The 57671-nt window shown below is 69.5% G+C and carries 50 protein-coding genes (1 of these 50 running past the window's edge); 26 read left to right on the top strand and 24 right to left on the bottom strand.

The features are described from left to right. From phoB to HLA95_RS20655, 8 genes are all read right to left on the bottom strand, one after another. A protein-coding gene (phoB, locus tag HLA95_RS20690) for a phosphate regulon transcriptional regulator PhoB (protein ID WP_191060107.1) crosses the window boundary here: on the bottom strand, positions 1-479 show its 5' portion. The gene continues 244 nt to the left of window position 1, outside the view; the window shows 479 of its 723 coding nt (coding positions 1-479); it begins with the start codon at positions 477-479; its stop codon lies beyond the left edge, outside the window. Beyond that, a complete protein-coding gene (gene phoU / locus HLA95_RS20685; RefSeq protein WP_223861550.1) occupies positions 476-1177 on the bottom strand; it encodes a phosphate signaling complex protein PhoU in 702 nt (233 codons plus the stop codon). Before phoU ends, phoB begins: the two co-directional genes overlap by 4 nt. 20 nt (positions 1178-1197) lie before the next feature. After that, positions 1198-1944 carry a phosphate ABC transporter ATP-binding protein PstB gene (pstB, locus tag HLA95_RS20680; protein ID WP_222184377.1) on the bottom strand — a complete coding sequence of 249 codons (747 nt, stop codon included), beginning with the start codon at positions 1942-1944 and terminating at the stop codon, positions 1198-1200. Positions 1945-2021: 77 nt separating this feature from the next. Further along, entirely contained in the window at positions 2022-3350 is a 1329-nt protein-coding gene (gene pstA / locus HLA95_RS20675; RefSeq protein ID WP_191060109.1) for a phosphate ABC transporter permease PstA, read from the bottom strand. Beyond that, the gene (gene pstC / locus HLA95_RS20670; protein ID WP_191060110.1) at positions 3343-4716 is read right to left on the bottom strand and encodes a phosphate ABC transporter permease subunit PstC; all 1374 of its coding nucleotides are present in this window, start codon (positions 4714-4716) and stop codon (positions 3343-3345) included. Before pstC ends, pstA begins: the two co-directional genes overlap by 8 nt. 97 nt (positions 4717-4813) lie before the next feature. Continuing rightward, a complete protein-coding gene (locus HLA95_RS20665) occupies positions 4814-5839 on the bottom strand; it encodes a substrate-binding domain-containing protein (protein ID WP_222184366.1) in 1026 nt (341 codons plus the stop codon). Between the two features lie 106 nt (positions 5840-5945). After that, positions 5946-7334 carry a sensor histidine kinase gene (locus tag HLA95_RS20660; protein WP_255592122.1) on the bottom strand — a complete coding sequence of 463 codons (1389 nt, stop codon included), beginning with the start codon at positions 7332-7334 and terminating at the stop codon, positions 5946-5948. A gap of 2 nt (positions 7335-7336) precedes the next feature. Continuing rightward, positions 7337-9280, bottom strand: a complete 1944-nt coding sequence (locus HLA95_RS20655) for an acetoacetate--CoA ligase (protein WP_191060570.1) — start codon at positions 9278-9280, stop codon at positions 7337-7339. A gap of 188 nt (positions 9281-9468) precedes the next feature. Here HLA95_RS20655 and hutH point away from each other — a divergent pair, with 188 nt between their 5' ends. Next, positions 9469-10971 carry a histidine ammonia-lyase gene (gene hutH / locus HLA95_RS20650; RefSeq protein WP_191060571.1) on the top strand — a complete coding sequence of 501 codons (1503 nt, stop codon included), beginning with the start codon at positions 9469-9471 and terminating at the stop codon, positions 10969-10971. Positions 10972-10993: 22 nt separating this feature from the next. Then, on the top strand, positions 10994-12070 hold the full coding sequence (locus tag HLA95_RS20645) for an AI-2E family transporter (RefSeq protein WP_191060572.1): 1077 nt from the start codon (positions 10994-10996) through the stop codon (positions 12068-12070). On the opposite strand, the gene HLA95_RS20640 is transcribed toward HLA95_RS20645, so the two are convergent. Then, a complete protein-coding gene (locus HLA95_RS20640) occupies positions 12054-12848 on the bottom strand; it encodes a crotonase/enoyl-CoA hydratase family protein (protein WP_222184362.1) in 795 nt (264 codons plus the stop codon). The genes HLA95_RS20645 and HLA95_RS20640 overlap by 17 nt on opposite strands. A 98-nt stretch (positions 12849-12946) precedes the next feature. Here HLA95_RS20640 and HLA95_RS20635 point away from each other — a divergent pair, with 98 nt between their 5' ends. Continuing rightward, positions 12947-13546, top strand: a complete 600-nt coding sequence (locus tag HLA95_RS20635; RefSeq protein WP_191060204.1) for a TetR/AcrR family transcriptional regulator — start codon at positions 12947-12949, stop codon at positions 13544-13546. A 63-nt stretch (positions 13547-13609) separates the two neighbouring features. Beyond that, positions 13610-13834: a DUF3072 domain-containing protein gene (locus tag HLA95_RS20630; protein WP_191060205.1), complete on the top strand. Its 225-nt coding sequence runs from the start codon at positions 13610-13612 to the stop codon at positions 13832-13834. A gap of 22 nt (positions 13835-13856) precedes the next feature. Here HLA95_RS20630 and HLA95_RS20625 read toward each other — a convergent pair whose 3' ends face one another. Both HLA95_RS20625 and HLA95_RS20620 read right to left on the bottom strand, forming a co-directional pair. After that, a complete protein-coding gene (locus HLA95_RS20625; protein WP_222184360.1) occupies positions 13857-18638 on the bottom strand; it encodes an NAD-glutamate dehydrogenase in 4782 nt (1593 codons plus the stop codon). 80 nt (positions 18639-18718) lie between these two features. Next, positions 18719-19477, bottom strand: coding sequence for a sugar phosphate isomerase/epimerase family protein (locus HLA95_RS20620; protein WP_222184359.1), 759 nt, complete (start codon positions 19475-19477; stop codon positions 18719-18721). Positions 19478-19772: 295 nt separating this feature from the next. Here HLA95_RS20620 and HLA95_RS20615 point away from each other — a divergent pair, with 295 nt between their 5' ends. The 7 genes from HLA95_RS20615 (at position 19773) to HLA95_RS20585 (ending at position 28067) form a co-directional block, all read left to right on the top strand. After that, a complete protein-coding gene (locus tag HLA95_RS20615) occupies positions 19773-20363 on the top strand; it encodes a class I SAM-dependent methyltransferase (RefSeq protein ID WP_191061222.1) in 591 nt (196 codons plus the stop codon). A 120-nt stretch (positions 20364-20483) separates the two neighbouring features. Continuing rightward, positions 20484-22184 (top strand): ABC transporter ATP-binding protein, encoded by a 1701-nt coding sequence (locus HLA95_RS20610; RefSeq protein WP_255513258.1) that lies wholly within the window; start codon positions 20484-20486, stop codon positions 22182-22184. 23 nt (positions 22185-22207) lie between these two features. Next, positions 22208-22942: a lysophospholipid acyltransferase family protein gene (locus HLA95_RS20605; protein WP_191061221.1), complete on the top strand. Its 735-nt coding sequence runs from the start codon at positions 22208-22210 to the stop codon at positions 22940-22942. Then, the gene (locus HLA95_RS20600) at positions 22942-24207 is read left to right on the top strand and encodes a 3-deoxy-D-manno-octulosonic acid transferase (protein ID WP_222184357.1); all 1266 of its coding nucleotides are present in this window, start codon (positions 22942-22944) and stop codon (positions 24205-24207) included. Before HLA95_RS20605 ends, HLA95_RS20600 begins: the two co-directional genes overlap by 1 nt. Next, positions 24204-25184: a tetraacyldisaccharide 4'-kinase gene (gene lpxK, locus HLA95_RS20595; RefSeq protein ID WP_222184355.1), complete on the top strand. Its 981-nt coding sequence runs from the start codon at positions 24204-24206 to the stop codon at positions 25182-25184. Before HLA95_RS20600 ends, lpxK begins: the two co-directional genes overlap by 4 nt. Before the next feature lie 64 nt (positions 25185-25248). Further along, complete coding sequence (locus HLA95_RS20590; protein ID WP_191060293.1) at positions 25249-26145, top strand: RNA polymerase factor sigma-32; 897 nt, start codon at positions 25249-25251, stop codon at positions 26143-26145. 302 nt (positions 26146-26447) lie between these two features. Further along, a complete protein-coding gene (locus HLA95_RS20585) occupies positions 26448-28067 on the top strand; it encodes a GMC family oxidoreductase (protein ID WP_191060292.1) in 1620 nt (539 codons plus the stop codon). A 55-nt stretch (positions 28068-28122) separates the two neighbouring features. On the opposite strand, the gene dmeF is transcribed toward HLA95_RS20585, so the two are convergent. From dmeF to HLA95_RS20570, 3 genes are all read right to left on the bottom strand, one after another. Further along, positions 28123-29073, bottom strand: coding sequence for a CDF family Co(II)/Ni(II) efflux transporter DmeF (gene dmeF / locus HLA95_RS20580; RefSeq protein ID WP_191060291.1), 951 nt, complete (start codon positions 29071-29073; stop codon positions 28123-28125). Between the two features lie 74 nt (positions 29074-29147). After that, positions 29148-30584, bottom strand: coding sequence for an NAD(P)-binding domain-containing protein (locus HLA95_RS20575; protein ID WP_191060290.1), 1437 nt, complete (start codon positions 30582-30584; stop codon positions 29148-29150). Further along, positions 30581-31579, bottom strand: a complete 999-nt coding sequence (locus HLA95_RS20570; RefSeq protein ID WP_222184353.1) for a LysR family transcriptional regulator — start codon at positions 31577-31579, stop codon at positions 30581-30583. The genes HLA95_RS20575 and HLA95_RS20570 overlap by 4 nt, the downstream gene beginning before the upstream one ends. Before the next feature lie 178 nt (positions 31580-31757). On the opposite strand from HLA95_RS20570, the gene HLA95_RS20565 reads away from it, so the two are divergent. The 8 genes from HLA95_RS20565 to HLA95_RS20530 all read left to right on the top strand — a co-directional run bounded on the left by HLA95_RS20565 (position 31758) and on the right by HLA95_RS20530 (position 39409). Next, entirely contained in the window at positions 31758-32867 is a 1110-nt protein-coding gene (locus HLA95_RS20565; protein WP_223861778.1) for a PLP-dependent cysteine synthase family protein, read from the top strand. Further along, on the top strand, positions 32864-33340 hold the full coding sequence (locus HLA95_RS20560) for a hypothetical protein (protein ID WP_222184351.1): 477 nt from the start codon (positions 32864-32866) through the stop codon (positions 33338-33340). The genes HLA95_RS20565 and HLA95_RS20560 overlap by 4 nt, the downstream gene beginning before the upstream one ends. Further along, positions 33340-33921 carry a peroxidase-related enzyme gene (locus HLA95_RS20555; RefSeq protein WP_191058172.1) on the top strand — a complete coding sequence of 194 codons (582 nt, stop codon included), beginning with the start codon at positions 33340-33342 and terminating at the stop codon, positions 33919-33921. The genes HLA95_RS20560 and HLA95_RS20555 overlap by 1 nt, the downstream gene beginning before the upstream one ends. A 314-nt stretch (positions 33922-34235) precedes the next feature. Then, positions 34236-35309 (top strand): NAD/NADP-dependent octopine/nopaline dehydrogenase family protein, encoded by a 1074-nt coding sequence (locus tag HLA95_RS20550; protein ID WP_191058171.1) that lies wholly within the window; start codon positions 34236-34238, stop codon positions 35307-35309. A 50-nt stretch (positions 35310-35359) separates the two neighbouring features. Next, positions 35360-36466 carry an ABC transporter substrate-binding protein gene (locus HLA95_RS20545; RefSeq protein WP_191058170.1) on the top strand — a complete coding sequence of 369 codons (1107 nt, stop codon included), beginning with the start codon at positions 35360-35362 and terminating at the stop codon, positions 36464-36466. 95 nt (positions 36467-36561) lie between these two features. Next, positions 36562-37551 (top strand): ABC transporter permease, encoded by a 990-nt coding sequence (locus tag HLA95_RS20540; protein ID WP_191058169.1) that lies wholly within the window; start codon positions 36562-36564, stop codon positions 37549-37551. Beyond that, positions 37548-38336, top strand: coding sequence for an ABC transporter permease (locus HLA95_RS20535; protein WP_191058168.1), 789 nt, complete (start codon positions 37548-37550; stop codon positions 38334-38336). Before HLA95_RS20540 ends, HLA95_RS20535 begins: the two co-directional genes overlap by 4 nt. Further along, complete coding sequence (locus HLA95_RS20530; protein ID WP_191058167.1) at positions 38336-39409, top strand: ABC transporter ATP-binding protein; 1074 nt, start codon at positions 38336-38338, stop codon at positions 39407-39409. Before HLA95_RS20535 ends, HLA95_RS20530 begins: the two co-directional genes overlap by 1 nt. Positions 39410-39448: 39 nt before the next feature. On the opposite strand, the gene HLA95_RS20525 is transcribed toward HLA95_RS20530, so the two are convergent. The 9 genes from HLA95_RS20525 to HLA95_RS20485 form a co-directional block, all read right to left on the bottom strand. Next, the gene (locus HLA95_RS20525; RefSeq protein WP_191058166.1) at positions 39449-40234 is read right to left on the bottom strand and encodes an inositol monophosphatase family protein; all 786 of its coding nucleotides are present in this window, start codon (positions 40232-40234) and stop codon (positions 39449-39451) included. Continuing rightward, positions 40231-41061: a phosphodiesterase gene (locus tag HLA95_RS20520; RefSeq protein ID WP_191058165.1), complete on the bottom strand. Its 831-nt coding sequence runs from the start codon at positions 41059-41061 to the stop codon at positions 40231-40233. The genes HLA95_RS20525 and HLA95_RS20520 overlap by 4 nt, the downstream gene beginning before the upstream one ends. Before the next feature lie 55 nt (positions 41062-41116). Continuing rightward, complete coding sequence (locus HLA95_RS20515; protein WP_191058174.1) at positions 41117-42394, bottom strand: ABC transporter substrate-binding protein; 1278 nt, start codon at positions 42392-42394, stop codon at positions 41117-41119. Between the two features lie 70 nt (positions 42395-42464). Continuing rightward, positions 42465-43301, bottom strand: coding sequence for a carbohydrate ABC transporter permease (locus HLA95_RS20510; RefSeq protein ID WP_191058164.1), 837 nt, complete (start codon positions 43299-43301; stop codon positions 42465-42467). Between the two features lie 48 nt (positions 43302-43349). Beyond that, on the bottom strand, positions 43350-44270 hold the full coding sequence (locus tag HLA95_RS20505) for a carbohydrate ABC transporter permease (protein WP_191058163.1): 921 nt from the start codon (positions 44268-44270) through the stop codon (positions 43350-43352). Continuing rightward, entirely contained in the window at positions 44271-45470 is a 1200-nt protein-coding gene (locus HLA95_RS20500; protein WP_191058162.1) for an ABC transporter ATP-binding protein, read from the bottom strand. 56 nt (positions 45471-45526) lie between these two features. Beyond that, positions 45527-46351, bottom strand: a complete 825-nt coding sequence (locus tag HLA95_RS20495) for a metallophosphoesterase family protein (RefSeq protein ID WP_191058161.1) — start codon at positions 46349-46351, stop codon at positions 45527-45529. A 501-nt stretch (positions 46352-46852) separates the two neighbouring features. Then, positions 46853-47614, bottom strand: a complete 762-nt coding sequence (locus tag HLA95_RS20490) for an SDR family NAD(P)-dependent oxidoreductase (protein WP_191058160.1) — start codon at positions 47612-47614, stop codon at positions 46853-46855. 121 nt (positions 47615-47735) lie between these two features. Continuing rightward, a complete protein-coding gene (locus tag HLA95_RS20485) occupies positions 47736-48947 on the bottom strand; it encodes an NAD(P)/FAD-dependent oxidoreductase (protein ID WP_222184349.1) in 1212 nt (403 codons plus the stop codon). A 331-nt stretch (positions 48948-49278) separates the two neighbouring features. Between HLA95_RS20485 and HLA95_RS20480 the strand changes: the two genes are divergently transcribed. From HLA95_RS20480 to HLA95_RS20455, 6 genes are all read left to right on the top strand, one after another. Beyond that, positions 49279-50214 (top strand): MBL fold metallo-hydrolase, encoded by a 936-nt coding sequence (locus HLA95_RS20480; protein WP_191059307.1) that lies wholly within the window; start codon positions 49279-49281, stop codon positions 50212-50214. A 77-nt stretch (positions 50215-50291) separates the two neighbouring features. Then, complete coding sequence (locus tag HLA95_RS20475; protein WP_191059308.1) at positions 50292-50957, top strand: nitroreductase; 666 nt, start codon at positions 50292-50294, stop codon at positions 50955-50957. Positions 50958-51390: 433 nt separating this feature from the next. After that, positions 51391-55230 (top strand): PAS domain-containing protein, encoded by a 3840-nt coding sequence (locus HLA95_RS20470; RefSeq protein WP_191059309.1) that lies wholly within the window; start codon positions 51391-51393, stop codon positions 55228-55230. Further along, positions 55227-55871: a response regulator transcription factor gene (locus HLA95_RS20465; protein ID WP_191059310.1), complete on the top strand. Its 645-nt coding sequence runs from the start codon at positions 55227-55229 to the stop codon at positions 55869-55871. The genes HLA95_RS20470 and HLA95_RS20465 overlap by 4 nt, the downstream gene beginning before the upstream one ends. Next, on the top strand, positions 55868-56236 hold the full coding sequence (locus tag HLA95_RS20460; RefSeq protein ID WP_191059311.1) for a response regulator: 369 nt from the start codon (positions 55868-55870) through the stop codon (positions 56234-56236). The genes HLA95_RS20465 and HLA95_RS20460 overlap by 4 nt, the downstream gene beginning before the upstream one ends. A 16-nt stretch (positions 56237-56252) precedes the next feature. Further along, positions 56253-56981, top strand: a complete 729-nt coding sequence (locus HLA95_RS20455; RefSeq protein WP_191059312.1) for a response regulator transcription factor — start codon at positions 56253-56255, stop codon at positions 56979-56981. A gap of 21 nt (positions 56982-57002) precedes the next feature. On the opposite strand, the gene HLA95_RS20450 is transcribed toward HLA95_RS20455, so the two are convergent. Beyond that, positions 57003-57407, bottom strand: a complete 405-nt coding sequence (locus HLA95_RS20450; RefSeq protein ID WP_222184347.1) for a response regulator — start codon at positions 57405-57407, stop codon at positions 57003-57005. A 77-nt stretch (positions 57408-57484) separates the two neighbouring features. Between HLA95_RS20450 and HLA95_RS20445 the strand changes: the two genes are divergently transcribed. Then, on the top strand, positions 57485-57671 hold a 187-nt coding region (locus HLA95_RS20445; protein WP_222184346.1), incomplete at its 3' end, for a hypothetical protein.

Here is a 57671-nt window from a genome sequence, read left to right as displayed (position 1 = left end):
AACTCGGTGGGCGACAGGTGGACCTCTCGGCCGCTGCGGAACACGCGGTGCGCGGTCAGGTCCATGCGCAGGTCGTGGAAGGTCAGGGTCTGCTCGGAGAAGGCCGGGCGGACCCGGCGCAGCACCGCGCGGATCCGGGCCACCAGCTCGGCCGGCGAGAACGGCTTGGTGACATAGTCGTCGGCACCGGTCTCCAGGCCGCGCAGCCGGTCATGCTCCTCGGTGCGCGCGGTCAGCATGATGATTGGCACGGCCGAGGTGTCGGCGCGGCGGCGCAGCCGGCGGCACAGCTCCACGCCGGAGACTTCCGGCAGCATCCAGTCGAGCAGGACCAAGTCGGGGGCACGCTCGTCGATCAGCTGCAGCGCCTCCTCGCCGTCGAAGGCCTGGACGACGTCGAAGCCCGCCGACTTCAGGTTGTAGGCCAGGAGCTGCTGCAAAGGTGGCTCGTCCTCGACCACCAGGATCACGGGCTTCATTTCTCGTCGTCCCGGCTGCGGTTGATCTCGTCGCCATGGATCATGTAGTGGATCTTCTCCGCGATGTTGGTGGCGTGATCGCCGATCCGCTCCAGGTTCTTCGCGATGAAGATCAAGTCGATGCAGGGCGTGATCTTGCGGGGATCCTCCAGCATGTAGGTCAGGAGCTCGCGGAACACGCTGTTGTGCGCGTTGTCGACTTCCTGGTCGCGCTTCCAGACCGCCATGGCCTTGTCGGGATCACGGGCGATATAGGCGTCCAGGATGTCCTTGACCATCTCCTGGCACATTTCCGACATCATCACCATGGTCGGGATCGGGCGGATCCGGGTCTGGCTCTGCAACCGGATCACCCGCTTGGCGATGTTGACCGCATAGTCGCCCATCCGCTCCAGGTCGTTGGAGATCTTGAGCGCCATCGCGATGATGCGCAGGTCGATCGCCATCGGCTGACGGATCGCCAGCACCCGGATCGCGGTCTGGTCCAGCCGTTCCTCCAGCGCATCGACCTGGGGGTCACGGTCGATCACGGTGCGCGCCGCGTGCTCGTCGCCTTCCGCCAGCGCCTGGGTGGCGAACGCCACCTGCTGCTCGACAATGGCGCCCATCTCGGTGATCAGCCGGGTGATCTGCTCCATGTCGTCGTCATAGGAGCGCACCAGGTGCTTCTTGATCGGCCCGCTCTCGGTCATGCTCATGTCCGCCACCCTCCCCTCGCTCAGCCGAACCGGCCCGTGATGTAGTCCTGGGTCATCTGCTGCTTGGGGTTGGTGAAGATCTGGTCGGTGTCCCCGAACTCGATCAGCTTGCCCAGGTGGAAGAAGGCGGTCTTCTGCGAGACGCGCGCCGCCTGCTGCATGTTGTGGGTGACGATGCAGATGGTGAAGTGCTGGCGGAGCTCGTCGATCAGCTCCTCGATCTTGGCGGTCGCGATCGGGTCCAGCGCCGAGCAGGGCTCGTCCATCAGGATCACGTCGGGTGCGACCGCGATGGCGCGGGCGATGCACAGGCGCTGCTGCTGGCCGCCGGACAGGCTGTTGCCGGGCTGGGACAGGCGGTCGGCCACCTCGTTCCACAGACCGGCACCCTTCAGGCTGGTCTCGACGATCTCGTCGAACTCCGCCTTGTTCGCGGCCAGACCATGGATGCGCGGCCCATAGGCCACGTTCTCGTAGATCGACTTCGGGAACGGGTTGGGCTTCTGGAAGACCATGCCCACCTGCCGGCGCAGCTGCACCACGTCGACGCTGCGATCATAGATGTCGCGGTCATCCAGGCGGATGTCGCCCTGGGTCCGGCAGCCGTCGATCGTGTCGTTCATCCGGTTCAGGCAGCGCAGGAAGGTCGACTTGCCGCAGCCCGACGGGCCGATCAGGGCCACGACCGAGTTCTTGGCCACGTCGAGATCGACATCGAACAGCGCCTGCTTCTGGCCGTACCAGAGGTTGACCTTCCGGGCCGACATCTTGGGCGCCGGCCGCTGGGCGGCGGGCACCTCCGTCTTCGGGAGCTCGTTGACCTTGATTGCCGTCGCCATGGTGCTCACCACGTCCGTTCGAATTTCTTGCGCAGCAGAACCGCGATCACGTTCATCGCGATCAGGAAGCCCAGCAGCACGATGATCGCCGCCGCCATGCGCTCGGTGAACGCCCGCTCCGGGCTGTCCGACCACAGGAAGACCTGCACCGGCAGGGCCGTCGCCGGGTCCAGGGGCCCGCTCGGCACGTTGGCGATGAAGGCGACCATGCCGATCATCAGCAATGGTGCCGTCTCCCCCAGTGCCCTCGCCATGCCGATGATCGTGCCGGTCAGGATGCCCGGCAGCGCCAGCGGCAGGACATGGTGGAACACGACCTGGAGCGGCGAGGCGCCGATACCCAGCGCTGCCGCGCGGATCGAGGGCGGGATCGAGCGCAGGGCCGCCCTGGTCACCACGATGATCACCGGCAGGGTCATCAGCGCCAGGGTCAGGCCGCCGGCCAGGGAGGCCGAACGGGGGACGCCGAACAGGTTCAGGAAGATCGCGAGGCCCAAGAGGCCGAACACGATCGAGGGCACCGCCGCCAGATTGTTGACGTTGACCTCGATCAGGTCGATCCACCGGTTCTTGGGCGCGAACTCCTCCAGATAGACCGCGGCGGCCACGCCCACCGGCACCGACAGGAAGAAGCAGATCAGCATCATCCAGAAGGAGCCGACCAGGGCCGCACGCAGGCCGGCCTGCTCGGGCTCGCGGCTGTCGGCGTTGGTGAACAATGTCCAGTTGAAGCCGGTCTCGATCCGGCCCTGCTCCGCCAGCCGGTCGACCAGTGCGATGTCGCGGTCCTTCAGGCGGCGGTTGGCCTCCGGGATGCTCGGGTCGACCTCGCCCTTCAGGTACTGGTCGCGCTCGTCGTCCAGCAGGAAACGGACCGGGACCGTGCTGCCGATCAGCGCCGGGTCGTCCAGCACCATCTGGCGCAGTTGCAGCGCGCTGCTGTTGCTCAGCATGGCGCGCAGCGCGCGCCGCCCCTGCCGGTCGTCCATGTCCGGGAACGCCGCGACCAGGGCGTCGTTCAGGACCGCTTGGTAGTCGGCATCGGCCAGCACCTCGGGATCGCGGTTCCCGGACGGGTCGATCTGTGCCGGGTCGAGCCGGACATCCAGCACCGCATAGCTCTGCCGGAACGCCCCGGCGCCGTTGCTGAGCACCGTGGCCAGCAGGATCGCGAGCAGGCTGATCGCCACGATCACGGCACTCATGCCGATCAGCTTGAAGCGGCGCTCGCGGACATAGCGCCGCCGCGTATGCGCGGCCACGACCGCTTCTGGGCGGGGCGGCCGCTGCGTGATCGCGGCGAACCGGCCTCCGTTGGACACCAGGTCAGTCATAGCGTTCCCGGAAGCGCTGGAGGATGTAGAGGGCGATGACGTTCAGGACCAGGGTGATGGCGAACAGGAACAGGCCGAGCGCGAAGGCCGCCAGGGTCTTGGCGCTGTCGAACTCCTGATCACCCACCAGCAGGGTCACGATCTGCACCGTGACGGTGGTGACCGCCGCGAACGGGTTGACAGTGAGGTTGGCCGCGAGACCGGCGGCCATCACCACGATCATGGTCTCGCCGATCGCCCGGCTCACCGCGAGCAGGAAGCCGGCGATGATGCCCGGCAGTGCTGCCGGCAGGATCACCCGCTGGATCGTTTCCGCCTTGGTGGCACCCAGGCCGTACGACCCGTCACGCAGTGCGGTGGGCACGGCCTTGATCGCATCGTCCGACAGGGAGGACACGAAGGGGATGATCATGATGCCCATGACCATGCCGGCGGCGAGCGCGCTCTCGGAAGCCACGTTCAGGCCCAGCGCCTCGCCGACGCGGCGGATGAACGGGGCCACGGTGAGGGCGGCGAAGAAGCCGTAGACCACGGTCGGGATGCCGGCCAGGACCTCCATCAGCGGCTTGGCGACGTCCCGGACGCGCCTGGGCGCGTATTGGGAGAGCCAGATCGCCGCCATGATCCCGATCGGGCCGGCCACGAAGATCGCGATGCAGGTGATCAGGAGCGTGCCGGTGATCAGCGGCACCGCGCCGAAGCTGCCGCTGGAGCCGACCTGGTCGGCGCGGATCGCGGTCTGCGGGCTCCAGTTCAGGCCGAAGAAGAACTCGATCGGCGAGACCATCGAGAAGAAGCGCAGGCTCTCGAACAGCACCGAGAACACGATGCCGGCGGTGATCAGCACCGAGACCGCCGCAGCCGAGAGCAGGATATAGTCCGTCCACCGCTCGACGCGGTTGCGGGCGCGGAACTGCGGGTCGACCTTCCGGTAGGCGAGCCAGCCGAGCCAGCCGGCCAGCAGCACGCCCAGGACGCCGAACACCCAGTTGCCGGCCAGCATCGCCCTGGCATAGGCATCGGCCGCCTCGATCGCCTCCGGGCTCGCTTCCCGGCCGAGCGGCAGCCCGGCTGCCAGCCGCTGCACATCCTGCATGAAGAACTGCAGCGTGCCGGGCGGCTGGCTGCGCACGACCTCGGGCAGGCCGGCGGTCACGATGGCGCCGACGATCGGGGAGGCGAACAGGAACCACAGGACGACCAGCAGGATCGCCGGCCCCCCGGACAGGAGGGCGGCGTGCCAGCCATGGTAGGACGGGCGGCTGTGCAGGGCGCTGGAGCGCCCGCCGGCCAGTGCCCAGGCGCGCTGGCGCGAGAACAGGAACGCGCCCGCCGCCATGACCAGAATGATCGCTAGTGTATACATGCCTACCGCCAGGCCGGGAGCTCGCTCGACAGGACCGCCGTGCCGCCGGCCCGAAGCAGCAGGGGGCAGCCGGCCGGCGCCCCCTGCCCTCAGTTCCTCAGGAGCCCAGGTTGACCGGCGTGAGCGCCAGCGCGCTGTTGCGCATGGCCTCGCGCTCCGCCTCCGGCATCGGGATCAGCCCCTTGTCGGTCAGGTAGCCTTCCTCGCCGAACGCGGCCTCGCTGGTGAACTCCTCGATGAACTCCTTGATGCCGGGGACGACCCCGACATGGGCGTTCTTCACATAGAAGTAGATCGAGCGGGAAACCGGGTAGGCGCCGGACGCGATGTTCTCGAAGGTCGGCTCGTTGCCGTCGATCGGGTGGCCGTTCAGGCTGTCCATGTTCTGGTCGAGGAAGCTGTAGCCGAAGATGCCGACCGCGTTCGGGTTGGCCTGCAGCTTCTGCACGATCAGGTTGTCGTTCTCACCGGCCTCGACATAGCCGCCATCCTCGCGGATCGTCTGGCAGGCGGCCGTCTTGGCGTCCTTCTCCAGCGCCTCGATCTCGGGGAAGGTCGAGCAGCCGTGATCCATCACCAGCTCGACGAAGGCGTCGCGGGTGCCGGAGGTGGGCGGCGGGCCCAGGACCTCGATCTTCACGTCCGGCAGGGACGGGTCGATCTCGCTCCACTTCCCGTACGGATTGGGCACCAGCTTGCCGTCCACCGGGACCTCCTTGGCGAGTGCCAGGAAGATCTGCGGGATGGTCAGGCTGACGTCCGGCGCCGACTTGTCGGAAGCGAGGACGATGCCGTCGAAGCCGATCTGGACCTCGGTCACCGCATCGATGCCGGCCTTGGCGCAGGCCTCGAGCTCCGACTCCTTGATCCGCCGCGAGGCGTTGGTGATGTCGGGCGTGCTTTCGCCGACCCCGCTGCAGAACAGCTTCATGCCGCCACCCGTGCCGGTGCTCTCGACCACCGGGACCGGCATGCCGGACTTGCCGCCGAACGTCTCGGCAACCGCGGTGGAGAAGGGAAACACGGTCGAGCTGCCGACGATGCGGATCTGGTCGCGGGCATGCGCGTCGGTCGCGAATGCGGCGAGGGCCAGACCGGCCGCGGCATAGGCCAGATGCTTCATCTGGTGGGCTCCAATAGGTAGCGTGCGATGGGCGTTCCATTGGCCCAGCGCGGTGCCGCTTTTATGATGTCTCCGTGACAGCGCCGTGACAGCCGGCACCCGGGGCTCAGGGCAGCGGCAGGAACACGCTGAAGCGCGAGCCCTCGCCCAGCCGGCTCGCCACGCCCAGATGGCCGCCATGCCGCTTGACGATGTGCTTGCAGATGGCGAGGCCCAGCCCGGTGCCTCCGGCCCGGCGCGAGCGGCCTTTATCAGCCCGATAGAAGCGCTCGGTGAGGCGCGGCAGGTGCTCGGGTGCGATCCCGTCGCCCTGATCGATCACCGCAAGCTGCACGGCACTCCTGCCGGCGAGCGGCCCGGCCTCGGGCCCGGCCGGGTCCAGCCGGCCCAGCTCGACCCGCACCGGCGTTCCCGGCCGCCCGTACTTGCAGGCATTGTCGACGAGGTTCGTGACCAGTTGCTGAAGCTGGTCGTAGTCGCCGCGCACCGGCGGGATACCGTCCTCGGCCACGAGTTCCACCACCATGCCGTTCTTCTGGAGCTGCGGCTCCAGCCCGCTCACCGTGGCCGCGACCAGTTCCTCCAGCCCGACCTCGTCGGTGGGCGGCCGTGAGCTTTCCGCCTCCAGACGCGACAGGGACAGGAGATCGTCGATCAGCCGGGTCATCCGCGCGGCCTCGGCCGCCATGATGTCCAGGAACATCGCCTGTGCCGCCGGGTCGTCCCTGGCCGGCCCCTTCAGCGTCTCGACAAAACCCAGGAGAGCGGTGAGCGGCGTGCGCAGTTCGTGGCTGGCATTCGCGATGAAGTCCGAGCGCATCCGCTCGATCGCGAGCTGCTCCGACGTTTCGCGCAGGCACAGGACCGCGGCCGGCTCGTTCTCGGCGGTCTGCACCGGCTGGACCCGGCAGGTATAGCGGCGCATCCGCTCCAGCAGCGGGCTGAAGGTCACGGTCGAGGACACGCCGCCCAGGATCGCCGAGTCGATCGCGGCCAGGATGCCAGGGTCGCGCAGGAACCGGCCGAGCGGCTGGCCCGACAGTTTCTGCGCGAAATGCTGCTCGGCGCTGGGGTTGGCGAGGCGGACATGGCCGCGGGCGTTCACCACCAGCATCGGGTCGGGCACCGCGTCGACGATGGCGCGCTGCAGCTCGTCCGAGGAGGCGACCTGCTGGCGCAGGGCCTGGGTTTCGCGCTCCACCGCCAGCAGCGCCGGGGGCAGCCGGCCGTAGAGGAAGCTGTCCGGCACGGCCCCCGGCGCGCTCTGGCCATCGCGCACCCGCTCGACCCAGGCGACCAACGGGCCCAGCTCGCGGATCCGCCAGAGCGCCAGGAGGCCGCCTGCCAGGAAAGCCACCACCGCACCCAGCAGCAGGCCGACCCAGTCCAGATGGCCGGTGGCCCAGAGCAGGCAGAGCGGCAGCCAGCCCGCCAGGCTCCAGATCGGCGCTTCCCGCCCGATCGCGCGCAGCCCCGCAGCGGCGGTGGTGGCCATGCTCAACGGCGCAGGTCGTCCAGGTCCCGGAAGAGGTCGAGGGCCTGCGGGTTGGCCAGCGCCTCGGTGTTCTTGACCGGCCGGCCGTGGATGACGTCGCGCACCGCGATCTCGGTGATCTTGCCGCTCATGGTGCGCGGGATGTCGGCGACCTGGACGATCCTGGCCGGTACGTGGCGGGGCGTGGTGTTGGCCCGCACTTGGCGCTTGATCCGCTCGCGCAGCCCGTCGTCGAGCACCAGGCCCGGGCGGAGCTTCACGAACAGCACGACCCGCACGTCGCCTTCCCAGTCCTGGCCGACGCAGATCGCCTCCAGCACCTCCTCGACCTGCTCGACCTGCCGGTAGATCTCGGCCGTGCCGATCCGAACCCCACCGGGGTTCAGCACCGCATCGGAGCGGCCATGGATCACGATCCCGCCGCTTTCGGTGATCTCGGCATAGTCGCCATGATGCCAGACGCCGGGGAAGCGCTCGAAATAGGCGGAGCGGTAGCGGCTGCCATCCGGGTCGTTCCAGAACGAGACCGGCATGCAGGGGAACGGCTGGGTGCAGACCAGCTCGCCCTTCTCCTCCCGCACCGGCTGCCCGTCATCGTTCCAGACGTCGACCGCAAGCCCCAGGCCCGGCCCCTGGATCTCGCCCATGCGGACCGGCAGGGTCGGGTAGCCCAGCACGAAGCAGGACACGATGTCGGTACCGCCCGAGATCGAGGCCACCTGCAGCTCCTGCTTCACCGCCTCGTAGATCCAGGCGAAGCTTTCCGGAACCAGCGGCGAGCCGGTCGAGAACAACGTGCGCAGCTTCGCCAGCCCGAACTCGGCCGGCCGGACCCCGGCCTTCTTGCAGGCGTCGATATATTTGGCGGAGGTGCCGAACTGGGTGAAGCCCTCGGCCTCGGCGAGCCGCCACAGGACCGCGGGGTCGGGATGGAACGGCGAGCCCTCCCACAGGACCAGGGTCGCGTTGCAGGCAAGGCCACTGACCAGCCAGTTCCACATCATCCAGGACGTGGTCGTGAAGTAGAACAGCCGGTCGCCGTCCTTCAGGTCGCCATGGAGGCGATGCTCCTTGAGGTGCTGGAACAGCGTGCCGCCCTGGCCGTGGACGATGGCCTTGGGCGTGCCGGTGGTGCCGGAGCTGTAGAGCACCAGCAGCGGGTGGTCGAACGGCAGGCGGACAAAGCTGGGCCTGGCCTCGCCGCCCTGGATCGCCTCCTGCCAGCTGAGCGCGTTCGGCACGGGCGAGAGATCGGGCGAGGCTTCGAGATAGGGCACCACCACCACGGCACGCAACGACGGGATGGCAGCGGCGATCTCGGCGACCTTGGCCCGGATGTCGAACGGCTTGCCGCCATAGCTGTAGCCGTCGACGGTCAGGAGCACGGTGGGCTTGATCTGGCCGAACCGGTCGAGCACGCCCTGCCGGCCGAAATCGGGGGAGCAGGACGACCACACGGCGCCGATCGAGTTGGCGGCGAGCAGGCCCACGATCGCCTCGGGGATGTTGGGCATGAGCCCGGCCACCCGGTCGCCCACGCCCACGCCCAGCCGGCGCAGGCAGGCCTGCAGGCCCGCGACTATGCGGTTCAGCTCGGCGAAGTCGACCTCGCGCCGGCTGCCCCGCTCGTCGCAGGCGATCAGCGCCACGCCGTCGTCGCTGCGGCGCAGCAGGTTCTCGGCAAAGGACAGGCGCAGGTTCGGGAACCACTTGGCACCTGGCATCGCGTCGCCGACCAGCGCCGGCTCGGGCGAGCCCTCGTCGATCACGCCGGCATAGGCACGAAGCTCCTGCCAGAATGCCGGCGCATGGGTGACGCTGTGGCGCCACAACGCCCGGGGCTCCTCCGGCACGCTCGGATCACGCGCCGCCCACGCATTGCGGAACGCCGTCCAGTTGCTCGCCGCGATCCGTTCGGGCGAGGGCACGAATAGGATCGGGTTCATTTCTTGTTCTCCGGAGCCGCTTCCACCTGTCCGGGCCCCTGATACGCGGCGGATCGGCCGTCCGCTACCGCCTGCGACATCGTAGAGGATGGCCTGCGCCGATCCCGGGGTCCGGGGCTTACCCTCTCGCCCATGGCGCCGAAGGCGAGGCCGTCCTAAGAGCGGGAGGCGGACGCAGGAGAGCGAGCATGCCAGAACTGGTTCCGGGGCGACTGGTGCTGAGCGAGCTGATGGCCTGGGCAGGCACGCCCGGCCTGGAGCTCGTCCTGGACGAGGCGTTCCGGCCGAAGATCGCGGCGGCCGAACAGGTGGTGGCACGGGCGGCGGCCGCGGATGCACCGACCTATGGCGTCAACACCGGCTTCGGCCGGCTGGCTCACACCCGGATCTCGCCGGCCCAGGTCGAGGAACTGCAAAAGCGCCTGGTGCTCAGCCACATGTGCGGCGTGGGCCGGCCGCTCGACGATGTCGTGGTCCGGCTGGTCCTGATCCTCAAGGCCGCCTCCCTGGCCCATGGCCATTCGGGGGTGCGTCCGGCCACGGTCGATGCGCTCTTGAACCTGCTGCGCCACGACGCCCTGCCGGTGGTGCCGGCCAAAGGCTCGGTTGGTGCGTCGGGTGACCTAGCACCCCTGGCCCATCTGAGCGGTGCCCTGATCGGCGAGGGCGAGATCCGGCTGGCGGGGGAGCGACTGCCGGCCCGCGAGGCGCTGGAGCGGATCGGCATGGCACCGCTGGTACTGGGGCCGAAGGAAGGGCTGGCGCTGCTGAACGGCACCCAGGTCTCGACCGCGCTGGCGATCCACGGCTGGTGGCAGGCCCAGTTGCTGATGGACACGGCCCTGGTCGCCGGTGCCCTGACCGTGGACGCCGCCAAGGGCTCGGACACGCCGTTCGACGCACGCATCCACCGGCTGCGCAACCAGACCGGCCAGGGCATCATGGCGGCGAAGCTGGCAGAGCTGCTCCAGGGCAGCGAGATCCGCGAAAGCCACCGCTACGGCGACGACCGGGTGCAGGACCCCTACTGCCTGCGCTGCCAGCCGCAGGTGATGGGTGCCTGCTGGGACCTGCTCTCGGATGCGGCCGGGATCCTGGAGCGCGAGGCCAACGGAGTGTCGGACAACCCGCTGGTCTTCCCGGACGAAGGCGAGATCCTGTCCGGGGGCAACTTCCATGCCGAGCCGGTGGCGCTGGCGGCCGACCGCATCGCGCTCGCCCTGGCCGAGATCGGTGCGATCGCCGAGCGGCGCATAGCCCTCCTGATCGACCCGGGCTTCTCGCTCCTGCCGGCCTTCCTCACCCCGGCACCCGGGCTGAACTCCGGCTTCATGATCGCCCAGGTGACGGCGGCCGCCCTGCAGATGGAGAACAAGCACCTGGCGAGCCCGGTAGGTGTGGAAAGCCTGCCGACCTCGGCGAACCAGGAGGACCATGTCAGCATGGCCACCTATGCCGCGCGCCGGCTCATCGAGATGAACGACAACCTCGCCCATCTCCTGGCCGTGGAGCTGATGGCGGCCTGCCAGGGCATCGAGTTCCGCCGGCCGCTGCGCTCGTCGCCGGCCCTGGAGACGGCGTTCGCGACCGTGCGGGAGATCAGCCCGAAGCTCGAGGACGACCGGATGCTCGGGCCCGAGATCGGAGCACTGGCCGCGGCCGTCCTGGCCGGCCGGCTGGCCGGCGCATGACCCCGCCCGCCCGATGGCTCCGATGAACCAGCCCAGCCTCGAACAGGCGCTGGGCGTGGCGGCCCTCGCGATCCTGCTGGCCGCCTGCTACCTGGTGGTGGCCCCGTTCCTGTCCGCCACCGCCTGGGCGGTCATCCTGGTCTACACGACCTGGCCCGCCTATCGCTGGCTGCGCCAGCGCCATCTCTCCCCGAGCCTGGCCTCGCTCGCCATGGTCACGGGCGCCCTCTTGATCCTGGTGGTGCCGCTCGCCGCCCTGGTGCCGTCGATGGGCAACCAGATGACGCTCGGCATCCGCTGGATGCGCGAGGTGTTCGCGGCCGGCCTGCCGCCCCCGCCCGGCTGGGTGGAATCGGTGCCGCTGGTGGGCGTGCTGGTCGCCGAGGAGTGGCGGGACGCGGCACAGGGCGGCTTCGCGATCCTGCGCTACGTGACCCCCTACGCCGAGAACATGGCGCAGCTGGCGCTGACCGCGGGGCTCGGCATCGGCACCGGGCTGCTGGAGCTCGCGTTCAGCCTGGTGATCATGTTCTTCCTCTACCGGGACGGCGAGGCGGTGGCCGACCGGGTCCAGGGCGGGCTGGAGCGGCTGACGGGGGCGCGGGCCAAGCGGCTCCTGGACGTCGCCGGCAGCACGGTCAAGGGCGTGGTCTACGGCATGCTCGGCACGGCGGTGATCCAGGGTGTCGTGGCCGGCATCGGCTACTGGATGGCGGGGCTGCCGGCGCCCGCCTTCCTGGGCATCCTGACCGCGGTGCTGTCGCTGACCCCGATCGGCCCGCCGCTGGTCTGGGTGCCGGCCGCCTTGTGGCTGTTCCAGCAGAACGAGACCTTCTGGGCGATCTTCATGATCATCTGGGGTGCCGTGCCGGTATCGAGCTCGGACAACGTCATCCGGCCCTGGCTCATTCACAAGGTCGGCGCCACCAAGACCCCGCTCCTCCTGGTCCTGATCGGGGTGCTGGGCGGCGCCTTCGCCTTCGGCCTGCTCGGCGTGTTCCTGGGCCCGACCCTGCTGGCGGTGGCCTATGTGCTGGTGCTGGAATGGACCCAGCAGCGCCGGCAGGGCCGGCCGACGCAGATCATCCTGCCGGACTGACCGCACGCCCCCGACCGCGCCCGGCCGCCCAGGCTTCCAGTTCCGGCAGGAGCCGGCCACTCGCGGCAACCCGGCGGAACTGCTCCGCCTCCAGCGCCAGCCCGTCGGCGATGCCGAGATCGAGCCCGCCCGTGGCGGAAGCGAGCACCGCGGCGATCGCTTCCGGCGTGTGGCGCAGGATGCGCCCGGCCAGTTCGCGTGCCGCAGGCAGCAGCCGCTCGTGCGGCACCACCTGGTTGACCAGCCCGATCTCCAGCGCATGAGCCGGGCTGAACGGCTCGCCGCTCAGCAGGAGGGCCAGAGCGCGCTTGCGGCCGGCAAGCCGCGGCAGCCGCTGGGTCCCGCCGAAGGTCGGCGGCATGCCCAGCCGGATCTCCGGCTTGGCGAAGCTCGCGCGCTCGCTGGCCAGCGCCAGAGGTGCCGCCTCGGTGATCTCGCACCCACCCCCATAGGCCAGCCCGTTCACCGCCACGATCACCGGCTTGGGGAACCGCTCGATCCGCGCCGTCAGCCGCTGGCCGCGCAGGACGAAATCGCGCACGGCCACGGCAGCACCGGCCCGGACGCTGCCGGTGAACTCGTGGATGTCGGCACCCGCCGAGAAGGCCCGCTCGCCGGCACCGGTCAGGATCACCGCCCCCACCTCGCCATCCGCCTCGAACCCGTCGAGCAGCGCCTGGAGGCAGTCGATCGTGGCGAAGTCCAAAGCGTTCAGCCGTTCCGGCCGGTTCAGGGTCACCAGGGCGATGCGCTCCGCCACCTCGACCAGCACGTTCATGACGATCCCTCCTGCTGCTGCCGGATGCTTCGATCGCTTGGGAGGCTAACGCGGGCCGCCCGCTTGCCGATACTCACTGGTCGGTATACCTCGACCCCATGGCCCCTGCCCCTCCCAGCACCAGGTCACGCATCATCGCGGCGGCGAGCCGGCTGTTCTACGCGCAGGGAATCCGGGCGGTGAGCGTCGATGCGGTGGCAGAGCAGGCCAAGGTGACCAAGCGGACGCTCTACTACCATTTCCGCAGCAAGGACGAGCTGGTCGCCGCCTATCTGGAGGCCCGCGACCAGCCGAACCTCGCTCTGTTCCAGCGCTGGTTCGCCGAGGCCGAGGGCGGGCTGCCGCTCAAGGTCCAGGCGATCTTCCGGCGGCTGGCGCACACGGTGGCGCAGAAGCACTGGAAGGGCTGCGGCTTCCTGCGGACGGCAGCCGAGCTCGCCAACCTGCCGGGCCACCCGGCGATGCGCATCGGTGCGGCCCACAAGAAGCGCTTCGAGGCCTGGCTGGCCGAGCAGCTCGCAGCCGGCGAACTGCCGGAGCCGGATCTGCTCGCCCGGCAGGTCGTGCTCCTGCTGGATGGCGGCTTCGCCGTGATCCTGCTGCACCGCGACCCCGCCTATATGGAAGCGGCCGGCGAGGCGGCGCGCGCCCTGCTGGAGGCCGCGGCGAAGCGGGCCGGTCAGCCCGAGGCCGCCTGACGAGGGAACCGGAGCCGGCCCCTCCAGGTTCTTGTCGAACATAACAGGAACACCGAGGACCAGATGAGCAACGCCGCGGACAACCCGAAGCTGGACCCGCATCCTGGCTCGAACACGGAGAAGGATCCGGACGACTGGGTGTCGGGTGACGAGCCGATGACCGGCGCCCAGGCCTCCTATCTCACCACGCTGTGCGAGGAGGCCAAGGTCGAGCCGCCCGGCGGCGCGCTCACCAAGGCCGAGGCGTCCCGGCTGATCGACGAGCTCAAGGGCAAGCTCGGCCGCTGAGCCCGGCTCCTACTGGCGGGCGTCAGCCCGCGGTGAGCCGGCCCAGCGAGCGCACCACCGCACCGACCACCGCGGGGTCCACCGTCGCCTCGTTCTCGGCCCGGTTCAGGACGCCGCGGTAGCGCTCGATCGCGGCCCTGCGCCGTTCCGGCCAGGATTCCAGCGTCTCGCCCTTGGTGAGCAGGTCGTGGGCGGCACGGCGCAGCATCTCCGCCAGCTCGTCGCGCAACGCCGCCTTGGCCTCGTGGTCCCAGGCGCTGCGCACGGCGATCCGGTCGACCAGTTGCGCGATCCGCCCGGTATCCAGCATCTCGTCCAGCGCCAGGCGCACGCGCGCCGCCTCCTCGACCGCGAGGCCGGTATCATGGGCGATGCGCAGCACGTCGAGCAGCACGGTGGTGAGCGGCAGCACCGCCAGATGCTCGATCGCCTCGGCCGGCAGGTCCAGCCCCTGCAGCTCCCCGCAGCGCCCGCCCAGCCACTGGGCGAAGCTCGGCGGCGCCAGCCGCTCGATCTGCGTCCAGAGCGCATGGATGCCGCCGCGCAGCCGCTCGATCGTGTCGGCCAGCGGCAGGCTCGCCAGGTCGTGCACGATCGTCCAGCGCACGGCCAGTGCCGTGGTGCGGGTGAGCTCGGTCAGCAAAGCGAGCTGCGCCGGCCCGCTGGCGGCCGGGAGCTGCTCCACCGCACCCCAGACCGGCAGCAGCTCGAACACCTCGCGCACGATCAGGTAGCCGCGGGCGATCTCGTCGACGGTGGCGCCGGTCTCTTCAGCGAGATCGCGCACGAAGGAGATGCCGGCCCGGTTGACCATGCCGTTGGCGAGACGGGTGGCGACGATCTCCCGCCCCAGGCGGTGCCGGGCGATGGCCTCGGGAAAGCGCTTGCGCAGCGGCCGCGGGAAATAATGCAGCCGCTCCTCGGCCAGATAGGGGTCGTCCACGGCGGTGCCGGCGCACAGCCCGTCGAACAGGTCCATCTTGGCATAGGCCATCAGCACGGCGAGCTCCGGCCGGGTCAGGCCCTGGCCCTCGCGGCGCCGCTCGGCCAGCTCCTCGTTGCCGGGCAGGAACTCCAGGCTGCGCACCAGCCGACCGCTGCGCTCCAGCGAGCGGATCAGGCCGATCTGCGAATCCAAGAGCTCCAGGCCACGCTGCTCGGTCGTGGACAGCGCCAGGTTCTGCAGCGTGTTGTCGCGCAGGACCATGGCCGCGACCTCGTCGGTCATCTCGCGCAAGAGCAGGTCGCGCTGCTTGCGGGTGAGATCGCCTGCCTGCTCCACCGCCCCGGTCAGGATCTTGATGTTGACCTCATGGTCCGAGCAGTCGACGCCCGCCGAATTGTCGACGAAGTCGGTGCCGATCCGCCCGCCCTTGCGCGCGAACGCGATCCGCCCGCGCTGGGTGACGCCGAGATTGCCGCCCTCGGCGACCACCTTGCAGCGCAGGTCCTCGCCATCCACCCGGATCGGGTCGTTGGCGCGGTCCTGGGCCTCCCGGTGGGTCTCGGCCCGCGCCTTGACATAGGTCCCGATCCCGCCGTTCCAGAACAGGTCGACCGGCGCCTTCAGGATGGCGCTCATCAGCTCGAACGGCGGCAGGCTCTCCGCCTCGATGCCCAGCACGGCGCGGACCTGTGGCGAGAGCGGGATCGACTTGAGCTGGCGGGAGAACACCCCGCCGCCTTCGCTGATCACGCTGCGGTCGAAGTCGTCCCAGGACGAGCGCGGCAGGGCGAACAGCCGCGCGCGCTCCTCGAAGCTGCGCTCCGGGTCCGGATCGGGGTCCAGGAAGACGTGGCGGTGGTCGAAGGCCGCCACCAGCCGGATCGAGCGGCTGAGCAGCATGCCGTTGCCGAACACGTCGCCGGACATGTCGCCGATGCCGATCACGCTGATCGGGTCCTGCTCCGGATCGACGCCCATCTCGCGGAAGTGGCGGCGCACCGATTCCCAGGCACCCCGGGCGGTGATGCCCATCTTCTTGTGGTCGTAGCCCGCCGAGCCGCCTGAGGCGAAGGCGTCGCCCAGCCAGAAGCCGCGCTCGGTGGCGAGCGCGTTGGCGATGTCGGAGAAACTGGCCGTGCCCTTGTCGGCCGCGACCACGAGATAGGGATCGTCGCCGTCGTGGCGGACCACCTCGTCCGGCGGGATGGTGGCGTCGTCCCGGATGTCGTCGGTGATGTCGAGCAGGCCGTCCAGGAAGATCCGGTAGCAGCGGATCGCCTCGTCCTGCAGCGCCTGTCGGTCACCGGACCTGGGCGGGCGCTTGACCACGAACCCGCCCTTGGCGCCAACCGGCACGATCACCGCGTTCTTGACCATCTGCGCCTTGACCAAGCCCAGGATCTCGGTGCGGAAGTCCTCGCGCCGGTCCGACCAGCGGATCCCGCCGCGCGAGACCGGGCCGCCGCGCAGATGCACCGCCTCGACCTCGGGCGCGTAGACGAAGATCTCCCGCCAGGGCGCCGGCTGCGGCATGCCCGGCACGGCCCGGCTGTCGAGCTTGAAGGAGAGCGAGCGGCGGGAAGGCCGGAACGCGTTGGTGCGCAGCATCGCCTGGATCGTGCCGAGATAGCGGCGCAGGATCCGATCCTCGTCCAGCACCGCCACCTTGGTGAGCGCCGCGTCGATGCGGGCGACCGCGGCCGCTTCGGCAGCGGCCCGGTCACCTTCGGTGTGCGGGTCGAACCTCGCCCCGAACAGCACGACCAGCGCACGGGCGAGCTCCGGGTTGGCGGCCAGCGTCTGCTCGACATAAGGCTGGCTGAAGGTCAGGCCCACCTGGAGCTGGTATTTGCAGATCGCCCGCAGGGTCACGATCTGGTCGGCGTCCAGGCCGGCCGCCAGGACCAGCCGGTTGAACCCGTCATTCTCGATCTCGCCCAGGAAGATCCGGCGGAACGCGGCCTCGAACCGGCTGCCGATCCGGTCGAGGTCGAAGCTGCCCGGCACCACCGGCTCGACCTCGAAATCGTGCAGCCAGAAGGCCTGCCCCTCCCGGTCGGCGATCAGATGGGCATCCTCGGCCAGCGTGCGCAGGCCCAGATTCTCCAGGACCGGCAGGACGTCGGCCAGGGCGGCGCGCTGGCCGGCCTGGATCAGCTTGAGGCGCAGCCGCTCGGCGCGGATGCCCAGCGGCCGGTACAGCGTCACCGACAGCGTCGCGCCTTCCCGCTCCAGTGCCGCCATCCGGGCGATGTCGGCGACCGCCGCCCTGGGCGCGATCTGCTCCTGGTAGGAGATCGGGAACGCCGTGCCGAACCGGGCCAGCAGGCGCACGCCCGCTTCCTCGCCCTGCGCCTCGAGCAGGGCGGCGCGCAGCCCCTCGCTCCAGGGCCGGGTCGCCTCGGCGATCTCGGCCTCCAGTTCCTCGGCGGTGACCTCGACCGGCGCTCGCGGGTCCCGGACCCGGACGATGAACAGGACCTGGGCCAGCGGGCTCTCGCCGAGCTGCGTCTGGAACTCGCAGTCCACCCCGTGTAGGCGCGCCAGCAAAATCCGCTCGATCTGCGCGCGCACGCCCGTGGTCCAGCGCTCGCGCGGGACATAGAGCAGCACCGAGAAGAAGCGCGAGAACCGGTCCTGGCGCAGGAACAGCTTGAGGCGCGAGCGGTCCTGGAGCTGCAGCGTGGCGCGCGCAGTCGCCAGCAACTGCGCCCCGTCCATCTGGAACAGCTCGTCGCGCGGCAGGTTGTTGAGGATGTGGGTGAGCGCCTTGGCGGCATGCCCGTGGGCCGGCAGCCGCATGGCGTCGAGCACGCCCTGCACCTTGCCGCGCAAGAGCGGGATGTCGTGGGGCGGCAGGCTGTAGGCGACTGAGGTGAACAGGCCGAGGAAGCGGTGCTCGCCGACCACCAAGCCGTCCGGCCCGTAGCGCTTGACCCCGACATAATCGAGATAGGAGGGCCGGTGCACCGTGGCCCGGGTGCTGGCCTTGCTCACCACCACCTGCGGGTCCGGCTGGATCGCGTGCTCCCGCATCTCGGGCGGCAATGCCGCCAGCCCGCCGGAGCGGGGCTGCCCGCCCGCCTCCGCTTCCGGGATCGCCAGGATGCCCAGTGCCGAGCCCGGCACCTGGATCAGGTCCAGCCCGTCCCCGGTCTCGGCGAGGTCGTAGGCGGCATAGCCCAGGAAGGTGAAGTGGTTGTCGGCGAGCCAGCGCAGGAAGGCCACGGGCTCGGCCACGTCGCCCGGCAGTGCGGCCAGGTCACCGGCAGCCTCGTCGACCTTGGCGCGCATCGGCTGCCAGTCGCGCACCGCCTTGCGCACGTCCTCGATGCCGCGCTGGAGCTCGGCTTCCAGGCGCGCCAGGGTCGGCTGGTCGGAGCGGCGGTCGACCTCGACCAGGATGAAGCTCTCCGGCCGGGCGTCCGGCCCGCCCAGGCCGACCAGCCGCCCGTCACCGTCGCGCCGCACCGGCATGACCGGGTGGATGGTGAGATGGATGGCCAGGCCCGCGCGCGCCACCGCCAGGTGGACGCTGTCGACCAGGAAGGGCATGTCGTCGTTGACGATCTGCACCAGCGTATGGGTCGAGACGAAGCCGTGCCGCTCGATGTCCGGATTGAGCACCCGGATCCGGCAGGCGCCGGGCAGGCGCCGGTGGGCGAGCTCCAGATGGCTGAGCGCCAGCCCGTAGAGGTCGGCCGGGTCGTGCGCCGCCAGGTCGGCCTCGGCCACGCCGACGAAGAAGCGCTCGACGAAGCCCTGGGCCAGGTCGCGGTCGGCGGCCGGCATCCGGCTCTGCACCAGCTCGCTCACGGCCGCGAGCGGCTCGGATCCCGACCCTTCGGCAAATTCCACGTCCTGACCTCCCGGAGTCGCCAGTTCTGCCAGGATGATGTGCGCCGGTCGTGGCCGTGGCAAGGCAGGGGCCCGGCGGTTCAGCCCGACCCGGACCAGTCGCGCATCGTCTGGATGGCACGGCGGGCGAAGCGCTCGAAGTCCAGGCAGGCGCCGTGCCCGGCATACCAGTGCTGGCAGGCGGACCGACGCAGTGCCGGGACGATCAGCCCCCAGTCGAGCATGCCCTGGCCGAGATCGGTCCAGACGAGCTCGCCGCTGGCGGGGCTTTCGCCCATGTCCTTCAGGTGTGCGGCCACGATCCGGCCGGGATGGCGATCGATCCACTCGGCCGGGTCCTCGCCGGCGCGCACCGCCCAGGCGACGTCGATCTCCCAGAGAATGTCGGGCGAGGCCTCGAACAGGTGCTCGATCGGCCGGCTGCCATCCGGAAGTCGCATGAATTCTTGTTCACGATTGTGCCACACCAGGCGCTTGCCCGCGGTCTTCAGCTTGATCGCGTAGCCGGCCAGCTCCGCGCCCAGCCGCATCCAGCCAGGTGTATCGGTCGGATACTCGCCATGGCCGAGGTTGGGGATCACCACCATCCCGGCGTGCAGCGTGTCGGCCATGCCGATCACCCGCTGCAGGTCGGAGCGCAGCCTGGGCATGCCCGCATGGATGCTGGGCATCGTCAGGTTCGCCGCACGTACCAGGGCCATCAGCCCGCCGGGATCGCGCAGCAGGGCGTCATAGGGCTCCACTTTGGCATAGCCCAGCTCGGCCAGGTCCTGCAGGCGTGCTGCCAGCGGAGGAAACGAGCGGGCAGCGCTGAGCTGCATGCCTGGAGTGATTTCCATGGCGCCACGTCCTGTCATGACCGGCCCCTGACCGTTCCAGCAACGTTCGGCACCGGTGCCAGGTGCCGCCCATCCGGAGGCCTGGACCAAAATTGTGCATTAGCCACATTTCATGGAAGTTTGCGCGACAGGCACTTTGCAGCCCGGGGGCAGCGGGCCTATTTACCGCACGACGCGACCCTGCCCTCGACCTGAAGGTGGGTCGTTTCTATTTTTCCTGCCGAACCACGCCCAGAATCGGGGTGGTGTCGCCTGGTGAGGGCGGCCGGCATCGTGGCCGGTCCGAGGAGACGCAATGCAACGGATCGAGCTGTTCAAAGAGAGCGAGCTCTTCTTCAAGACCTGGCTCAGGTCGCCTAAGTCGATGGGGTCGATCATCCCCTCTTCCCAGTCGCTGGCCAAGAAGATCGCCGAGCAGGTGATCTGGCAGCCCGGCGAGAAGGTGGTCGAGCTGGGCGGCGGCACCGGGGCGATCACCCAGGGTCTGGTCGATTCCGGCATCCCGCGCGAGGCGCTGGTCGTCGTCGAGCTGGACGAGAAGCTGCACAAGTACCTGAGCACCCGCTTCATGGGCGCCACGGTCGTGCGCGGCGACGCCACCAAGCTCGACCAGATCCTGAGCAAGCACGGCGTGCGCAAGGTATCGACGATCATTTCCGGCCTGCCGATGGTGGGGATGCCCGACGGCTTCCGCGAAGCCATCTACAAGGGCGGCATGAAGATCGTCGGGCCCAAGGGCGTGATGCTGCAGTACAGCTATTCCCCGATCTCGCCGATCCCGCACCGGCGCTACGGGCTGAACGCCAAGCTGGCCGGCTTCGTGCTCAACAACATGCCGCCGGCTTACGTCTGGAAGTACACCAGCGCGGCCGACCGGGGCGCCTGAACCATCAAGAAGGCGACGACACCGCTGCAGGCGGAGGGCCACTGGCGCGCACTGCTCCGTCGCCTCCTGCATGACCACGTCAAGGGTCTGACCGGCAAGCTCGCCATCGCCACCGTCGCGATGGTGCTGGTCGCTGCGACCACGGCCGGCAATGCCTGGCTGATCGAGCCGATCCTGGACAAGGTCTTCCTGGAACGCGACAGCACCATGCTGGCGCTGGTGCCGCTGGCCGTGCTGGCGCTGGCGCTGGTCAAGGGCCTGGCCTCGTTCGTGCAGGACCGGATGATGGCGGATGCCGGCAACCGCGTGGTCGCCGACATCCAGGCCCGGCTGTTCCGCCATACGATCCGCGCCGATCTCGGCTTCTTCGTGACCGAGGGGACCGGCGGGCTGATCTCGCGGATCACCTATGACGTCGCCGCCCTGCGGGTGGCGCTCACCTCGGTGCTGACCGGCATGGCCCGCGACGGGCTGTCGGTGATCTTCCTGGTGGCGCTGATGTTCTACCAGGACTGGAAGCTCGCCGCGATCGCCTTCCTGGGCTTCCCGCTCGCCTACTGGCCGATCACCCGGCTGGGCAAGCGGGTGCGCAAGGTGGTGGGCCAGGCCCAGGCGCAGATGGGCCGGATCACCGGCCGGCTGGAGCAGACCTTCCAGGGGGTGCGCCAGGTCAAGGCCTATGACCGCGAGGACTTCGAGATCGAGCGGATCGACGGGCTGATCGAGGGCCAGTACCAGTTCCAGCTCAAGGCCGCCCGGATCCGCGCCGCCACCGCACCGGTCATGGAAACGCTGGGTGGCATCGCGATCGCCGCGGTGATCGGCTATGGCGGCAGCCAGGTGCTGGCCGGTAATACCACGCCCGGCACCTTCTTCAGCTTCATCACGGCCCTGCTCATGGCCTACCAGCCGCTCAAGAGCATCGCCAAGCTGAACAATGCCCTGCAGGAAGGCTTGGCCGCGGCCGACCGGGTCTATGCCGTGATCGACCGCCCGTCCGAGATCGAGGACCAGCCCGGTGCCCGCGTCCTCGCGAAGGTGCAGGGCCATGTCCGCTTCGAGGACGTGCATTTCGCCTATCATGAGCGCGTGCCGGCCATTCAGGGCCTGAGCCTGGACATCCCGCCCGGTAGCACCGTGGCGCTGGTCGGGCCGTCGGGCTCGGGCAAGTCGACCCTGATCAACCTGCTGCTGCGCTTCTGGGAGCCGCAGAAGGGCCGGATCACGATCGACGGCCAGGACATCCGCACGGTGACCCAGGCCTCGCTGCGCGCGCAGATGGCACTGGTCAGCCAGGAAGTGAGCCTGTTCGACGACACGGTCCGGGCCAACATCGCCTATGGCAGGCTGAACGCCACCCAGGACGAGATCGTAGCCGCCGCCACGGCCGCGGCCGCCCACGACTTCATCATGGCGCTGCCGGAAGGCTACGACACCCGGATCGGCGGCTCGGGCATCCGGCTCTCCGGCGGCCAGCGGCAGCGCCTCTCCATCGCGCGAGCCATGCTGAAGAAGGCGCCGATCCTGCTGCTGGACGAGGCGACCTCCGCACTGGACACGGAGAGCGAGCGGCAGATCCAGGACGCGCTGGAGCGGCTGATGGTGAACCGCACCACGCTGGTGATCGCCCACCGCCTGTCCACCATCGTGCATGCCGATCGGATCGCGGTCCTGGACCGTGGCCGGATCGTGGAGCTGGGCGACCACGCCTCCCTGGTCCAGGCCGGCGGGATCTATGCCCGGCTCTACCGCCTGCAGTTCGAGGAAGGCAGCAGCGCCGACCTGCCGGAGCGGGACATCCCCGCCCTGCTCAAGGCCTGAGCGGCATGGGCATGCTCAAGCGGATGAGCCGCGATCCGGTCTGGCAGCAGCGCACGGCCCGGGCGATCGCCGGGACCATCGAGTTCCTGGACCGGACCACCCGGATGGAGTTCGAGGCCCATCCCGAGACGCATAGGATCATGGCGAGCGACGAGGGCGTGCTGGCCGGCTACTGGCACGGCCGCCTCATGTTCATGCCGCTGCTCTGGCGGGGCGTACTGCGTGCCGTGGGCAAGGATCCGCGCACGCCCGCCTACTCGCTGAGCAGCCCGCATCGTGACGGTGCCATGATGGCTTCCGCGCTGGACCTGATCGGGGTGAAGGCGATCATGGGTTCCAGCCGCAGCGGCGGCGCCGACGCGTTCCGGGAGATCCGCCGGCGCGTGAAGGACGGCAACAGCATCGCGGTCGCCGTGGATGGCGGCAAGGGCCCGCGCCAGCGGGTCCAGGGCGGCATCATGCTGCTGGCCAAGCACAGCGGCTGCCCGGTAATACCCACGGCGGGTTCGTGTCGCTGGGGAAAGCAGTTGAATACCTGGGACCGGATGCTGATCCCGACCCCCTGGACCAGGGGCGTGCTGCTCATGGGCGCGCCGATTCGCGTACCGAAGGATGCGGACCGGGACGAGATCCTCCGGCTGGAACAGCAGTTCGAGGACGCGCTGAACACGCTCATGGACGAGGCCGACCGGCGCTGTGGACGGGCGCCCACCCCGCCGGCACCCAGGCCTGCCACGGGCGATCCCGCGCCCGCCTGATGCTGCTGGACGTCTGGCGCCTCACCACCCGGCTGGCGGCCCCGCTGGTCCGCCTCCATCTGCAGCGCCGGCGGCGGCGCGGCAAGGAGCACCCGGAGCGCTGGCCCGAGCGGCTGGCGATCGACGCCACGCCGCGCCCGGCCGGCCGGCTGGTCTGGCTGCATGCCGCGAGCGTGGGCGAATCGCTTTCCATCCTGCCGCTGCTGGACGGGCTGATCCAGCAGCGCCCGGACCTGCGCTTTCTCGTCACCACCGGCACGGTGACCTCGGCAGCCCTGATGGCAAAAAGGCTGCCGGACGGCGTGCTCCACCGCTTCGCCCCGGTCGACCTGCCCGACGTGGTCGAGCGGTTCCTGGACCGCTGGCGCCCGGACCTGGCGATGATGGTCGAGAGCGAGATCTGGCCGAACATCCTGGCCACGCTCGCCCGCCGCGCCGTGCCGACCGTGCTGGTGAACGCCCGGATGTCCGAGCGGTCGTTCCGGCGCTGGCGACTGGCCGGCAGCTCGATCGCGGCACTGCTGGGCTCGTTCCGGCTGGTGCTGGCGCAGAGCCAGGCCGATGCCGGCCGTCTGGCAGCCCTGGGGGCCGGCCGGGTGGTGACGCCCGGCAATCTGAAATATGCGGCGCCGCCGCTGCCCGCGGACGAGGGCGAGCTGGGGGCGCTGCGCAGCGCGCTGGCCGGGCGGCCGGCCTGGCTTGCCGCCAGCACCCATGACGGCGAGGAACTGGCGGCCGGCCAGGTGCATCGGGCACTCCAGGGCAGCTTTCCCGACCTCGTCACGGTCGTGGTGCCCCGCCATCCCGACCGGGGCCAGGCGATCACCCAGAGCCTCACGAGTGCCGGGCTGCCGGTGGCGCAGCGTTCGGCAGGCCAGCCGCCGCAGGCCGGCGCCGTCTATGTCGCGGACACGCTGGGCGAGCTCGGCCTGTTCTATCGCGCCTGCCCGCTCGTGTTCGTCGGCGGCTCGCTGGTGCGCCATGGCGGGCAGAACCCGCTGGAGCCGGCGAGGCTCGGCTGTGCCGTGCTGCTGGGCCCGCATGTCTGGAACTTCGACGAGATCGCCCGGGGCATGATCGCGGGCGGCGCGGCGCTCCAGGTCGACAGCGAGGCGGCGCTGGCCGAGCAGGTCGGCCGGCTGCTGGCCGATCCTGGCCGGGTGCACACGATCGGCCGGGCCGCCTGCCGGTTCGCCGAGGAGCGTGCCGGGGTGCTGGAACGCATGCTCGCCGCCCTGGCCCCGGTGCTGCCGACGCCCCCATGAAGCCGCCGGCGTTCTGGACCGAAGGCGGCCCGCTCGCTGCATTGCTGACCCCGCTCGGCAGCCTGTATGGCCGGATCGTCACCCACCGCGCCTCCCGGCCAGGCACGCGGCTGGACGTGCCGGTCTTATGCATCGGCAACGCCACGCTGGGCGGCAGCGGCAAGACCCCGGTCGTGCGCTCGCTGGCGCGCATCCTGGCCGAGGAGTTCAACCTCGCACCCCATGTCGTGACCCGCGGCTATGGGGGCCGGGTGCGCAGCACCACCCGGGTCGATCCGGCCTCCCACGATGCCGCCGCCGTGGGCGACGAGCCGTTGCTGCTCGCCCGCGACGCCGTGGTCTGGGTGGGGCAGGACCGCCTTGCCAGCGCCCGTGCCGCGGTCGCGGCCGGTGCCGGGTTCATCCTGATGGATGACGGGTTCCAGAATGCCGGCCTGGCCAAGTCCGCCTCCTGGCTGGTGGTGGACGGGCCGGCCGGGATCGGCAACGGCCGGGTTTTCCCGGCCGGACCGTTGCGCGAGCGCTTTGCCGATGCCGTCCTGCGGGCGGAGGCGCTGGTGATGATCGGCCCCGACCGCCAGCTTCTCGGCGAACAGTCCAGCCTGCCCGTGCTGGCGGCCGAGTTGCACCATCCCCAAGAAGCACTGGCGGAGCTGAAGGGGCGGCCGCTCCTGGCCTTCGCCGGGATCGGCCGGCCGGCCAAGTTCTTCGAGAGCCTGACCGTTGCGGGCCTCCATCTCGTCGGCACCCGGGCTTTCCCCGACCACCACCCGTTTACCGAAGCGGAGCTCCACGGGCTGCACGATGCGGCCGGACGATCGGGCGCCACGCTGGTCACCACCGAGAAGGATCTGGTCCGCCTGCCGCCCGGGCAGCGACGGGGCATCGTTACGATGCCCGTTACAATTTGTTGGCGGAACCGGGAGATGGTTCGCGGCTTGTTGAGAGGATTGATCGCACCTGTGTCGACGCGCTGACGCGCCACCCGGGTCGAGGTGCGGCAGTCGCCTTCAGGACCCGAGCTCTCGCGGAGGCAGCAGGATGAGTATGATCGACACCATGTCGGCGCAGCGCGCGGACCGCCGCTTCGTACAGGGTGCCATGGCTGCCCCGATGCTCGCTCGGGAACACGAGCTGGAATTGGCGCGGCGCTGGCGTGAAAACAATGACCAGGCCGCACTTCACGAACTCGTGACTTCGTATTTACGGCTCGTCGTGGCGACCGCCGGCCGCTACCGCAACTACGGCCTGCCCATGCCCGATCTGGTGCAGGAGGGCATGGTCGGACTGATGCAGGCCGCCGCCCGTTTCGAGCCGGAGCGGGATGTCCGCTTCTCGACCTATGCCGCCTGGTGGATCCGCTCGGCCATGCAGGACTTCGTGCTGCGCAACTGGTCGATCGTGCGCACCGGCACCACGGCCGCGCAGAAGTCGCTGTTCTTCAACCTGCGCCGGCTGCGCGCCCGCATCGATGGCGGGCGCAAGCAGCAGATGGACGACGACGACCGGGCGGCGATCGCCCAGGAGCTGGATGTCGGCATCGCCGACGTGATCGCCATGGAGCACCGGCTCTCGGCCGCGGACCAGTCGCTGAACGCGCCGGTGGGCCTCGAAGGCGAGAGCGTCGGCCAGGACTTCATCGCCGACGAGCGGCCCAACCCGGAGGAGGCACTGGCCGACGGCCATGACAGCCGCACCCGCACCCACTGGATCGCCAGCTCCCTGGCGACCCTGTCGGAGCGCGAGCAGATCATCATCCGCGAGCGGCGCCTGCGCGAGGAAGGCTCGACCCTGGAGGAGCTCGGCCGCAAGCTCGGCATCAGCAAGGAGCGGGTCCGGCAGATCGAGCACCGCGCCCTGCAGAAGCTGAAGAACGCGCTGCTCCAGCGGGTCAAGGACCCGGCCGACGAGGCGATCCTGGTGGGTGCCTTCGCCTGATCCTGCCTAACGACGTTTTTCCAGCGAGCGGCGTCCCTGGCGGGCGCCGCTCGCGGTGCTTCTGACGACCCTGCCCATCCCGCCGCAGCCCGCGGCACCGGCTGGCGGCCGCCGCGGTCAGTGCCCCTCTGACGTCACCTCGGAAAGCATGATCCGGCCCGGCCTCGTGCCGTCGTTTCGGCAGTTGGCGGCCGGACCTGTCAGCCGCTATCTGGCGGCCATAGGGCGCGGCCGGCAACGACGATCCACCAAATCCTCGCCGATTTCACGGAACCGCCGCGGCCTTTCTGCTGGGGAGTGCAATGGCGCGCGAAGAGTTCGACTTCATCGTGGCAGGCGGCGGATCGTCCGGCTGCGTGGCTGCGGCCAAGCTGGCGGCAGTCGGCAACCATCGGGTGCTCCTGCTGGAAGCCGGCCATTCCCATCGTCACCCGCTGCTCGACATGCCGCCTGGCATCTTCAAGATGATCAACGGCAGCAAATACATGCGCTACCATACCACGGTGCCGCAGGAGCACCTGGACGGCCGCGCGCACGACATCCCGCAGGCCAACGTGCTGGGCGGCGGCTCCTCGGTGAACGCGCAGGTCTATATCCGCGGCCGGCCCTCCGACTATGACGAATGGCACGATCTCCTGCGCGGCAACAACGATGGCGCGGACTGGAGCTGGCAGGCGGTGCTGCGCCACTTCCGCGGCATGGAGGGCAACAACCGCCTCCATGACGCGCGCCATGGCGCGGACGGTCCGCTGCTCGTCTCCGACCCCGGCCACGTCAACGACTTCTCGCGCTGGTTTCTCCAGTCGGTCCAGGCCCTGGGCGTGCCCTACAACCACGACTTCAACGGCGAGAGCCAGTACGGGGTCGGCCTCTACCAGTTCATGAACCGCAGCGGCCGGCGCAGCAGTGCCGCCTATGCCTTCCTGGCACCGCTCGAGGGCGATCCCCGCCTGACGGTCCGGCTGAACGCCGAGGTGACCCGGATCATCGTGGAGAACGGCCGGGCGGTGGGCGTGGCCTACCGGCACAAGGGCGAGGAGCGGGTCGCCCATGCCCGGGGCGAGGTGGTGCTGTCCGCCGGGTCGCTGGTGAGCCCGAAGCTCCTGATGCTCTCGGGCATCGGGCCGGCCGACCAGTTGCGGGAGCACGGCATCGCCTGCCAGGTCGACCTGCCGGGCGTGGGCGAGAACCTGATCGACCATCCGGAAGTGCCGATGACCGCAGTCGCGAACGGCCGCTACGGCTACTTCAAGGAAGGGGTCGGCTGGCGGATGCTGCGCAACGGCCTGCAGTTCAAGCTGTTCGGCACTGGCCCGGTCACCTCGGCCGGCGTGGAGGCCGGTGCCTTCGTCAATCCGGCCGATCCGGACGCACCGCCGACCATCCAGGCCTTCTGCGTGCCGATCGTGTATCTGGACCGCGACACCCGCAACACCATGCAGGACACGTACGGCCTGACCATCACCACGGTGGTGGTGAAGCCGAAGTCACGCGGCACGGTCCGCCTGCGCTCCGCCGATCCTGCGGCCATGCCGCTGGTGTCGCCGAACCTGCTGAAGGACGAGCAGGACATGGCGGAGATGATGGCGGGCCAGCGCTTCTTCCTGCGGGTGTTCCGCACCAGCCCGGTGGCCGAGCGGATCGAGCGCATCGCCCTGCCCGATACCGCGGAACCGGACGACGAGGCCCTGCGCCGCCATTGCCGGCGCTTCGTGAAGACCAACTACCACCCGGCCGGAACCTGCAGGATGGGCGCCGACGGCGACCCGATGGCGGTGCTGGACGCCAAGATGCGGGTCCGGGGCGTGGACGGCCTGCGGGTGTGCGACCTGTCCGCGGTGCCGAACATCAACGCCGGCAACACCAACGCCCCGGCGATGATGCTGGGCGACCGCTGCTCGGACTTCATCATGGGCCGCTGAAGGGGCGAGGATGCCCCGGCCGTCCCGGATGACATCATGCCTCCGGTACGGCCGTTCAGCGATGATCGCAGGGCTGCACCTCGACCGTGACGTGGGAGAGCTGCCGAAGATGCGCCACCTTCGCCTTGTAGTGGGCGGGTGGCTGCGGCTGGTCGGAGACCAGCGCCACAATCGCCGCCATGTGCCCTGGCCCCACCCGCCAAAGATGCAGGTCGGTGACCCGGTCGTCGCCCTGCTCCAGGGCTGAAGTGATCCGCTGGGCCAGCGCCTCGTCCGGCATCATGTCGAGCAGGACCGCGCCGGCATCACGCATGAGGCCCCAGGACCAGCGGGCGATCACGACGCTGCCGACGATGCCCATGAGCGGGTCCATCCAGAACCAGCCGTAGAACCGTCCGGCGAGCAGGGCGGCAATCGCCAGAACCGAGGTGAGCGCGTCGGTCAGCACATGGAGGTAGGCGGCGCGCAGGTTGTGGTCGTGATGATGGCCGTGCCCGTGCCCGTGATCATGCGCGTGGCCGTGGCCGTGATCGACAGAGGGGTGGTCGCCCGGCCGGTGCAGCAGCCAGGCGCTCACCAGGTTGACCACCAGCCCGAGCACCGCCACGAGGATGGCTTCCTCGAACCGGATCGGCACGGGCGAAGCCAGCCGGATGGCCGATTCCACCGCGACCAGCAGTGCGACTACCGCCAGGATGAGCGCGCTGGCGAAGCCGGCGAGATCACCGAGCTTGCCGGTGCCGAAGGTGAAGCGCCGGTCCTCGGCATGGCGGCGGGCATAGAGATAGGCCAGCGCCGCGATCCCGAGGGCGCCGGCATGGGTCGCCATGTGGAAGCCGTCGGCCAGCAGCGCCATCGAGCCGAACGCCCAGCCGGCCAGGATCTCCGCGACCATCATGGCTGCGGTCAGTGCCACCACCGCCCAGGTGCGGCGCTCGTTGCGGGCATGGTCCGCACCAAGGAACACATGGCCGTGCCGCCAGCCCTCGACCGAGTTCGTGTGCATGGCCCCCACCCCAAGAACGGTCCGCGATCGTGCAGTTCCCCGGACAGCCATGGCTGGAGCAGGCCGCCAGGGCTTCAGCTCGCGTCCACCCACTCGTCGCCCAGCAGTTCCGGCGTGTCGAATGCGATCAGGTTCGCAAAATGGCGCTCCCGGTCGGCCACGAACAGGGCGCGGGCGATGCCCCTGGCCAGCCGGTCCGCCCCTTCGCTGACCGCCGGGATGTCACCGCTCAGCTTGCCGTGGCTCATCGTGGCCGGATAGTTGAAGCAGTGCAGGCGCGCCAGGGCAGGCGCACTGCCCGGCACCTTCTCCTGGAACTCGAAGACGGGGCCCAGGTCCGGCGAGAAGGCGAGCTCGGCATGATGCATGCCGGGGCCGTCGAACCGGTCGCGCCACAGCCGGATGTGCGGGGCGAACTCCGCCAGCTCCGGCCGCCGCTCCAGATCGAGCATGAACCCGGTGCCGGCGATCAGGAAGTCCAGCTCATAGCTGGCCCTGGGTGTCCGCACCCGGAGGCGGCCGTCCTCGGCCGTCACGTCCTCCAGCGGGCTCGCCAGATGGAAGAACGCGTTGGGGTGGCGGGACACCCGCAGCACGCTGTCGCGCGGCGGCGGGGTCTGGGTGGTCAGGACGTGGTCCAGGAACTTCGCCTTCCACGCGTCCGGGAGGCCGGCGAAGCCGTGCACCACGCCGGGGCTGCCGATGCCGGTGAACTTGTTGATCCGCGGCAGGTCGGCGCGGCGGACGAAGACATGGACACGCCCGGCACCGGCCTCCAGTGCGGCCGCGGCATTGTCGATCGCCGAGGCGCCGGCGCCCACCACGCCCACCGCCTTGCCGGCCAGGGCCGCAAAGTCGATCGGATCGGCGGAATGGGCCCAGAACCGCCGGTCGAGTCGTGCGATCATCTCCGGGACATAAGGGCCGCCCAGCCCGTCGCGGCCGGTCGCCAGCACGACATGGCGGGCATAGGCGGTCCGGCCATGCCCGTCCCGCTCCAGGGTCAGCGCGAACAGCTCGTCCCCGGCAGTGCGGATCGAGCGTACCTCGACGCCGTTCTCGACCGGCAGATCCAGCACCCGGCGGTACCAGACCAGGTACTCCATCCACTGGGTGCGCGGGATCTTGCCGAGGGCGTCCCAGGCGGCCCGGCCGAACTGGCTCTCGTACCAGGCGCGGAAGGTGAGCGCCGGCAGGCCCAGGGCCGGGCCAGTGAGCTGCTTGGGCGAGCGCAGCGTCTCCATCCGGGCGAAGGTGACCCAGGGACCCTCCCCTCCGGCCGGTGCCCGGTCGAGGATGGTGACGTTGGCGATGCCCAGCCGCTTGAGCATGGCGGTGGCGGCAAGGCCGCACATGCCCCCGCCGATGACCGCCACGTCCAGCACGGGCTGCCCGTCATGGGTCCTGGGCGGCACCCAGGGCTTGGCCGGCAGCTCCAGCCAGGCGAGGTCCTGGCGCAGCCTCGCCTCCAGCGCCGCCAGGCCAGAGGGAGGTGCCGCTTCGATGGTCATTGCCCGTCATCCTTGTCGCGGGTCTTTGGCCCGCCCGATTCCAGTCGGCCGGGCTCTCCGGCAAGCTCGTCCGAAGTTCCCTGGCGAAAGCCCGGCAGCAGCGCTGCCGCGGCCGTTGCCAGCGCTGTCACCAGATGCTCGACCGCCGGCGCCGCCGGCCGGCCGAGCGGCAGCACCACGCCCCACAGGAACGGGATCTCGACGTCCAGCGGGCGGATCACCACGCCGTCCAGGGGTGCGCCCAATGCGGTGACCGGCTCGACGATCCCGATCCCGCCGCCCGCCCGGATCAGCGCCAGGGCGGTGGAACTGGCATTGGTGGCGGTGACGGCGGCGGGCACCGTGCCCGATGCGGCGAGCGCCTGGTCGATCCGGCGGCGCAGCCGGTAGGGATTGGCCATCGAGACCAGCCGGCGCCCGGCAAGGTCCCGGATCGCGACTTGCGGCCTGGCCGCGAGCGGATCGTCCGCGGCGAGTGCCGCCACGCAGGGTACACGCCCGCACCAGCGCACCTCGACGCCCGGATGATCGACCGGCAGGCTCGCCAGCCCCAGATCGGCGCTGCGCGACAGGATGGCGCGGACCACCTGCTCGGCGGATGCCGCCTGGAGATGGACCTGAGCGGGCAGCAGGGCCGGATCCAGGCGCGCCAGCGCCAGGGGCACCAGCCCGGCGGCCAGGGCCGGGATCGCCGCGATCTCGATCGCCCGGGGCATGCCCGCAGCGATCGCCTGTGCCCGCTCGTGCAGATGGCGCAGGCCGAACAGCATCCGCTCGGCCTCCTCATGGAACCGGACGCCGAACTCGGTGGGCGCGATCCGCGGGCCGTTGCGGCTGAACAGGGCGAGGCCTAGCGAGGCCTCCAGTTCCTGAATCGCCCGGGTCACGGCCGGCTGGGAACGCTGCAGCAGCCGCGCGGCAGCGGTGATGCTGCCCGCCGACATCACCGCGACGAACGCTTCGAGCTGCCCTGGATCGACCGCTGGAGAATGCATGTTTTGAATTAATGCTGTTGCATTATGCCGATCAAGCATGAAGATGGCCGGGTCGGGTGTGAGGAGGTCCGCGATGACGGCGGGTGTCGCCGCGATAGCGGCGGACGATGCGGCGCTGGTGGGTCAGGAGCCGTGGCTGGCGGGCGCCAGCGAGGTCGGCCGGGACGAGCGCGCCTGGATGGACCGGGCGGTGGCGCTGATCGACGCCGACCAGCGGCGCTCGGCCGATACCCACCTGCTCCGGCTCGAGACCAAGCTTGCCGGCATCGACCTGTACCTGAAGGACGAGTCGACCCATCCGACCGGCAGCCTCAAGCACCGGCTCGCCCGCTCGCTGTTCCTCTACGGCCTGTGCAACCGCAAGATCCGTCCCGGCCGCCCGGTGGTCGAGGCTTCTTCCGGCTCGACCGCGGTGTCCGAAGCCTATTTTGCCCGCATGATCGGCGTGCCGTTCTATGCAGTGGTCCCGCAGACGACCTCCTGCGACAAGATCGCGGCGATCGAGCATCATGGCGGCATCTGCCATTTCGTGTGCGGCTCGGCGTCCATCTATGATGAGGCCGCTGCCTTGGCCCGGCGCCTGGGCGGCCACTATCTCGACCAGTTCACCTTCGCGGAGCGCGCCACCGACTGGCGCGGCAACAACAACATCGCCGAATCGATCTTCGGGCAGATGCGGCTGGAGCCGTACCCGGTCCCGGCCTGGATCGTGATGAGCGCCGGCACCGGCGGCACCACCGCCACCATCGGCCGCTATATCGGCCTCAAGCGCCACCCCACTCGCCTGCTCTGCGCCGATCCCGAGTTCTCCGCCTTCTTCGACGGCTATCGCTCAGGGGATGCGGCGGCCACCTGCCGGTGCCCCTCCACGATCGAGGGCATCGGCCGGCCGCGGGTCGAGCCGTCCTTCATCCCCGAGGTGGTGGACGAGATGGTCAAGGTGCCGGACGCCGCGTCCTTGGGTGCGATGCGGGTGCTCTCGCGCCGGCTCGGCCGCCGGGTCGGCGGCTCCACCGGCACCAACTTCTTCGCCCTGTGCTGGAAGGCATCCCAGATGCGGCAGCAGGGCCGGACCGGCTCGCTCGTCTCGCTGATCTGCGATGCCGGCGAGCGCTACAGCAAGACCTATTACTGCCAGGACTGGCTGACCGAACGCTCCATCGACACGTCCGGCTTCGAGGCCATCATCGAGCGCTTCCTTGACGGCGGCGCCTTCACGCATGAACCGGTCGACGCCCGGCACGCCACCGGCAGCATCAGCCGCCCCATTTCGGACCCGATCGCATGACCACCATCGAGAACCTGCTCGGCGCCGATGCCGGCCTGGCCACGCTGCTCGACCAGCGCCGCACCATCATGGAACTGACGGAAGCCAGCGGCACGGCCGTGCTGACGCCGCGCGAGCCGGGCGGCCTGCCCCACGGCCTGCGCGCCGCGATCGCACTGCGTGCCGCGGCCGCCGTCCAGGACGAGGAACTGATGGCACACTACCGGGCCAGGCTCGAAGCCTGCCCGGGCGGCGTGAGCTTCGCCACGTTCGCCGTACCTGGAACCATGCCCGAGGATACCCGCCTGGCCGCGATCCTGCGCCATGCCGACCTGCTGACCGTCGAACCCCGGGGGGCGACCCGAGACGACATCGAGGGGCTCAAGGCCGCCGATGTCACCGAGCCGGACATCGTGCGCCTGGCCGAGCTCTGCGCGTTTCTCGCCTACCAGGCACGGCTGCTGATGGGCCTCCGACTGCTGAGGAATGCATGATGAGCGAGGTCGTCCACGCGTTCACCGCAAAGATCCCGGTCTGGCGCCCCTATGTCACCCCGGTCGACCCGGCCCAGGCGACCGAGGAGCAGCGGGACGCGCTGAAGGTCACGCCGTCCAACACCAAGGTGTCGGACTATGTGCTGGTGCTGGCGCACGATCCCGAATCGCTGACCCACCGCACGCCCCTGTTCAATGCCATCATGTATGGCGCTGGCGGCCTGTCGCGGGCCGAGCGCGAGCTGGGCGCCATCGGCGCCTCGGTGGTCAACCGCTGCATCTACTGCGCGGCCGTCCATGCCAGCCGCTACAACCAGTTGACCAAGTCGACGGAGCTGGTGGAGGAGGTGTTCCGCGCTGGCGCAGATGCCCGCCTGCCGGCCCGCGAGCAGGCCATCTACGACTTCGCCGTGAAGCTCTCGCGCTGCCCGCCAGAGGCGGGTGCCGCCGATGTCGAGCGGCTGCGCGCGGCTGGCCTGAGCGAACTGGAGATCCTCGACCTGGTGCTGGCCATCGCGATCTTCGGCTGGGCCAACCGGCTGATGCACACGCTGGGCGAGCCGGTCGCCGGGTCGGACTGAGGGGTGCTGGAGGCCATGCGGTGGCCGGCAGGGCAGATGCTCGTGGAGATGGGACAGAATAGGCGGCAGCAGTAGTTCAGCCCGATCCAGATCCCGACAAGTACCGATGCACGCGACCCTCCTGACTTTGCCAGGAGGGAAGCATTTCCTGCGCACCGGTTCAAGTCGACGTTTTCAGGCAGGCATCCCGTGCCCGCTGCCCTCTTGTTGACGACTTGTCGCACCAGCGTTACGATTTTCGTCAGGACGGCCTGACCGGCCCCTCGGCCGGAAGCCGGCCGCCCCAGCGCCCATCAGACATCGAGGTTCGTTTCATGCAGGTGGCTATTCTCGGCGCAGGAGCGATCGCCTATGGGACCGCTGCCCTGCTCCGCAGCCATGGCCACGGCGTGCGCCTCTGGTCGCCGTCGGGGCAGCGTGGCCAAGCACTGGAGAATGGCCCGCTGATCGCCAAGGGTGCCCTGGAAGGCCGGTTCGAGGTCGGGGTCGCGAAGAGCTGCGCGGACGTCCTGGACGGCGCCGAGGTCGCGATCGTGGCCCTGCCCGCCAACGGCCATCGCGCCGTGATCGAGGCGGCCGCACCGCATCTGCGGGCCGACCAGACCGTGATCTTCTCCTCGCACGCCTCGTTCGGCGCACTCTACCTGGACCGGCTGCTGGCCGATCGCGGCGTCCGCCTGCCGATCATCGTCTGGGGCACCACGGTCGTCACCGGCCGCCAGCCGCAGGACGACACGGTGACGGTCAACACGGTCCGCGCCAAGGTCGACTTCGCCACCTTGCCAGCCGCGCATGGCGAGCAGAGCCGGGCCCTGTGCACCACGCTGTTCGGCGACCGGTTCGTCCTGCGCGACGGGCTGCTGGCGATCGCGCTGAGCAATCTCAATCCCCAGAACCACCTGGGGATCGCGATGTTCAACCTGACCCGGATGGAGCGCGGCGAGACCTGGGGCCAGGGCGAGAACGTCACGCCGCTGGTGGGCCGCCTCCTGGAGCAGCTCGACCTGGAGCGTCTGGCGATCGCTCAAGTGCTGGGCCTGTCGGTGCGCACCATCTTCGAGCATTTCCATCTTTCCTTCCACGTGCCGGTCGCCAGCATCTCCGAGATGAACCAGCAGATGCATGCCGAAGGGCGCGGCGGCTTCGGCCCCACCACCGCGCAGAGCCGCTACGTGCTGGAGGACGTCCCGTTCGGGCTGGTGCCGACCGCCCTGCTCGGACGGCTGGTCGGCCGGCCGGCGAAGCTGCACGAGGCCGGCATCACCCTCCTGTCCGGCGCCTATGGCCGCGACTTCACCGCGGACAACGACCTCCTGCCGGTCAGCGGCGTGGAAGGCCGCGGGATCGACGAGCTGGTGCGGCTGTGCCGGGAAGGCTCGGCCGCCTGATCCCTCGCCTTCGGTTTTCAGTGCGTCATTTTCTGGAAGGAAACGCGGTCATGCAGAAGCTCCTGACCCCTCGCCGGACGATCCTGAAGAGTGCCGGGCTCGCGGCCGGCGCGCTCGCGATGCCCAACATCATCCGCAGCGCCCGCGCCCAGGAGAAGGTGGTCAACGTCTGGACCTATGCGAACTTCATCCCGGACGACTTCAAGGCGAAGTTCGAGAACGACACCGGGATCCGGATCCAGATCCGCCTGGTCGACGACCAGGGCAAGGCGTTCAACCTGCTCACCGCCGAGCAGCCCAACCCCAGCGTCGACATCCTGACGATCGCCGGGCACCGCTTCAGCCAGTTCATCACCTCCGGCCTCCTGGAGGCGATCGACACCGACCGGCTGAGCAACTGGAACATCATCAATCCGGTCTATCGTGACAGCGACTGGATCCTGATCGACGGCCAGAAGTGGGGCGTGCCGATCCTGGCCGGCGCGGAGGGCCTGGCCTACAACACCGAGGTGGTGACGCCCGAGGAGGCGGAAAGCTGGGACGTGATGTTCGACCCCAAGTACGAGGGTCAGACCGCCTACATCATCCAGGACTTCATGTCCGTGACCATGCTCTATCTCGGCTATGACGGGAACATGGTCGAGTACAAGGACGACCCGGAGAAGGCCAAGGCGGTGGTCGCCGAGGCGCGCGACTTCCTGATCAAGCACAAGAGCCAGGTCCGCAAGTTCTACGACGGTGGCGCAGAAGTTCAGCAGATGTTCATCAACCAGGACATCGTGCTGGCCCAGGCCTGGTCCGGCCCGATCTCCAAGCTGATCATGGACGGCTTCCCGGTGGCGCTGACCATCCCGAAGCCCGGCAGCTACGGCTTCGTCTACAACTTCAACATCGCCAAGAACGCGCCGAACGCCGACAACGCCTACCAGCTCCTGAACGCGATCCTCGGCTCGCCCGAGGTCGGCACCGCGATGACCCGCTCGTCCGGCTACCTTTCGACCATCGACGGTGCCGCCGACGGCCTGAACGACCTCGAGCGCCGCGCCTCCTCGCTGAGCCAGGAGGAACTGTCGCGCCTGACCTTCTTCAACACCGAGGCCGACCAGCTGAAATACAGCCTGGTCGACCCCGCGGTCGAAGAAATCAAGGCCGCCTGACGTTCACTCGGCGCCGGGCCGGCGCTAAAGGATCGGCCGCACCGGCCTGCCCGTCCTAGCGACGGGCAGGCCTTTTCCCTCAGCAAGGACGGCCCATGGCCACGACCAGCGAGCGTACCGGGAACGACGCTGCCCTCATCCGGCCCCAGGACGGCACCCGCGGCTTCTGGACGCGCCTGACCGGCAATCCGGCCTATCAGCGGGCCAGCGACCTGCTGCTGTCCTCGGACCGCCGCCGGTTCTGGCTCCTGGCCGTGCCCGCCCTGATCTGGATGTTCGGGACCCATCTCGGGCCGATCCTGACCATGATCCGGATCAGCTTCCTGGACTCCTACCCGCCCACCGCGGGCCGCGTCCCCGATGTGACGCTGGAGAACTACCTGCTGTTCTTCCAGGCGCCGAACTACATCACCCCGTTCGTGCGGACCTTCGTCTACTCGACCTGCTACACGCTGCTGACGCTCTCGCTGATGTATCCGATCGCCTATTTCCTGGCGAAGAAGCTCCGTCCCAGCCGGCAGATGCTGTTCCTCCTGCTGCTGCTGGTGCCCTTCTGGGTCGGCGAGATCGTGCGCACCTATGCGATCATGATCCTCCTAGGCAATCGCGGCTTCCTCAACATCGTGCTGATGGGCCTGGGCCTGACCAGCCGGCCGATCCCGTTCATGTATACCGGCTTCTCGCTGGGCATGGGCCTGGTCTACCTGACCTCGCTCTACATGCTGCTGCCGCTCTACGCCTCGCTTGAGAAGATCCCGCGCAACTATCTGGAAGCCGCCGCTGATCTGGGCGCCGGATCCTGGACGCGCTTTCGTAGGGTCACCCTGCCCTTGTCCAAGGACGGGATCGCGTCGGGCTGCGTGCTCGTCTTCCTGATCTCGACCGGCTACTACGCCACGCCCGTCCTGCTGGGCGGGCCCAGCACCACCGTGTTCGCCGAGACGATCGCCGGCTTCTTCCACGTGGCCGGCGACAAATGGCCGGAGGGTGCCGCCTTCTCCACCATCATGCTGCTGGCCTCGCTGGTCACGGTCGGCCTGTTCCTCCGGCTGCTCGGCCGGCGCCGCGGGAGCCTGCTCGGATGATGCGCCCCAGCCAGATCGCGCTCACCACCTTCTACTGGGCGTTCATCGTCTACCTGTTCCTGCCGCTGGCCCTGATGGTGGTCATGGGCTTCAAGGACAGCAACTTCATCGGCTTCCCGATCAATGCCTGGACGACGCGCTGGTACGTCCAGGTCTTCCAGGACACCGCCGTCCTCCAGGCGTTCGGCTACACCCTGCTGATCTCGATCGCGTCCACCGCGCTCTCGCTGGTCATCGGGACCTGGTGCGCGGTGTTCCTGGGCCCGGCCAGATTCTGGGGCCGGGCGCTGGTGTTCGCCGTGATGTGCCTGCCCGCGGTCATCCCGGGCGTGATCTCGGCCATCTCCATGCGGATCTTCATCCGCGCCATCGGCCTCGATCCCGGCACCGGCGCCATCATCCTGGGCCTCACCATCCACAACGTGCCGTTCGTGGCGCTGATGGTGCTCTCGCGCCTGGGCGCCATACCGCGCAGCCAGGTCGAGGCCGCGCGGGACCTGGGGGCCGACAGCCTGGTGGCGTTCCTGCGGGTCACCCTGCCCTTCCTGTTCCCCTCCCTCCTGGGAGCATCGATCTTCTGCATGCTGCTCAGCTTCGACGACTTCGTGCGCGCCTTCTTCCTGGGCGGCTATCAGCCGACCCTGCCGGTGCTGATCTTCGCCGAGCTGCGCTCGGGCATGTCGCCCGCCATCAACGCCATCTCCACCGTGGTCCTGGTCGTGACCGCAGCACTCGGCCTGTGGGCGGAACGCGGCACCCGCCGGCTCAAGGGAACCAGAAGCTGATGCACCGCCAGAGCACCATCGCGCGCTTCACCGACGTCACCAAGCGCTTTGGCAAGAACGTGGCGGTCGGCCGCCTCCATCTGGACATCGCCCAGGGTGAGTTCGTCACCCTGCTGGGGCCGTCGGGCTGCGGTAAGTCCACCACGCTGCGCATGCTGGGCGGCTTCGAGACGCCGGACGAGGGCCGCATCCTCTTGGCCGGGGAGGACGTCACCCGCCTGCCGCCCAACCGGCGCGACGTGAACATGGTCTTTCAGGACTATGCCCTGTTCCCGCACATGACCGTCGCCGGCAACATCGCCTTCGGCCTGGAGCTGCAGGGCCATGGCCGCGGCGCGATCGACGCGCGGGTCAGCGAGCTTCTGGAGCTGGTCCAGCTCGGCAGCTTCCGCGACCGGATGCCGGACCAGCTCTCCGGTGGCCAGCGCCAGCGCGTGGCGCTGGCCAGGGCCCTTGCCCGCGAGCCCAAGCTGCTCCTGCTCGACGAGCCGCTGGGTGCCCTCGACGCCAAGCTGCGCGGCCAGGTCCAGATCGAGCTGAAGGCGCTGCAGCAGCGCACCGGCAAGACCTTCCTGTTCGTCACCCACGACCAGGAAGAGGCGCTGACCATGTCCGACCGGATCATCGTGATGAATGCCGGGCGCATCGAGCAGGACGGCACGCCGGAGGAACTCTACCACCAGCCGCGCAGCCGGTTCGTCGCCGACTTCATCGGCGAGACCAACCTGTTCGCCTGCCAGGTCCGGGGCAGCGAGGATGGGCTGGCCGTGCTGGACTGGAACGGCATCCTCCTGCGCGCCGCCGGGTCGCCGGATGGCCGCACCAGCGTCGAGGCGGCGCTCCGGCCGGAAAGCATCCGGCTCTCGACCGAGCGGCCTGACCAAGCGAACGCGCTGCGGATGCGGATCGCGCGCCGCGTCTTCAAGGGCAGCCGGATCGACCTCGACCTGGAGGCCCAGGACGGCGACGTCCGGCTGAAGGCATCCGCCGACCCTGCCGCCATCGAGGCGCTCACCGGCGACACGGTCTGGGCATCATGGGACCCGGCCCGTCTGGCGATCCTGCAGGCCTGAACCCGACTCCTGAGCGGACGGTCCGAAGCGGCTGCCGCCTCAGCAGCCGCGCAGGCAGTCCAGCAGCTCGTCGTGGATCAGGCCGTTGGTCGCGACCTTCTCGAGGTCGGCATCCAGCACGTCGCGATTGCCCAGCGTCGTCACCCGGCCGCCGGCGGCCCGTACGAGCGGGATGGCGGCCGCGTAGGAGACGATGTCGGACTTGATCGACACGACCCCGTCCAGCTGGCCGGCCGCCACCAGCGTCAGCTCCAGGCCGGCCGAGCAGATGACGCGCACACCGCGCGCGGTATCGCCGAGGCGCCGGACGATCTCCACCGACCGCGCCACCTCCTCCGGGCTGAAGCTCGACGTGAGGACGACCGAGATCACCGCATCAGCGAGCTGGTGTACCGGAGAAACCTGTGCCGGCGCGCCGTTGACGGTGGCGATGCCGCCCTCGGCGTAACGGGCGATGATGCCGGCCGTGGGCGCATGGAGGAGGCCGACCCGGGTCCGCTCGTCCGTTTGGAACGCCATGGTCACCGAGAACCAGGGCAGGCCCGCGGCATAGTTGATCGTGCCGTCCAGCGGGTCGATGATCCAGGTGCCGCTCTGGCCATCGATGGTCCCCATCTCCTCCGACATGATCGTCGCGTCCGGAGAAATCTCGCGCAGCCCGTCCACGACGATGCGCTCCGCGGCCAGATCCGCCGCGGTAACGACGTCGCGCCGCTCCTTGCGGCTGACATCCAGGCTCGACCCCTGCATGGCGACAAGCGTCTCGGCCGCGCGCCGGGCGACCGGCTCCGCCCGCTGCAGGAGCTCGGTGGCGGACAGGCTCATGAATGTGCTCCGGATGGCTCGCCGGCCGGGGGATACTCGCGGGCGGACCCGAACTCGCCGATCGGGACGAGATGGCTGACCATCCCCGTCTCCGGCTGCCAGGCGTGGATCGCGTAGGCCGGCGGCTCCTCGTTGAAGCGGGTGGGTGCACCGGGGTTCAGGTTCAGCGCTACCGGCAGCCCCAGGCCCGGCGTCACGAACCCGACCGTGCCCGCCCAGCGGACCGTGATCGGGCGATGATAATGCCCGGCCACCACCCGCTCGATCTCGGGATGGCGCCGGATCAGCTCGGCCAGGCCCGGGCTGGTCCGGCACATGATCGAATCCATGCCGGTGATGCCGGTCAGGAACGGCGGATGATGCATGAAGATCAGCGTGGGCCGGCCGTCGCCTTCACGCAGGCGCTCCCCCAGCCAGGCCTCGCGCGCAGGGCAGAGCTCGCCCCCGTCCTCGCCGTCGGCCACGGTGTCCAGGCCGATGAGCCGGACCGGGAACTCCTCCACCACATAGTGCAGGAAGTCCCCGGAGTTCCGGAGATAGCCGTACCGCCCGCACAGGCACTCGCGCAGCATCTCGCGGCGGTCGTGGTTGCCGGGCAGGACGAAGACCGGCATGGGCAGGCGGCCGAGATGCTCGGCCACCTGCTCATACTCTTCCGGCAGGCCGTGGTCGGTGAGGTCGCCGGTGACCAGCACGCAGTCCGGCGCCGGATCGGATGCCAGGAGCATGTCGACCGCGCGGCGCAGCCTCGCCGCGGTGTCGAGGCCGCCATAGGACAGCTCGCCTCTCGGCCGGGCATGGAGGTCGGTGAGCTGGGCGATGATCATGCAAAAGGCATCCGTCCGGTCGATACGGTCATGCGTGGCTGGTCTTTGGCGGCGTTCAGTCGATGACTGCCTGGGTCTCGGTGACGAGCTGCTGGAGCGCATCCTCCGGGGTCAGGTTGCCGCGCATGTAGTTGTTGATGATGTCGCGCTGGGCGCGCCACAGCCGCACGGCGTTGCCGCGATGGCCGCCGAACGGCCGGGAGCGGTCCATCTGCTCCGCGATGGTCTTGAAGTTCGGGTTGGCCTCGTAGAACGGGCCCAGATAGTCCGGGCCGAGGGCGCCCTTGTTGGTCGGCATGTAGCCGCTCAGCTCGACCACCAGCGTCTGCGCCTCAGGCCCGGTCGCGAACTTGATGAACTCCCAGGCCGCCTTCTGCTCGGCCTCGTCCTGGCTCAGGATGACGGCGAGGTTGCCGCCGGTCGGCACGCCGCCTTCTTCCTTGTTGTCCAGGGGGAAGGTCGTCGAGCCCAGCGCGAACTTGCCCTCGCTCATGTCGGTCATCTGGCGCATCAGTGCCGGCGAGTCGAAATACATGCCGATCTTGCCGGCCTGGAAGAGCTGGCGGGACTGCTCACGCTCGATGAGCATCATGCCCCCGTCGTCCACCAGCCGCCGGAAGATCTGCAGCGCGCGCATCCCTTCCTCGCCGCCGAACGCGACCTTGTTGTTCTCGTCGACCATGCGGCCGCCCTGCTGCAGGATCATCGCTTCCCACAGCCACGGATCCGGCCAGCCCTGGACGTCGTAGGAGATGCCGGTGACGTCGCCTTCCAGGTCGTTGATGCGCTTGGCCAGGTCCAGCAGCTCGTCCCAGGTGGACGGCATGTTGTCCGGATCGCCGCCGGCCGCCTTCACCAGGTCCCGGTTGTAGTACATGATCGGCGAGGACGCGTTGAACGGCACGCCGTACTGCTTGCCGTTGACCTTGCCGAGGGCGAGCAGCGTCTCCGAATAGTTCTCCGCCCGCCACTCCGCCGGCTCGGCCTCGAACAGCGGGCCCAGGTCGATGATCTGGTCGCGCTTTTCCAGTGTCTCCGCGAGCTCGCGCAGGAGATGGAAGCCGGAATAGTAGATGTCCGGCAGCTGGTTGGTGATCGCCTGGCGCAGCATCAGCTGGTGGCCCTCGTCATAGTCGGGCACCGGGGCGCGGAACTCGATCTTGATGTCCGGGTGCTGCTCCTGGAACTTCTGGGCGATCGGCTCGTGGAAGCGGGCAAACGACGGGAAGGCATAGAGCACTTCCAGCGTGACCTCCGCCCGGGCGGCACCGCCCGGCAGGCCCAGCATTCCGGCGATGACGGCCACCGAGGCCAACGACGTCCAAGATCTCATCGACATGAGGACTCCCCCCTTTGCGCGCACCGCTCATGCGGTGTCATTGTTACAACTCGACGACTCCGCGTCACTTCACGCCGGTCATGGTGATGCCCTGGATGAAGCGGCGCCGCGCGAACAGGAACGCGATCACCAAGGGTGCCGTCAGGATCGTGGCCGCGGCCATGAGCGCGCCGTAATTGGTGCCGCTCTCCGCATTGGCGAAGAACAGCATGCCCAGCGGCGGGGTCGCCAGCTCGATGTCGCTGATCACGATGAGCGGCCAGTACAGGTCATTCCAGTGGGCCACGATCGAGAACACCGAGAAGGCGGCGATCGCCGGCCAGGCGCTGGGCGTCACGATCCGCCAGACGATCTCGAACTCGCTCATCCCGTCCAGCCGCGCGGCATGGATGATGTCATCCGGGAAGCTGCGGAAGAACTGGCGGAACAGGAAGATGGCGAATACCGACAGGAAGAACGGCAGCATCATCGAGAAATAGGTGTTGAGCAGGCCGGTATAGGCGAGACCGATATAGATCGGCAGGGCCGGCACCTGGACCGGGATGCACAGGCCGAGCAGGACCAGGGTCATGAGGAGGTTGCGGCCGGGAAAGCGCAGCTTGGCCAGCGCATAGGCGCACGGGATCGAGGTCAGGAGCTGCACCACCAGGATCCCGCCGCAGACGATCACGCCGTTCAGCGCAAAGCGCAGCAGCGGCGCGTTCTCCAGCGCGAAGCGATAGTTCTCCACGCCATAGAAGCGGTCGGGCAGGATCTGCAGCTGTGCGGTGAACAATTCCTCCGGCGGCTTGATCGAGGTGGCCAGCATCCAGACGAACGGCAGGAGGATGAAGGCGGCACCGACCAGCAGGGCAGCGTGGACCAGGAACAGGGTGACGAAGCGGCGTACTGGAGCGCTCATGGCTGGCCTTTCCCGGCTCCCTGAAGTTGCGATGTCGGGCCCGGCATCTCAGTAATGCACCCGCTTGTCGAGGACGAAGGTCTGGATGACCGCGAAGATCAGGATGAACACCAGGAAGATCAGCGTCAGGACCGACGCGTAGGACGAATTGAAATACTGGAAGCCTTCCAGGTAGATCGCGTAGAGCAGCACCTCGGTCGAACCCATGGGCCCACCCTTGGTCATGGCGACGACCGTGTCGAAGACCTTGAAGGAGGTGATCGAGCTGGTGACGATCACGAACATGGTCGTGGGGCCGAGCAGCGGCCAGGTGACGGTCAGGAACCGGTCGACCGGGCTGCCGCAGCCGTCGATCTCGGCCGCCTCGTACAGGTCCCGCGGGATCGCCGAGAGGCCGGCCAGGAACAGGATCATGTTGAAGCCGACGAGCTGCCAGATGCCGATCACCGCCAGCGTCGGCAGGGCGAAAGCCGGGTCGCTCAGGAACATCACCGGCTCGAAGCCCAGGCGCTGCAGCACGGCGTTGACCGGCCCCAGCCCCGGATGCAGCACGATCTGCCAGACCGCCGCCATCGCCACGATGGTCGTGGTGATCGGCAGGAAATAGACGATCTCGTAGAACGGGCGCGAGCCCAGCCGCCCGTGGATCAGGACGGCCGCGAACAGGCCCAGCACCACCGACCCGGGCAGCACGATCGCTACATAGATCAGGGTGTTGGTGACGGCGCGGCGGAACACCGGGTCGCCCAGCGCCTTGGCGAAATTGTCGAGCCCGACAAAGCCGAAGTCGACGGCCCCCATCTGGTAGTCGGTGAAGCTCAGCAGGGCCAGCACGCCCAACGGCACGATGTTGAGCAGCAGCAGCAGGACGCAGACCGGGAAGACGAAGCCGCAGCCGATCAGCTTCTCGATGAGCACCTGCCGTCGGGACGTCGGCCGCGGTGCGGAGATAGCGACAGCGCTGGCCATCTACCCTGCCCTTCCCACCTGGACGAGCGCCGCTTGCGGCGGCACGGCCCGGCTCTCCGCCCGGGAGACTTCGACCCGGTTCCCCTCGGCGTCGAACACATGGCAGGCGCCGGGATCGAAGCCGAGCTCGGCCGCACCGTCCACGGCCACCGGGGCCTGCGCTCCGGCAAGACGCACGATCACCGTGGCCGACTCGAGGCGGTCCAGGTGGAAGTGCAGGATCTGCTCCGGCCCGAGCAGCTCCCGGCGCCGCAGATGGGCATGGAGGGACACTTCGGCGGCAGGGTCGCCGCCGCCGGTCACCCGGATCGCCTCGGGCCGGATGCCGATGGAGACCGCCGAGCCTGGCGGCAGACGCGTCGAGATCGGCAGCTTTCGGCCCAGCAGCTCGACCGCCCCGTCCGGCCCGACCTGGCCCGGCAGGATGTTGATCGCCGGGCTGCCGATGAACTGGGCGACGCGGATGCTGGCTGGCCGCTCATAGAGTTCCGAAGGCGTGCCGAGCTGCGCCACCTGGCCGCCATCCATCATCGCGATGCGGTCCGACATCGACATCGCCTCGACCTGGTCGTGGGTCACGTAGATGAAGGTGGCGCCGATCCGCTGGTGCAGCTCGGCGAGCTCGGTGCGCATGTGGACGCGGAGCTCCGCGTCGAGATTGGAGAGCGGCTCGTCCATCAGGAAGGCCGCAGGGTCCCGGACCATGGCCCGGCCGAGTGCCACGCGCTGGCGCTGGCCGCCGGAGAGCTGGGCCGGGCGGCGCTGCAGGAGCGGTCCGATCTTCAGCTGGTTGGCGACCGCCTGCACCTCGGCGTCGATCTGCTTCATGACCGAGCGGCGCCGCGGCGACAGCAGGCGCAGGAGCGGGATCCGCTCGTACAGGTGCAGCCGCGCCATGGTCAGCGGCAGCGCCATGTTCCCGTAGGCGGTCATGTGCGGGTAGAGCGCATAGGACTGGAAGACCATGGCGATCCGCCGCTCATGCGGGCGCAGATGGTCGATGGAGGCGCCGTCGATGCGGATGCTGCCACTGGTCTGCTGCTCCAGGCCCGCGATGATCCGGATCAGCGTGGTCTTGCCGCAGCCGGACGGCCCCACCAGGGTCAGGAACTCCCCGTCCTCGATCGACAGGTTCACGTCCTTCAGGACGCGCGTGGCGCCGAACGACTTGGTAATGCCCTGCAACTCGACCTGCGCCATGCAGATGAGACCTCCCCGGTACTGGTTCTTGCAGGATACTGCCGGATCCTGCTGGATCAGGCTGCCTGCCGGGGTGGATAGACCTCATGGATCACGTCGTCGATCCAAAGATCCTGCAGCCCCGGAACCTCGCTCACCGTGACGGAGACCTCCGGCCCCTCCAGGTCGAGGATCACCGCACCCAGCCGGGCATCGCCGGCGAGTTCCGGCTGCAGGGCGGCGCCCACCAGGAAGCCGGAGGCCGGGCACCAGACATGATGCACCCCGGCGACCTCCGCGTGATGCGCCTTGTGCAGATGACCGCTGGCGATCAGCCGGACGTTCGAGCGTCGGGCCAAAGCGAGCAGGTCCCGGCGCGGCTCCGGCTTGACCGACCAGTAGCCCGTGTCCGGTTCGTCGGGGTCGGCGATGAACAAGGGCTGGTGCATGAACCAGGCCACCGGGCGGCCACCCGCCCCTGCCATCGCCTGATCGAGCCAGGCGCGCTGCGCGGCCTCTTCCGGCCCGCCCTCGCCGAACAGCATGCTGTTCAGGCCGATCAGCCGCCAATCCCCGACATCGCGCAGCCAATGGTCCTGGCCGAAATGCCGGCGCCAGCGGGCGAGGCGCAGGCCGTCGACCGGCTGGTGCGGATGGCCGGCCTCGCCGACATCATGGTTGCCGGGCAGGGCCATGACCGGGATGTTCAGCGCATGGAGCATGGCCGCACCATGCTCCATGTCCTCCTCCTGATCGGCACCGTCGACCGTGACGTCGCCGGTATGGACGACCAGTGCCGCGTCCTGCGCCTCGATCCAGCGGCGCAGCGGCGGCCAGTTGGCCGCGAAATGCGGCTTGCCACTGCTCAGATGGCTGTCGGAGATCTGCAGCACCCGGGGCATGATGCGGTGTTCCAGGATTCTGAGGGATGATCGTGCGACGGCAGATGGAGCCAGCCATCAGCGCAGCCGTGGATCGCGCCGCTCCGGCACCACGCCCCACAGCGCCCCGACGTTCGCGCCATCCACCTGTCGCAGTCCGCGGTCTTCCGCCGCGCCGCAACCTAGGAGGAGCCTGGACGTCCTGACAACCTCAATGGTGGCCCGTCCTCGTGTGGAATCTGCCGCCTAGGGGTACGGCCGCACAGGACGCGAGCGTGAGGGCATGGGCACCCAGCCGCCCGGTTACCTAGCGTTCTGCGGTCAGCACCACGGCGATTCGCTGGTCCAGCGCACTGAATTGACCCGGCATCCGCCTGGGCAGGACGGCTGCCGGCCTTGGATCCCTCAGCCATACCGATGCGCAGCGAGTGTCCGCCTCGGCCTGTTGGGCGGTGGCTCGCACCCGGAGGGCACATGCTGGCATGGGGCTCCTCCCGATCGATGCTTGGTCAGGCAAGCGGTTCAGGTGAGGCCCAGGCCGCCATCGACGGCGATCACCTGGCCCGTGATCCAGTCGGACGAGGGATCGGCGAGCCGCACGATCCACGCGGCGATATCGCCCGCCTCGCCCCGCCGTCCCAGCGGAATCCGCTGCCGCTCCTGCTCCCTGACGGCCGCCGCCTGCGTTGTCGGCAGGTTCATCATGCCGGTCAGCGCCTCCGATTCGGTGGGGCCAGGTGCCACTGCGTTCACGCGGATGCCCTGCGGCGCCAGTTCCAGCGCCCAGCAGCGGGTGAGGTGCTCCAGTGCGGCCTTGCTGGCGGCATAGTGCGACAGGTTCACCGCCGGTCGATGGCCGAACGTGCTGGAGATGTTGACGATACTGCCGCGCACTGCCGCCAGATGCGGCAGTGCGGCTGCCGCCAGCAGGCTGGGGCCCAGCACGTTCACGGCGAGGATCCGCGCGATCTCGGCCGCCGCGGCCGCCGCGGCCGCCGCCAGCGGGAGGATGGCACCCGCACCGGCATTGTTGACCAGCACGTCCAGACGACCCCAGCGGTCGATCGCCTCCGACACGGCGCGCCCCGCGTCGTCAGGGTCTGCCGCATCGGCCACCAGCCCGACGATGTCGGAATGCCCGGCTGCGGTCGCTGCCAGTGCTGCGGCGCGCCGCCCGGTGATGACCACCTTCGCGCCTAGCGCAGTGAAGCGCAGGGCGGTCTCCCGGCCAATGCCCGAGCCTCCGCCGGTGATGATGACGACCTTTTCGTTCAGCATGGACATGGCGTGGCCTTGTTGCATTCGACTGTTGTGGGGGGAGAGTGATGTCGCGGTACGGGCGCAAGCGGCCGCGGCCGCGCCGAAGACGTAGGCCGCAAGGGTGTCGTCGCCCGTTGCGCAGGGCCTACAGGTCGGTGACGCGCTGCGGATCGGCGGAGGCCAGGGCGGCGGTGCGCTCTGCGCGCGGCGGGTAGATCCAGACCGTGTTGATCTCGCGCTTCAGCTCCTTCGCGGCCGCGCCGAGCAGTTCCACCTCGCGGTCCCAGCCGCGGGTGAAGATCGCGCCTGCTTCGCCCAGGTCGAGGCAGGTGACATAGGTTTCCTGGTGGTAGGGCTGGCCCGGGACGCCCAGCAGGTCGGCAGCAGCGTTGTGCCCGGCGAAGGCGCCCATGCGCGTGGCGTGCTGGCAGGACATCAGGGCGTGGTTGCCGAGCTCGTCGCATGGCACCTTCGCCGCGTCGCCGGTGGCGAAGACGCCGGCAATGCCGGGTACGCGCAGATTGCGGTCGACGATCAGGCGGCCGAGATCGTCGCGCTCGGCGGGGATCGTGGCGGTGAGGGGTGCGGCGCGCATGCCGGCGGCCCAGATCACGGTGAGGGTGTCGATGCGTCGCCCGTCGCTCAGCACCACGCCGGCCTCGTCCAGCGCGGCCACCCCGACATCGAGCTCGGTCTCGACCTGCAGTTCCCGCAGCGCCTGTTCGATGTGCGGCCGTGCGGCGGCACCCATGTCCGGTGCTATGGCGGCGCCGCGCTGGACGATGACGACGCGGGGCTGGGCATCCCGGCCGAGCACGGCGCGCAGGCGGGCCGGCATCTCGGTCGCCACCTCGATCCCGGTGAAGCCGCCGCCTGCGACCACGACGGTGTCGCGCGCGCCCGAACGCGGCCGCAGGGCGAGACCCTGCAGATGCCGGTCGAGCGCCATGGCGTCCTCGAGGCTGTCGACGCTGAAGCCGAACGCCGCCAGGCCCGGGATGTCCGGGCGGAACAGCCGGCTGCCGGTGGCCAGGACCAGCCGGTCATAGCCGAGCTGTCGCTCCGTGCCGCCGGGGCTGCGGTAGTCGATCAGCCGGGCACCTGGGCGGACCGCATCGGCGGTGCCCGGAACGAAGGTAACCCCGATCGCATCCAGCACCGGCTGCAGCGGCGCGGTCAGGCGCTCCGGGCCTGGTTCGTAGAGCCGCGGGCGGACCACCAGGGTCGGCTCCGGCGCCAGCAGGGCAATCTCCAGCCGGTCCGGCGACACGGCCTGGCTGTCCCGCAGCCGGGCGGCGGACAGTGCCGCATACATGCCGGCAAAGCCGGCGCCGATGATGACCAGTCGCTGCTGCATGATCCCTTCTCCCATCCGGTGACGGCGGCCGCTGTCCGGGCAGCCCGCCTGACCGGGGACGGGAGATGCACGCATGGGCGCAGCGCCGGACATTGTACGGCGGGCGAGCAGGACTGCGCCGATCGGCCAGGGCGGTACGACCTTCGTATGGGGGGTGCATGGGCTCAGGCCATGGCGCAGCTCCGTTCCTGCCGCGCGGAGGCCTCCAGGCAGGCTGAAGGACGGGACCTATACGGCGGTATGGCTCGTCCGCTCCCTCGGCTCAATCGATCGCACCTGCGCCGGAACGTAGCGTCGCCGATGCCGTGAAGGTGCGGAGAAGGAGACGAAGATGAGCCTGCACAACAACCTGCAAATTGCCGGGGGCCTGCAACCCGCCGGGCCGGAGCCGAAGGACCTGGTGCCGTCGCGCTATGCGTTGCGGATCGGAGAGATCGACGTGCTGGTGATCAGCGACGGGGTGCTGCCGCTCCCGACCGCGATGCTGGCGCACAATGCCGACCCGTCCGCCCGGGCGGCCTGGCTGGACGAGATGTTCCTGCCGCCGGACGCGTTCGACTGGCCATTGAACGTGGTCCTGGTGCGCAGCGGCGGCCGGACCATCCTCATCGATGCAGGACTGGGGCTCGACCCGGACCTGCACTTGCCGCGGGCCGGGCAGTTGATCCAGCGACTGGCATCCGCCGGCATCGACCTCGCGTCCGTGACCGACGTGGTGCTCACCCACATGCACATGGACCATATCGGCGGGCTGCTCGTCGACGGGGTGAAGGACCGGCTGCGCCCGGACCTGCGCATTCACGTGGCGGCCGCTGAGATCCGCTTCTGGGAAGCGCCGGACTTCTCCCACACCTCCATGCCGCCGGGCTTCCCGGACGCACTCCGGGCGGCTGCCAGCCGGTTCAGGCAGGAGTACCGCAACCATCTGCGGCCGTTCGAGGACGAGTGCGAGGTGGCGCCGGGGGTTATCGCCCGTCGCACCGGCGGCCACACGCCCGGGCACAGCGTGGTCCGCCTGGAGTCCGGCGGCGAGCGGCTGACCTTTGCCGGCGACGCCATCTTCGCGGTCGGGTTCGACCAGCCCGACTGGCACAATGGCTTCGAGCACGACCCCGAGGAGGCGGCCCGCGTCCGGGTCCGTCTCCTGCGGGAGCTGGCCGAGACCGGCGAGATGCTGGTGGCCACCCACCTGCCGTTCCCGTCGATCGGCCGGGTCGCGAAAGCCGGCGACGCCTTCCGCTTCGTGCCGGCCTTCTGGGACTACTGACCGCCTGCCGGGCCAGGGCCGAACCGATGGCCGCATCGTCTTGAACCGAGCGGATCGCCGGGGGTGGAGAGGCAGACATGGACGTATATGAGGCCGTCACCAGCCGACGGGCTGTGCGCGGATTCACGGACGAGCCTGTGTCGAGGGAGGTGCTGGAGCGCGTGCTGTCCGCCGCGGCCTGGTCGCCGTCCGGATCGAACATCCAGCCGTGGAACATCTACGTGCTGACCGGCGCGCCGCTGGCCGAGCTCAAGACGCGCGCCATCGAGCGCGTGGCCCATGGCGATCCCTGGGACGAGCGGCAGTACGAGATGTACCCGCGCGTGCTGAAGTCCCCGTACCGGGAGCGGCGATCCGCCTTCGGCAAGGAGCGCTACAGCGCGCTCGGCATTGCGCGCGAGGACTGGGAGGCGCGCCAGCGGGCGGCCATCGCCAACTGGAACTGTTTCGGCGCGCCCGCAGCCCTGTTCTGCTACCTCGACCGTGACCTGGGGCGGCCCCAATGGGCCGACGTCGGCATGTATCTGCAGACGGTCATGCTGCTGCTCCGCGCCGAAGGTCTGCACAGTTGCCCGCAGATGGCATGGTCGCAGGTTCGCGCGACGGTCGCGGAGGTTCTGTCACCCTCGGACGGGCTCATCTTCTTCTGCGGCATGTCGATCGGGTACGAGGACCCCATGGTGAACAGCCCTCGCACGGGCCGCGCTCCGCTCGACGAGATGGTCACGTTCGTCGACGGCTAGATGCACGGCCCGGAGGTGACCTGGACGGGATCGGCCGGAACCGTACTGCGGAGGCAGCAAGCCTCTGCAGTACGGGCCACCCGGCTCCCGGAATGGCACGGACACCACCCGCTTCGAGAGAAGTAGCATGCACAAGATCCCATCGGATCAGCTGGTGCAGGCTGATCCGTCGTCCCGGTCCACCATGTCCGAGCCACGGCCGGCCGAAGGTCCGGCTCCGGGCAGGTGCGATCCCGGATGCTGCGCCCGGACTTGCCGAGCCCGTGAGGCTCGATCCGGCACTGCTCCGGGCAGCCTATCGGTTTCCATAGGGTGCCCGCGACTCGCTGCTCCCCTATCCTGTGGCCTGGCACGGTGCCCAGCCCGGCATCGGTGCTAGTCTGGCGGAGGTCACAGCCCCCATGGGTGCGACCTCCACAGGAGGGCGTAGCGTATGCTGTCCGTCGCAACCGACGCGATCAACGACCAGCCGGCGCGGGCGGCCAGGCTGGTGGAGGAGGTGGTCGGCAATGCCTGGGCGACGGACGCCGCCGGCCGGTTCCTCTACGCCACCCCGGGCGTGCTGGGCCTGCCGGCTGCCGGGTGGGAGGTGCCGGATACGAACCCCGAGGACCCGGCACTCGGCTGGAAGCCGCTGCTGCACCCGGAAGACTACGAGGCGGCGGCCATGTCCTGGCGGCAGAGCCTGCAGACCGGGCATGCCTATGACGTGACCCATCGCCTGCGCGCCGCGGACGGAACCTATCGGTGGCGACGTTGCTCGGGCCGGCCGGTGCGCGACGCCGAGGCCCGCATCGTCGGCTGGTACGGGGCGGTCCTGGAGCGGGAGGCGCTGCACGACCGCGAGCGGGAGCTCGCGCAACTGGTCGACATGGCGCCGAGCCATGTGTGGCGCCTGACGCCCGACGGCGAGCCGGCATTCTTCAACCGGCGCATGTCCGACTATCTCGGGCCGGAGATCACGAGCGGGCCGCCCGTCGGGCTGGAAGCCCTGCTCGCCGCCGTCCACCCCGAAGACGCGCCCGCGTTCCGTACGACGCTCCGGCGCAGCCTGGCGACCGGCGAGCCGTTCGCGCTGCGCTACCGGCTGCGCCGGTTCGACGGCGCGTACCGGTGGATGTCGAGCCGGGCCGAGCCGCTGAGGGACCATGCGGAGCGCATCCTGCAGTGGTACGGGGTCTGCCACGACATCGACGACCAGGTCCGGGCGGAGGAGGCGCTCCGGCTCCGCGAGCAGGAGCTCGAGCGGCTGGTCGACGCGGTGCCCGCGATGATCTGGTGCCTCTCGCCCGATGGCCAGCCCTCCTATTACAGCGAGCAACTGGTCCGCTGGCTGGGCATGAGCGTCGAGGATCTCGACCATCCCAGGACGACCCGCCTCGCCCGGGCGGCCGCCTTGCTCGTGCATCCGGCGGATAGCCGGGACGTTCACGCGGAGCTGGCGCGCTGCGTGCGCACGGGCGACCCGTTCCTGTGCAAATGCCGTGTCCGCCGCCATGATGGCGTGTTCCGCTGGATGGAGGGGCGCGCCCAGGCCCTGCGCGATGCCGAAGGCAACATCGTGCAGTGGTACGGCGTGCTCATCGACATCGAGGAGCTCATGCGCGCCCAGGACGAGCTTCGCGGCCGGGAGCGGGAACTCTCGCAGCTCGTCGACATGGTTCCGAGCCAGATCTGGCGGCTGAACCCGGACGGGGAGCCGATCTTCTTCAACAAGCGGATGGTCGATTTCCTCGACATGCAGGTCGCCGGCACGGGCCGGCTGCAGGCCGTGATCGACTCCATCCATCCGGACGACGCGGCGCGGTTCGAGGCGGCCCTGCACCAGAGCCTCGCCACGGGCGAAGCCTTCGCCATGCAGTATCGGCTGCGCCGAGCCGATGGCGACTACCGGTGGATGTCGGGCCGCGCCGAGCCGTTGCGGGACGAGCGCGGGCGCATCGTCCAGTGGTTCGGCCTCAGCCACGACATCGACGACCAGATGCGCCTCTACGCCGACATCGCGGAGCGCGAAGCCAGGATCCGGCGACTGGTCGATTCGGACATCATCGGGATCGTCATCTGGGACCTGGACGGCAGGCTCATCGACGCCAACGACGCATTCCTCCGCATGATCCAGCACGACCGGGCGGACGTGACGGCCGGGATCCGCTGGTTCGACATCACGCCCCCGGAATGGCAGGAAGTGCATGCCCGTGAGGAGGCCCAGGAGCTTGCGGCGACCGGCAAGATGCAGGCCCGCGAGAAGGAGTATTTCAGGAAGGACGGCAGCCGGGTGCCGGTATTGATCGGCGCTGCCTGCTTCGATGGCCAGTCCCGGCAGGGCGTCGCCTACATTCTCGATCTGACCGAACGCAAGCGGGTGGAAGCGGCCGTGCGCGACCGGGAACGCGAGCTGTCGCAGCTCGTGGACATGGTCCCGAGCTATCTGTGGCGGATCACCGCCGATGGCATGCCGGTGTTCTTCAACAAGCGGCTCGTCGACTATCTGGGACTGGACGTCTCGGGCGCGGACCGGCCGGGCAAGAGCCGGCTGGCCGCCATCACCGAGGCCATCATCCACCCGGATGACAGTGCCACCGTTGCGGCAGCGTTCGAGCGCTCCTTGGCCAGCGGCGAGCGCTTCTCCATGAACTGGCGCATGCGTCGGGCCGATGGCGTGTATCGCTGGATGGCAGCCAGTGCCGAAGCGATGCGGGATCAGGCTGGCCGCATCACGCAATGGTACGGCCTCTGCCACGACATCGACGATCAGGTGCTGGCCGAGCAGACGCTGCGGCAGAGCAAGCAGCAACTGGAGCAGATGATCGACGCGATGCCCATCAACATCCTGAGCTTCGATCCTTCCCGCAGGCTGACCTATGCCAGCAGGCGATACCTCGACACCGTCGGGCCGCCGGGACCCATCCGAGATTTCGAGACCCTGGCGCGGGATGTCGCTCACCCGGACGATCTGCCGGTCATGTTTCGCCGGGCGCTGGATGGTTTTCGGACCGGCCTGCCGTTCGTGAACCGGTTCCGCCGGCGCTGCAGCGATGGCGTCTACCGCTGGATCGAGGCGCGCGCGCAGGCCCTGCGCGATGCGGATGGCCAGATCGTGCAATGGTACATCGCCTCGATCGACATCGAGGAGGAGATGCAGGCGCAGGAGGCCCTGCGCGAGCGGGAGCGGTTCCTCTGGCAGCTCGTGGAAACCCTGCCGGCCATGATCGACTGCACGGCGCCGGATGGCGAGCCGGTCTACCGGAGCCAGCAGCTCCGCGCGTTCCTGGGCTATGAGCCCGAGGAGCTGACCGGGACGGACGGGCCGCGCCTGATGCAGACGCTGGACGCAGGCGTCCATCCCGACGATCTCGCTGCGGTGAGGAAGGACTACGCACGCTGCCTGCAGACGGGCGAGGCTTACGCCCGCCGTCACCGCCTGCGGCGCCATGACGGCGCCTATCGCTGGGTCGAGACGCGCGCCGCGCCCATGCGCAACGCCGACGGGGCCATCGTCCAGTGGAACGTGATCTGCCTCGACATCGACGCCGAGGTCCGCGCGCAGGAGGACCTCCGGCTGGCGCAGGAGCGCCTGGCACGTGCGGGCCAGGCGGCGAGCCTGGCCGAGCTTTCCGCCTCCATCGCTCATGAGGTGAACCAGCCTCTGGCGGCGGTGGTCTGGAACTCCCAGGCCTGCCAGCGCTGGCTGGCCGCCACGCCGCCCAACCTGGACCGGGCCCGGACCACGGTCGAGCGGATCATCCGCGACGCGAACGCCGCCGCCGACGTGGTCAGCCGGATCCGTGCCCTGTTCCGGCAGGCGGCGGCACCCCGGCATCGCGGGTCGATCGGGGACCTCGTCGCCGATGTCGGGCGGCTGCTCGGCGACCGGACGGCACAAACCCGGGTCGGCGTCACGACCGACGTCGCCGCCGACCTGCCGGCGGTCCCGTTCGACGTGGTCCAACTCCAGCAGGTGCTGGTCAATCTCATGCGCAATGCGATCGAGGCGATGGAAGGCCAGGCACCGGAGCCGCGCCTGGGCATCCGCGCCGTGCGCGACGGCGCGGCGGTACGGGTCGAGGTGAGCGACAACGGGCCGGGCGTCCCGCATCCGGAGAAGGTCTTCGATGCCTTCTTCACGACGCGGCCGACCGGCATGGGGATGGGCCTGGCGATCTGCCGCTCGATCGTCGAGTCCCATGGCGGGCGCCTGTGGGTCGAGGGCAACGAGCTGGGCGGCGCCACCTTCGCCTTCACCCTGCCGATGGAGGCACCCGAACCCCCATGACGGCAGAGGCACCTATCGTGCTGATCGTGGAGGACGACGCGCGCGCGCGCGAGGCGCTGGGCGAGCTGCTGGTGGCCCATGGCATGCGCGTGGCGGTCTATGTCTCGGCGGAGGAGTATGCGCGCGCGGCCACGCCCACCGTGCCGGCCTGCCTGCTCCTCGACGTCGAGCTGCCGGGCATCAACGGACTCGACCTGCAGGCGGAGCTGACCGGCGCCGATCATCCGCCGATCGTGTTCCTCACCGGCCATGGCGACATCCCGTCCTCGGTGCGCGCGATCCGGCACGGGGCGGTGGATTTCCTGACCAAGCCCTGCAGCGACACAGCGCTGATGGCGGCCATCGAGGCCGCCCTGGCCCAGGACCGGCGCATCCGCGCCGAGCGCGCGGAGCTGGAACGTCTCCGGGCGCGATACGCCATGCTGACGCCCCGGGAGCGCCAGGTCCTGCCGCTCATCGTGAGCGGCCTCTTGAACAAGCAGGCCGCCGCCGAACTGAAGCTCAGCGAGGTGACGCTCCAGGTGCACAAGCGCAACGTGCTGCGGAAGATGGGGGCCGACTCGCTCGCCGATCTCGTGCGGATCGCCCTGTGGCTGCGGATCCCCGTCACCCATTCGCGTCGCGGAAAGAGGGAAGCGTGAGCAGCCCCAGGCGTACGGTCGCGGTCGTGGACGATGACAGCCGGCTGCTGGAATCGCTGGAGAACCTGCTGGAGTCGGCAGGCTACGCGGTCCGCACCTATGCCTCGCCCAAGGCCTTCCTGGCGGCGGGACTGGCCGATCTCGACTGCCTGATCACGGATATCGGCATGCCCGAGATGGGCGGCTTCCAGCTTCGCGACGCGGTCGCCCGGGCGCGCCCGGACCTGCCCGTCCTCATGGTGACCGGCCGCCACGAGATCGCGGATCAGCCGGGCAGGGCCGCCCTGGCGGCGGCAGCATTGTTCCGCAAGCCCATCGATGGCCAGCTCCTGCTGGCGGCCGTGGAGAAGAGCCTGGCTCAATGAGCCCGGGAGAGGAGACATGGTGCAGCAATCGTCCAGGCAGACCCTGGCGTCGGCAGAGCCCGCCGGGATGGAGCCCGTCGTCCTGGTGGTGGATGACGACCGCGCGGTCCGCGAAGCCTTGAGTGAGCTCATCCGCTCGGTCGGGCTGCACCCGGTCTGCTTTGCCGCCACGCAGGCATTGCTGGCATCGGGGCAACTGGATCGGCCGGGCTGCCTCGTCCTCGACGTGCGCATGCCCGGTGCCAGCGGCCTGGATCTCCAGCGGCACCTGGCAGAGCGCGGGCAGCGCAAGCCGATCGTCTTCCTGACCGGGCACGGCGACATCCCGATGACGGTGCAGGCCATGCAGGCGGGGGCCGTGGATTTCCTGACCAAGCCGGTCCGGGACCAAGCCCTGCTCGATGCCATCGCCCGCGCGCTCGAGCAGGACCGGGCCGACCGTGCGGCGCTGCGGCGGGCGGATCAGCTTGCCCGGCAGTTCGAGGCCCTGACGCTGCGCGAGCGGCAGGTCTTCCGGGAAGTGGCCAGGGGTCGGCTGAACAAGCAGATCGCCTTCGACCTCGGCATCGCGGAGGTCACGGTGAAGGTCCATCGGGGCAACGTGATGCGCAAGCTGCAGGCCAGGTCGATCGTGGATCTCATCCGCATCTGGCAAGGGCTGCCCCTGGAGCAGCGCCACGAGGGCAGGCCGGAGCGGGCCGGGTCGCCGGTTCCACCCGAGCGCCAGGCTGCCTGCGCAGGGTGAGTGCAAGCGGCGGCACCGCCGTCAGCTCGTCGGGCCGTCCTGCCCCATCACCTGCAGGATCCCTCGGACCAGGCGGCGCGCGCCGACGGGCTTGCCGATATTGACCGCCCCGGCCAGGACGGCGTTACCCTGGAGCCGCGACGGCTGGTAGGCGCTCACCAGCACGAACGGGATGTCGTGCCGCGCCAGGGCTTCCGCCACCGGCGTCACCATCACGCCGTGGAGGTTGACGTCGAGCACGGCCACGTCCGGAAGCCGGGTGCCCAGCAGGTCGAGCGCTTCCTCGACGCTGGTCACCGGCCCCAGCACCCGCCAGCCCTGCGCCAGGATGATGGCCTCCAGCTCCATGGCGAGCAGGAACTCGTCCTCGACCACCAGCACCAGAGGCGTGGGTGATGGCGCATGTGAACCCGCCCCGTCGGGCACCGGTCCTCCTGATGCTCAGCGCATCGGCAGGTTGATCTCCGCCTGCAAACCGTTGGTTGCGAAGGTGAGTTCCGTCCGTGCAGATCGCGTGCCGCTGCGTCGATCAGCCGGGTGCCGAAGCTGCGGGCGACCGGCTGCTGGACCGTCGGCCCGCCTTCCTCCCGCCAGCGCAGCGCCAGGTGCTGGTCGCCCACCGCACCGCCGAGCGTCCAGCCAATCCGCACCCGGCCGCCCGGCACGGACAGGGCGCCATGCTTGACCGCG

Source organism: Geminicoccus harenae, assembly GCF_019800005.1.
In the GTDB taxonomy this organism is placed as follows: domain Bacteria; phylum Pseudomonadota; class Alphaproteobacteria; order Geminicoccales; family Geminicoccaceae; genus Geminicoccus; species Geminicoccus harenae.
The sequence above is the reverse complement of the archived record's forward strand: the minus strand, read 5'-3'. Positions and strand labels throughout refer to the sequence as shown.

Bases quoted from the DNA above. Each gene is read 5' to 3' on its own strand.
- HLA95_RS20490 (WP_191058160.1), bottom strand. From the start codon at position 47,614: ATGTCCATGCTGAACGAAAAGGTCGTCATCATCACCGGCGGAGGCTCG.
- HLA95_RS20620 (WP_222184359.1), bottom strand. From the start codon at position 19,477: ATGGAAATCACTCCAGGCATGCAGCTCAGCGCTGCCCGCTCGTTTCCT.
- pstC (WP_191060110.1), bottom strand. From the start codon at position 4,716: ATGTATACACTAGCGATCATTCTGGTCATGGCGGCGGGCGCGTTCCTG.
- HLA95_RS20635 (WP_191060204.1), top strand. From the start codon at position 12,947: ATGGCCCCTGCCCCTCCCAGCACCAGGTCACGCATCATCGCGGCGGCG.
- HLA95_RS20515 (WP_191058174.1), bottom strand. From the start codon at position 42,394: ATGAGATCTTGGACGTCGTTGGCCTCGGTGGCCGTCATCGCCGGAATG.
- HLA95_RS20570 (WP_222184353.1), bottom strand. From the start codon at position 31,579: ATGCATTCTCCAGCGGTCGATCCAGGGCAGCTCGAAGCGTTCGTCGCG.
- HLA95_RS20560 (WP_222184351.1), top strand. From the start codon at position 32,864: ATGACCACCATCGAGAACCTGCTCGGCGCCGATGCCGGCCTGGCCACG.
- HLA95_RS20645 (WP_191060572.1), top strand. From the start codon at position 10,994: ATGAACCAGCCCAGCCTCGAACAGGCGCTGGGCGTGGCGGCCCTCGCG.
- HLA95_RS20535 (WP_191058168.1), top strand. From the start codon at position 37,548: ATGATGCGCCCCAGCCAGATCGCGCTCACCACCTTCTACTGGGCGTTC.
- HLA95_RS20475 (WP_191059308.1), top strand. From the start codon at position 50,292: ATGGACGTATATGAGGCCGTCACCAGCCGACGGGCTGTGCGCGGATTC.
- HLA95_RS20585 (WP_191060292.1), top strand. From the start codon at position 26,448: ATGGCGCGCGAAGAGTTCGACTTCATCGTGGCAGGCGGCGGATCGTCC.
- HLA95_RS20505 (WP_191058163.1), bottom strand. From the start codon at position 44,270: ATGGCCAGCGCTGTCGCTATCTCCGCACCGCGGCCGACGTCCCGACGG.
- HLA95_RS20545 (WP_191058170.1), top strand. From the start codon at position 35,360: ATGCAGAAGCTCCTGACCCCTCGCCGGACGATCCTGAAGAGTGCCGGG.
- hutH (WP_191060571.1), top strand. From the start codon at position 9,469: ATGCCAGAACTGGTTCCGGGGCGACTGGTGCTGAGCGAGCTGATGGCC.
- phoU (WP_223861550.1), bottom strand. From the start codon at position 1,177: ATGAGCATGACCGAGAGCGGGCCGATCAAGAAGCACCTGGTGCGCTCC.
- dmeF (WP_191060291.1), bottom strand. From the start codon at position 29,073: ATGCACACGAACTCGGTCGAGGGCTGGCGGCACGGCCATGTGTTCCTT.
- HLA95_RS20525 (WP_191058166.1), bottom strand. From the start codon at position 40,234: ATGAGCCTGTCCGCCACCGAGCTCCTGCAGCGGGCGGAGCCGGTCGCC.
- HLA95_RS20665 (WP_222184366.1), bottom strand. From the start codon at position 5,839: ATGAAGCATCTGGCCTATGCCGCGGCCGGTCTGGCCCTCGCCGCATTC.
- HLA95_RS20500 (WP_191058162.1), bottom strand. From the start codon at position 45,470: ATGGCGCAGGTCGAGTTGCAGGGCATTACCAAGTCGTTCGGCGCCACG.
- HLA95_RS20540 (WP_191058169.1), top strand. From the start codon at position 36,562: ATGGCCACGACCAGCGAGCGTACCGGGAACGACGCTGCCCTCATCCGG.
- HLA95_RS20495 (WP_191058161.1), bottom strand. From the start codon at position 46,351: ATGCCCCGGGTGCTGCAGATCTCCGACAGCCATCTGAGCAGTGGCAAG.
- HLA95_RS20655 (WP_191060570.1), bottom strand. From the start codon at position 9,280: ATGAACCCGATCCTATTCGTGCCCTCGCCCGAACGGATCGCGGCGAGC.
- HLA95_RS20565 (WP_223861778.1), top strand. From the start codon at position 31,758: ATGGACCGGGCGGTGGCGCTGATCGACGCCGACCAGCGGCGCTCGGCC.
- HLA95_RS20640 (WP_222184362.1), bottom strand. From the start codon at position 12,848: ATGAACGTGCTGGTCGAGGTGGCGGAGCGCATCGCCCTGGTGACCCTG.
- HLA95_RS20630 (WP_191060205.1), top strand. From the start codon at position 13,610: ATGAGCAACGCCGCGGACAACCCGAAGCTGGACCCGCATCCTGGCTCG.
- HLA95_RS20615 (WP_191061222.1), top strand. From the start codon at position 19,773: ATGCAACGGATCGAGCTGTTCAAAGAGAGCGAGCTCTTCTTCAAGACC.
- HLA95_RS20660 (WP_255592122.1), bottom strand. From the start codon at position 7,334: ATGGCCACCACCGCCGCTGCGGGGCTGCGCGCGATCGGGCGGGAAGCG.
- HLA95_RS20550 (WP_191058171.1), top strand. From the start codon at position 34,236: ATGCAGGTGGCTATTCTCGGCGCAGGAGCGATCGCCTATGGGACCGCT.
- HLA95_RS20480 (WP_191059307.1), top strand. From the start codon at position 49,279: ATGAGCCTGCACAACAACCTGCAAATTGCCGGGGGCCTGCAACCCGCC.
- HLA95_RS20530 (WP_191058167.1), top strand. From the start codon at position 38,336: ATGCACCGCCAGAGCACCATCGCGCGCTTCACCGACGTCACCAAGCGC.
- HLA95_RS20605 (WP_191061221.1), top strand. From the start codon at position 22,208: ATGAGCCGCGATCCGGTCTGGCAGCAGCGCACGGCCCGGGCGATCGCC.
- HLA95_RS20520 (WP_191058165.1), bottom strand. From the start codon at position 41,061: ATGATCATCGCCCAGCTCACCGACCTCCATGCCCGGCCGAGAGGCGAG.
- lpxK (WP_222184355.1), top strand. From the start codon at position 24,204: ATGAAGCCGCCGGCGTTCTGGACCGAAGGCGGCCCGCTCGCTGCATTG.
- pstA (WP_191060109.1), bottom strand. From the start codon at position 3,350: ATGACTGACCTGGTGTCCAACGGAGGCCGGTTCGCCGCGATCACGCAG.
- HLA95_RS20575 (WP_191060290.1), bottom strand. From the start codon at position 30,584: ATGACCATCGAAGCGGCACCTCCCTCTGGCCTGGCGGCGCTGGAGGCG.
- HLA95_RS20470 (WP_191059309.1), top strand. From the start codon at position 51,391: ATGCTGTCCGTCGCAACCGACGCGATCAACGACCAGCCGGCGCGGGCG.
- HLA95_RS20465 (WP_191059310.1), top strand. From the start codon at position 55,227: ATGACGGCAGAGGCACCTATCGTGCTGATCGTGGAGGACGACGCGCGC.
- HLA95_RS20510 (WP_191058164.1), bottom strand. From the start codon at position 43,301: ATGAGCGCTCCAGTACGCCGCTTCGTCACCCTGTTCCTGGTCCACGCT.
- HLA95_RS20485 (WP_222184349.1), bottom strand. From the start codon at position 48,947: ATGCAGCAGCGACTGGTCATCATCGGCGCCGGCTTTGCCGGCATGTAT.
- HLA95_RS20610 (WP_255513258.1), top strand. From the start codon at position 20,484: ATGGTGCTGGTCGCTGCGACCACGGCCGGCAATGCCTGGCTGATCGAG.
- HLA95_RS20590 (WP_191060293.1), top strand. From the start codon at position 25,249: ATGAGTATGATCGACACCATGTCGGCGCAGCGCGCGGACCGCCGCTTC.
- HLA95_RS20600 (WP_222184357.1), top strand. From the start codon at position 22,942: ATGCTGCTGGACGTCTGGCGCCTCACCACCCGGCTGGCGGCCCCGCTG.
- HLA95_RS20555 (WP_191058172.1), top strand. From the start codon at position 33,340: ATGAGCGAGGTCGTCCACGCGTTCACCGCAAAGATCCCGGTCTGGCGC.
- HLA95_RS20455 (WP_191059312.1), top strand. From the start codon at position 56,253: ATGGTGCAGCAATCGTCCAGGCAGACCCTGGCGTCGGCAGAGCCCGCC.
- pstB (WP_222184377.1), bottom strand. From the start codon at position 1,944: ATGTCGGCCCGGAAGGTCAACCTCTGGTACGGCCAGAAGCAGGCGCTG.